The sequence below is a fragment of the Gelidibacter algens genome (genome assembly GCF_001678675.1).
Taxonomy (GTDB): domain Bacteria; phylum Bacteroidota; class Bacteroidia; order Flavobacteriales; family Flavobacteriaceae; genus Gelidibacter; species Gelidibacter algens.
The window spans coordinates 1-51,565 of sequence record NZ_LZRN01000029.1; the positions used below are offsets into that span (position 1 = coordinate 1).

The window sequence follows — 51,565 nt, forward strand, 5'->3', positions numbered from 1 at the left end:
ACAAATAATTTATAAATTTAAACAAAGGAAAAGTCCTTTCCTTCGGAAAGGATTTAGGATAGGCTTATGAAAATAATAGTCCCAATGGCCGGACGTGGTTCACGTTTACGCCCACATACATTAACAGTTCCAAAACCATTGATTCCGGTGGCAGGACAACCTATTGTTCACCGTTTGGTAAAAGATATTGCCAAAGTATTGAATCAACCTATTGAAGAAATCGCCTTTATCTTGGGCGATCCAGCATTCTTTGGAGACGATGTGGTAGAGAGTTTAAAAGAATTGGCCACAGGTTTAGGTGCCAAAGCCTCTATCTATCGTCAAGATCAACCTTTGGGAACGGGTCACGCGATTATGTGCGCGAAAGAGTCCCTTTCAGGCCCTGCAGTCATCGCCTATGCCGACACCCTAATAAGAGCCGATTTTAATCTCGATCCAAACGCTGATGCCGTTATTTGGGTAAAGCAAGTGGACCGACCGGAGGCGTATGGTGTTGTTAAATTGAATGACCAAAAAGAAATTGTGGAGCTCGTAGAAAAACCAAAAGATTTTGTGAGTGATTTAGCAGTTATTGGTATATACTACTTTAAGGATGTCAGCGTTCTTAAACAGGAGCTGCAGCATGTTTTGGATAACAACATCATTCATGGCGGCGAATATCAAATTAATGATGGGATTAAAGGCATGATGGCCAAAGGCAAAGTTTTTAAAACGGGTGAAGTTGAAGAATGGATGGATTGTGGCAATAAAGAAGTTACCGTGGAGACGAACACCAGAATGTTGGGTTTTTTGAAAGCCGATGGTGAAGAACAAATGGTAGCAAACTCTGTAAGTTTGGATAATTCAAAGATTATTGAACCTTGCTTTATTGGTGAAAATGTTATTTTAAAAAATGCAACCATTGGTCCAAATGTGTCTATTGGAAACAATTGCACCATTACAAATGCAACCATAAAAAACAGTTTGATACAAACGCACAGCACCATAAAAAATGCTGATTTGGATGAGGCTATGATTGGGAATCACGTGCAGTACGATGGTTATTTTAAGACGATTAGTATTGGTGATTATTCTGTTTTGGAATAATTCTTGCCAAGGCAGTGCCATATCAGGAACATCTGAGAGCCAAATTGTTAAGTCAAGCAAAAAACCTTTAGGTAAACATTATTAATCTCGTTATTTTTAAGATATTATTTCCACCAGTCAAAAATGAGTTTGTCATGTCAAACCTAAGTGAGACATCACAAAAGTAATGAAACATAATGTCTACATATTAATTCTCGTTTTAGGAATGTTTATCATTCCCCAAACCACCTATGCCCAAGCTGATTTCAATCAAAGACCTACAGATGATCTCGGCAATATTGAAGACCAATTCCAAGAATATTTTTTTGAAGCACTAAAGCAACAAGGCATTGAAAACTACCAACGTGCCATTGATGCGCTTTTGAAGTGTAAAAAATTGGATGACAAACCCGTGGTTTACTATCAATTGGGTAAAAACTTTAACAAGCTCAAAAATTTTGGCGCTGCCGAAGATGCCTTAAAAAGAGCGGTTTCCAAAGAACCTGATAACGAGTGGTATTTGGATGAACTTTATGATTTATACAACCAACAGGGAGATACCAAAAATGCAATAAAAACCGTAAAACAATTGGTCAAATACCATCCTGATTACCGTCAGGACTTGGCATCATTATATATTAAGAGTAAGGATTACAAGGACGCTCTAAAACTGTTGGACGAACTGGACAAAGAGTTTGGGATTAGTGCCGATAGAGATTATTTGAGGAATCAAATTTATAATATTACTGGACGTGATGAGGACCGGATCGAGAATTTACAAGAGCGTTTGGATAAAAATCCAGAAAACGAAACCAACTATCTGACGCTTATCTTCAGATATAGTGAGACAGGAGAAACTGAAAAAGCTTTTGAAACCGCTCAAAAATTATTGGAGTTACATCCAGAATCGAAGTTGGTGCATCTCGCGTTGTACAAATTTTATTTGGATAAAAATCAAACAGAGAATGCCATCGCTTCAATGAAAATCGTTTTGACTGCTCCTGAGATTAATGCCGATGCCAAGACCAAAGTGCTCAATGATTTTATAAATTTCGTTTCCAAACATCCAGAGCACGAAAAAGATCTTGTTGACGTTACCGCAATGATTGATGACACCAAAAGTTTTCAAACCTTGGTAGAGTTGGCACACTATTATTTAAAACTTGAAGATAAATCCAAGGCTTTATTCTATTTTGAAGAAGCCTTAAAATTAGAACCGAACAACTTTTCGGTAGTTAAGGATGCCTTGCTACTTCAAATCGATTTGGATCAGGAAGAAAAGGCAATTGCCAAAAGCCAAAAAGCTCTAGAATTATTCCCTGCACAACCTATTTTATACCTCATTAATGGTGTGGCACACAATAAATTGAATCAGGCAAAAAATGCCATTGCCAGTTTGGAAACGGGCTTGGATTATGTTGTTGAAGATCCTAAGATGGAAGCAGATTTTTACATCCAGCTCAGTGTGGCCTATAAGCTCAGTAATGATAATTCCAAATCACAAACGTTTGCAAAAAAGGCAGCCGCTTTAACAAATCAAAATGAATGAGACTTTACAAAATTAGTGTGTTATTACTTATAATGGTTTTGGGTGTAGGGTGTAGATCTACCAAAACCTTAACTTCCAATGCCGTAATTGACAAAAGCATTACCGCAAAACAGATCATCAAAGAAAATGGCAAACAAGATGTTCGGTTTAAAACGTTGCAGGCCAAGGTACGCATTGATTATACAGATGGCGACAAAAGTAACGGCACCACAGTGACCTTGAGAATGGAGAAGGATAAAGTGATTTGGTTAAGTGCCCCTTTAGCTATTGCACGCGTTATGATTACTCAAGACAGCGTGAAGTTTTATGACAAGCTCAGCAATCAGTATTTTGATGGCGGTTTTTCATTACTGACAAAACTTTTGGGGACTGAGATCGACTTCAAAAAAATCCAGAATATCTTTCTTGGGGAGCCCATCTTTAATTTAAAAGAGGATACCTATGTAACCCTTCCCAATGATGACTCTTACGTACTGCAACCAAAAGATCAACGGGCCCTATTTGAACTGTTTTTCTTGATCAATCCAGGATTTTTTAAATTGGATTCTCAGCAATTATCTCAACCAGCAGAGAAACGTATGCTGCAGATAGATTACAAGAAATATCAAGAGGTGAGCAAGCAAATTTTTCCTGAAAACATTCGTATCATTGCAGTGGAAAAAAATGATGAAATCATTATCGATCTTGATTTCAAAGCTATAAGCTTAAATGGCGAGGTTCGTTTTCCATTCAACATTCCGTCAGGATTTAAAGAAATTGAACTTGAATAATGCGTTACCAACCTAATATATTCCGATTGATCTTACTTTTTAGTTTGTGCACCCTCGTCATGAATGCACAAAGTAAAAAGCAACAGGAGTTGGAGGCGAAACGTCAATCTATTCTGAAAGAAATCCAACAGATCAACACTTTGCTTTTCACCAAAAAGAAGGAAGAAAAATCAATTATTTCTACCGTTGAAGATTTAAATTATAAGGTAAATGTCCGCAAGAACCTTATTAAGATCACCAATGATCAAGCCAATTTACTGACTCGGGAAATCAACACCAATCAAAAACAAATTAGCAGTCTGCGTGATCAGTTAAAATACCTGAAGGAAGATTATGCCGCTATGGTAGTTAAATCATACAAAAGTAAATCAGAACAGAGTCGGGTTATGTTTTTGCTGTCGTCAGAGAATTTTAAGCAGGCGTATAAGCGACTTCAGTACATTAGGCAATATACAGACTACCAAAAGGAACAAGGCGAGGAAATCAAGCGTAAAACAGAGAAGCTACAAGAGTTGAACATTACCTTGCTACAACAGAAGAAAGACAAGGACAAACTGGTTGAAGAAAACCGGTTGGCAAAGCAAAAGCTGGAAGACGATGTCAAAGAGCATCAAAAACTTATGGCTTCAGTAAGAAAAAACATGACAGCTTATGTCTCACAAATTAGAACCAAACAACAAGAAGCAGATAGAATTGACCGGGAAATTGAAAAATTGATCAGGGAAGCCATTGCAGCATCCAACAAGAAAGCGGGAAAATCTGAAACGACTTCAAAAGGTTTTGCGTTAACGCCTGAAGCTAAAGCGTTGGAAGCTAAATTTGAGTCCAATAAAGGAAAATTGCCTTGGCCCGTGCGCACGGGAGTTATAAAAGTACGTTACGGCAAACAGCGGTCACTTATTGACAACAGTATAGAAATTAACAGCAATGGCGTCAGGATTGCTACCGATAAAAATGCCAAGGTACGCGCGGTTTTTAATGGTGAAGTATTGGCCGTTCAAGGTACCAAGAACGGAAACCCGTGGATTTTAATTCAGCACGGTAATTACATTACGGTTTATAAAAACCTTTCAAGAGTGTATGTGGTTAAAGGCGATCGCGTGACTACCAATCAAGATATTGCTGAAGTCTTCACGGACCAATCCAGCGGTGAAACTATGTTGAGTTTTGCTATCTATAAAGATTCAAAATTTCAGGATCCTTCAGTTTGGATTGTGCGCTAGGCTTATAATTCATGCCCAACACAATAGTGCCATTTTGCCGTTGTTGGTGTTTTCCACCAACAACAATTGTGGCCTTTGTTGGTGTTTTCCACCAACAACAATAATCACCTTTTTTGACGTTTTTTACAGTCTAGTATTCTCCATCAAGAATGTTCCCTAAACCGTAAAAAAGTAGAGCTGTGTTCTACTTGTGGCCGTTGTTGGTGATTTCCACCAACAACAATGATCACCTTTTTTGACGTTTTTTACAGCCTAGTATTCTCCATCAAGAATGTTCCCTAAACCGTAAAAAAGTAGAGCTGTGTTCTACTGAAACAGCGCTTTAAGTTCCGTAGCCTCGTTAGGTTTCATTTTTCCAGCCAATACCAAACTCAGTTGTTTGCGTCTTAGGGCCGCTTCAAAACGTGCTTTTTCTAAATCAGTTTCAGGAACAATCTCAGCAATTTGTGTTGGACGCCCAGTTTCATCTACAGCCACAAAAGTATAAATGGCTTCATTGGCCTTTGCTCTAACACCCGATTCACGGTCTTCAATCCATACATCCATAAACACTTCCATTGAAGTTTTAAAAGCTCTGGAAACTTTAGCTTCAATGGTCACAACACTTCCTAAAGGAATGGTTCTGTTAAATGCCACATGATTTACAGATGCAGTCACCACAATACGACGGCTATGACGCCTTGCAGCAATACTTGCAGCGCGGTCCATACGGGCCAACAGCTCTCCACCAAATAAATTATTGAGTGGATTGGTCTCACTTGGGAGCACCAAATCGGTCATAATGGAACAGGATTCTCGTGGATGTTTAGGTTGCATTGGGTATGTTTTAAAATGAGGTGCAAAGATAACTCGAATTTGCGAATTATTTACAGCCAACGTGACTGTTGAAAGCAAGACGCATGACTAATCTTTGAGTTGAAAAGTGGAGAACACCCAACTTTTAAGAAGAATGTTGCAGCATGTTAGGAATTAGGAAGTAATAATCTTAAAGTTATTCAAGTTCCCTAACCAACAACCAAGCTTCCTTATTGTAGGTTTGACGAATATCACGTAAAGCAATCAGAGCCTCATTGCTATTCTCATAGCTGGAGTAGACCACTTCATGAAGTCCGTATTTATTGACGCCAATAGTTCTTGCTTTGAATCCGAGATCTTGTAGCTCTGCTATCTTCTTATCTGAGTTTTCTTCTACCCTATAGGCGCCCGCAATAATATGGTATTTGCCTTGTTGTTTTTCAACAGTTAATGTTGCAGAAGGCAACGGGTTTTCGATAATGAACGTCGCTTCCTGTACTTTGGCGTCCAATTGTTGGTTGGCAGCTTCTTGGGCCAATTGGTTGTGGGTTTCTACCTTATTAATATAAAAGGTTGACGCCGCAAATCCGCCAACGGTCAATGCGATAAGAGCTACCGCAGCATATTTGAGATAAGAGCGTTTTTCGCGTCTTTCAGGAGTTATTGAGATAGGAATCACATCTTCAAGCGTTTCTACCTGTTGTTTATAAACTTCACGATTCACATGGGAAACTTCAAATTCTGAAAGTCCAAAAGCATCCGTTAGGTAATTGCTGTTGTAGGACGGTTCAAAAACAATCTTCCCATCGGTGTTCAATGCCAAATCGCCAATCGTACTAAAGCTTAAGGTTTCACCTTCAGTCAAGAAAGATTTTATAGACTTGACCTGCTTGCTAATTTTCTGAACGGCAATTTCATAAGGTATCTTTTCCGCGTCAGCAATATAACTGGCCAATAAGCCATCATTATGCTGCAATTGCTCATTGAATGAGATAACTTTTTTAGGTGGAAAAAAAGTATGGTTGCTTTCATCAAGTGTTGCAGAGACACGTTTGGTCAAAAAAGCACCAAATTCAGGGATCGTTACGCAGTCGTAACGGTACAGTAAATCGCTTATGTAAGTTTCTATATGCATTGAAACAAAGTTAGGAATTTTTGATTTTCATGGAAATTTAACCTCTACTATTTATTAACATTGATTAAATTTAAATATTTTTCCCTCTAAATCAATCCTATAGATGTCTGATCAGGACTTAATTTATATTCTTGCGCTGCAAAATGTGCCTAAAATAGGCGACATTACTGCTAAAAAGTTGATCGCACATTGCGGATCGGCGGAAGCGGTGATTAAAGAAAAGAAACACCATTTATTAAAAATTGATGGGATTGGAAGTAGCATGTTGCAAGATGTTTATAACAAAACTCATTTGCTTGCTGCAGAAGCTGAGTTGAAATTCATCAAGGAAAATGCTGTAACATGTTTGTACTTTATGGATGCCAACTATCCCGAAAAATTGAAACATTGTATTGATGGTCCTATTGTTTTGTTTCAATCGGGGAAGGTCGATTTAAAGAAAAAGCGCCTCATTAGTATTGTGGGCACACGCATGATTACCTCTTCAGGCATTGCCTTTTGTGAGCAATTGATAGAACAGTTGGCAGTTTTTAATCCTGTCATCATTTCAGGATTTGCCTATGGCACCGATATTACAGCCCAAAAATTGGCTTTAAAGCACAATTTGCAAACGGTAGGTTGTTTGGCACATGGATTAAATCAGGTCTACCCAAAAGTGCATAAAAGATATGTGGCAGAAATAGAGAAAAACGGTGGATTTTTAACCGAGTTTTGGAGTACATCAAATCCGGAACGAGAGAATTTTTTAAAGCGCAACCGCGTGATTGCTGGGGTGAGTGAAGCCACGATTGTTATTGAATCGGCAGAGCGGGGAGGAAGTCTGGTGACTGCTGATATTGCCAATTCTTACAATAGAGATGTTTTTGCAGTGCCAGGGAGAACTACGGATTCTCAAAGTGCAGGTTGCAATAACCTGATCAAATATCAAAAGGCACACTTGTTGTCAAATCCTATGGATTTACCGTATATGTTGAATTGGGAATTAAACACTGATAAAAAACCTGCGATTCAAAAGCAATTATTTGTAGAACTGGAAGCTGATGAAAAAATTATCTACAGTTTTCTCAAAATAAACGAGCAGCAGCTTTTGGACAGTATTGCTTTAGAATGTAAGATGCCTATTTTTAAAGTGGCGGGCGTCCTTTTAAATATGGAACTTAAAGGAGTGATTAGACCGCTTCCAGGTAAATTGTTTGAGGTGATTTAATTGTACCAACCCTTCAGGTATTAGAGACATGAAAGATCTTGTTAATTAATAACCAAGCTTCGTACGCACACGTCCCAAAACGGCATTAGCCACTACTTTAGCCTTTTCAGCACCTACTGCAAGCGCATTGTCAATTTCTTCCAAATGATTCATGAAATAATGGTAGCGTTCACGAGGCATTTCAAACTTGCTAATGATTAATTCATACAAGGCCTGTTTGGCATGTCCGTATCCATAATTACCTTGTTCATAATTCTGTTTCATGTTCTGAACGTCTTCATCAGAAGCCAATAAACTATAAATAGCGAAACAGTTGCAAGAGCTCCAATCTTTCGGCTCTTCTAAAGGAGTGCTGTCCGTTTCAATGGACATGATTTGTTTGCGCAATTGTTTTTCCGGTAAGAATATATTAATAAAATTATTTTTGCTTTTGCTCATTTTGGCACCATCAGTTCCAGGAATCAGCATCGTGTTTTCTTGAATTTTACCTTCGGGCATCACAAAGGTTTCGCCCATTTTGGCATGGAAACGGGAAGCTACATCTCGGGTCATTTCAATGTGCTGTAATTGGTCTTTTCCTACCGGAATAATTTCAGCATCATACAATAAAATGTCTGCCGCCATCAACATGGGATAGGAGAATAGTCCTGCATTTACATCTTCCAATCGATCTGATTTATCTTTGAAACTATGAGCCAAAGTCAAACGTTGATAAGGAAAAAAGCAACTCAAATACCAAGAAAGTTCAGCAGTTTGAGGGATATCACTTTGACGGTAAAAGACCACTTTTTCAATATCCAAACCAAAGGCCAACCAGGTTGCCGCAACGCTATGGGTATTATATCTTAGAGTATCGGCATCTTTAATTTGTGTTAAGGAATGCATGTCTGCAATAAATAAAAATGAACTGTTTTTAGTATCATTCGCCATTTCAATTGCTGGAAGGATTGCCCCTAGAATATTTCCTAAATGCGGTGTTCCTGTGCTTTGTATGCCTGTAAGTATTCTTGCCATGGTAACTTCCCACGAAAATGGGAATATTGTTAATAGTTCAACGAGCCACAAAGGTAATTTTTTTCGAGTTATAGCTCGAAAAATTTAATTAGTTTTGGAATCGATGAAAATTTTAAAATATCCGCTTTGGATTCTTTACCGGATTTGGTTTTACATTTTGGTAACCCTACCAATCCTTCTGTTATTTCCTTTATTGGTGGTATCTATCCTAAAAGAGGAATGGTATCCTTATTTTTTTAAGCTGGCACGTTTATGGGCTAAAATCATTCTTGTTGGAATGGGATTTAGATGGCTTATAGAACGCGATCAAGCACCAGAATCTACACAGAGTTATATGTTTATTGCCAACCATACGTCTATGGCAGATATTATGTTAATGTTGGTAAGTGCACAAAACCCTTTCGTTTTTGTAGGAAAAGCGGAATTGGCTAAACTTCCACTTTTCGGATTTTTCTATAAGCGTACCTGTATTTTGGTGGACAGAAGCTCTGAAAAGAGCAGAAAAGCGGTGTTTTTAAGAGCCCAGAAACGTTTAAAACAAGGGTTAAGCATCTGTATTTTTCCTGAAGGCGGTGTGCCTGACGAGAAGATTATACTGGACGAGTTTAAGGATGGGGCCTTTAGATTGGCCATTAATCATCAAATTCCGATTGTGCCCATGACTTTTGCAGATAATAAAAAACGGTTTTCCTTATGTTTTTTTAGTGGTGGACCAGGAAGGATGCGCGTTAAGGTACATCCATTTTTGAGTACTGAAGGAATGACTTCAAAGGACGCAAAAACGCTGAATGAACAAGCGAGATCAACTATACTTGGGCAATTATTGGCTTACCACAACCATTAAAAAAGCTGCTCTTGGCACAGAGCAGCTTCTCTTCATCATTGCAAATTGCAATAACTATCTAACCAACTAAAAAAAACTAAAACTTAAAACTAAATCCTGTATATACCCCAATAAAATAAGGTCTAAAATCTCCAGAAGTATTGGTAAATGTGTTTATTTGATATTTGAACATGGGCTCAAGATTTAGTTTTAAGGTGCGCGACACGTTATAATTAAACCCTAAGCCAAAATTGGCGCTATAACTGGTGCTATTGATATTATTTGCTTCTCCCACAAGCAAACGTTCACTTTCAATCAACGAGTAAATCTCATTAGTATTAAGAAAGAGTGTGCTAAAACCACCAATAACATTCAATCCGAATTTGGTATTGATAATGCTGTATTCTAATTCTAAAGGCACTTCAATATAACCAAACCGCTGCTCCAAAGCCCCATCGGCATTTAAGACTAAAAATTGCGGTGCGGAATTCACATTAATGTTAGAAGTGCTCAAATAAGAATTTGAGGCACTTTGATTTTTAAAGTTGATATTACGCAATTCTGCCTTGCCTGTCTTTCCGCTGAAACTATTTATGTCATTAAAGGCAATAACACCATCAGTGCTATAACCTAAATCTACCTTATTGATTCCTGCCCTTATTTTTATCTTATCATTTAGGGCGTAACTCCCGCTAATGCCATAACTCATATTGACCTCACCACTTTTGGTGTTATTTACAAACTGCCCGTCAATTGACGAGCCTTTACCTAAGCTGTTAAAATAAACAGGTGCCACATTAGGGGTAATGTTCCACCTGTTGGGTTGCTCTTCTTTTTCTTCTTCATTTGTAGGATTAGCTTTGGCAATAGCATCCTCAATACTTTCTTCTTTAGTTGAAGCTGCGAGATCTTTATCTGGAGTGATCTTTTCGGTTTCCTTTGATATATTTTGATCTGAAACTCTAGTTACCTCGGTATTCGCTTTTTTGCCATCAAGAATGGTTTTAGCACTTTCATTGCTTGGGCTGATAACTTCATCATTAGAGTTAGGCTGCGATAGATTTGAAGTGTTTTTAACGATAACGTCTTCCTTAGAATTTAAAGTAGCTGTTTGATCTTTTTGAGAAGCATTTTGTCCGGCTTGTGAATTGGACGTTGTATTGGAATTTTCTCTTGAAGAAGCCTCATGCGCAATTTGGTCGCCTGTTTTGTTATTGATGGTGGCAAGGTGCTGCGTCTTGTTGTTTTTAGAATTAATGCTATCTGCTTGAGCAGGGTTCGTATTACCTATGGTATTAGAATTATCCTTTCCAAATTCGCTTGAATTGTTTTTATTTTTATCGGTGGTAGTTGTCTTGGTACCTTCAGATGAGCTCTTGTTAGTTTTAGTGCCAACCACAGTATGATTAGGCGTAGTCAAATTGTTGTCTTTGTTAAATACGGCATTGCCAACCGTAAGCAACAACGCTAACAGGGCCGCAACGCCTGCCGTTTTCCACCAAAAAGGAACCACGCGGCGTTTCCGCTCGTCTTTATGAAGCTCTTGGTGTATGTTTTCCCATACGGCATCGTCAGGAGTGGCTTCAAAACTCTTGAATTTCTCCTGAAAAAGGCGGTCTATATGTTTTTTTTCATTCATTTATAAACTTTGCGAATTGGATCGCGTTTTATAATGTTCAATTTTTTCTTTTAAAATCATTCGTGCCCTAGCAAGATTTGATTTGGTAGTTCCTGTGGAAATATTGAGCATTTCAGCAATTTCCTTATGCGAATAATCATCTAACACATAAAGATTGAACACCAATCGGTATCTGTCTGGCAATTCCTGAATAATACCCAATAAAAAATCAAGACTCACCTCGTCTTCATTAATTTCAATGGCATCATCTTCTATTTGATCTTCATTGACGATGTCAAAAACACCAACACTTCTATAACGCTGAAGCGCAGTATTGATGGTGATGCGTTTCATCCAACCTTCCAAAGAACCTTTATGGCTAAACTGATCCATCTTTTTAAAAATGGTCACAAAGGCATCCTGCAGATTGTCTTGTGCCTCTGCATAATTTTTAGAATACTTAAGACATAGCGAAAACAGTTTGCCCGAGAAGAGCTTGTATATTTGGCTTTGTGCTTGAGCATCGTTCTTTTTACAATTGATGATGAGTTGTTCTAAACTCACATGTTTTAGTATTAGTGGTTTTCGGCATTTTATTTTACTTCAACAATGTACATTAGTGGATATCCAATTCCCAATGTTGTACAAGCCACAGCTTCATCATTTTTAGGGGCTCTAACTTTGACTTTAATTTTCTTCCCTTCAATTTTATATGCGTCGGGTAAATTGATTTCGTAGAATATATTTTCAAAATCATATGTTGGAACTCCAGGCACAGCATTATTAAATTTAATCAAAAATAAATTTCCACAATCCAATCCTTTCTCTAAAACTGTTGCGTCTTGAAATTCGTCATTCGTGTCATCTTTACTGCATGAAACTATAATGAAATTCAAAAAAATAACTATGCAAATTAATTTTTTCATGAATTATATATTTGGTTCTTGTGTCTTATTTATTCCACAACAGGCACTTCTACAATATAATATAAATCTGTTCCGCTGTCATCCTTCCCTTGCCAAAACTTAAAAATGTAAGTGCCATTGCTTGTTACTTTAAAGTTGAAGGTCGCTTGAGCTTCTCCTTCTTCGGCAAGTCCGCAATTTTCGTTAGGAAAAAAAGTGTTCATCACAGCAACGGTCCGTTGGTTTAAGTTGCGGGTATAATAAAAATCATAAAAAACATAACATCCAGCAGGTCTAATATAGGTTACAGTTATCGGGTAAATTTCTCCAAGAATAAATTCTTCAGGAATGTCTACGCTTTCAATAGGCAAAATCTCATTGTAAAACTCGTTGGAATCGTCTGTATTACAAGAAGCCAAAGACAACATTACCGCACATATAAAAATTAACTTTTTCATAAGAATTTGATTTAATTAAAGATTCCTTTACATTCGTTAGATGCAGCTCATGCATAAAGGTTGCGTTGTAAATAAAAAAATCCCTCGTAAAAGGGATTTTTATAATTTATGTTTCAACTCTTGATTAATCGTGATTTACTCATCACCAGAAGTAGCAGCTTTGGCTATTTTTCTAACCTTGGCCTCAAGCTCATCCATCAACTCAGGATTGTCTTTAATTAGGGCTTTAACAGCATCTCTACCTTGGCCTAGTTTTGTCTCTTCATAGCTAAACCATGAGCCGCTTTTCTTTACAATTTCATTTTCTACGGCAATATCTAAAATCTCACCAACTTTAGAAATTCCTTCGCCGTACATGATGTCAAACTCTGCCATTTTAAAAGGCGGAGCCACTTTATTTTTCACCACCTTAACACGCGTTTTATTACCAGATACGCTACCATCAGTTTCTTTTATTTGAGTTGAACGTCTGATATCCAGCCTTACAGAAGCATAGAATTTTAAGGCATTACCACCAGTTGTAGTTTCAGGATTCCCAAACATCACACCAATTTTTTCACGTAGTTGGTTAATGAAAATCACGGTACAGTTTGTTTTACTGATCGAGCCCGTAAGTTTTCTTAGAGCTTGAGACATCAATCGGGCATGCAAGCCCATTTTGGAGTCGCCCATTTCGCCTTCAATCTCACTTTTAGGAGTCAATGCCGCAACAGAATCGATAACTACGATATCAATAGCGCCAGAGCGAATTAAATTATCGGCAATTTCCAAGGCTTGTTCACCATTGTCAGGTTGCGAAATAATCAAGTTTTCTAAGTCTACGCCTAATTTCTCAGCATAGGTTCTATCAAAGGCGTGCTCTGCATCAATAAATGCAGCAATACCACCAGTTTTTTGCGCTTCGGCTATGGCGTGTAACGTTAGCGTTGTTTTACCAGACGATTCTGGGCCATATATTTCAATCACCCTACCACGTGGATATCCACCAACACCTAAAGCGATATCCAAACCTAAGGATCCTGAAGAAATGGCCTCAACATCAACCACAGATTTGTCACTCATTTTCATCACAGTCCCTTTGCCATAGGCTTTATCCAACTTATCTAAAGTAAGTTGTAGGGCTTTTAATTTTGCTTCTTTTTCACTACTCATTTGTTGTTCTTTTTCTAAATTTTATCGAGCTAAATTACGATTTTTTTTTCATCTTAATAATCTTAATGACGCAACCTTTTTATAGTTTTTGCATCTATTTAATAAGATTGGGAAATCTTGCTATGAAGTGGGTCATTTTATAAGATGCCACGTTTTATCTGAGTTTTAATAACCTTTAAAATGCACCAGATGAAGTTTTTTAAGAAAATTATTTTTAACAACGCATTGGGCGTTTCAATTGCCATAAGTGTAAATGGTAATTGTAAAGCCGATGGAGGTTAGCTCGTTATGTATTTTATAAATGGAAATTTAAAAAATATTTGATAACGAGTTAGTCCTCGAAAAAGCACCTAAGATTGATCTTCGGTGCTTTTTTTATGGAGATACGACAGATGACAGATGACCGATGACCGTTACTGCCGACTGCTCGCCCGTCCGAAGCTTTTGCGAAGGCGGGATGACTGCCACATTTTTTCCCTATCTTTGCCCCACTTTAACCTTAAAACAATTAGTATAGCATGCAACTGTACAATAACTTAAGCGCTAAAGAAAGAGCAGCACTTATTGATCAAGCGGGAAAAGACCGTTTGACCATCTCTTTCTATGCCTACGCCAAAATTGGCAATCCGGAAATTTTTAGAAATCACATGTTTCTAGCTTGGAACGCTCTTGATGTTCTTGGTAGAATCTATGTGGCCCATGAAGGTATCAATGCCCAATTATCATTACCAGCCGATCAGTTTGAACCATTTAAAACCCATTTGGATAGTATTACCTTTTTGGAAAACGTCCGTCTCAATATTGCTATTGAGCAGGATAATTTTGCGTTTTTAAAACTCAAGGTCAAAGTGCGCGATAAAATTGTAGCTGACGGATTGAACGATGCTACATTTGATGTGACCAATAAAGGTATTCATTTGGATGCAGCGCGGTTTAATGAACTTATTGAAGATCAAAATACCGTTTTGGTAGATATGAGGAACCATTATGAAAGTGAAATTGGTCATTTTAAAAATGCCGTAACTCCTGATGTGGATACGTTCAGAGAATCTTTGGATATTATTGAGGCCGATTTGAAAGACCATAAAGAAGATAGAAACTTAGTCATGTATTGTACTGGAGGCATCCGTTGTGAAAAAGCAAGTGCGTATTACAAGCATAAAGGCTTTAAAAATGTGTTTCAGTTAGATGGTGGGATCATAAATTATGTGAGACAGATCAATGAAGAAGGTTTGGAAAATAAATTTATTGGAAAGAACTTTGTGTTTGACCAACGACGGTCAGAACGTATTTCTGAAGATGTCATTGCCCAATGCCATCAATGCGGCCAACCTGCTGATTTACATACCAATTGTGCCAATGACGCATGCCATTTATTATTTATCCAATGTGAAGGTTGCAAAGCAAAAATGGAAAACTGCTGCTCAACTACTTGTATGGAAGTGAGCCGATTGCCATATGATGAGCAAAAAGAACTCAGAAAAGGACAAGGCAACAGCAATGATATCTTTAAAAAAGGACGCGCTGATCATTTGTCTTATAAAAAGGACCTGCGAAATATTTTTGAAGTACTGCAGCAATAAAAAAAAGGCTTACGTAGTTTTTCGAAGCCTTTACTATTTGCAAGCTTATTCTTTTATCAATTTTATGATTTTGTGCTGGTTGGAATTCCCTTCTAAAGTCAAAAAGTACATACCTTTTGAAAGTGATTCAAGGTTTATTTCTTTGATGCCTTCATTAGAAGTACTGATAACTGAAACTGTTTTGCCCAAAACATCTGTAACCGTAGCTTTCTGAATCATACTTTTGGAAATAACGGTGACGCGATTTTTAAAAGGATTTGGATAGATGGATGTGGTGCTAAAATCTTCTTCATCAAGGCCTAATACTCCAGTAACATTGAAGCTATGGGTTACCGTTTGAAGTTGATAGGTGGCTTGCCACCTCCACTGACCGTTCATATTGTAAACACCTGAATAGTACCACATCCACCAAGAGCTGTCGTAATTGTCAACTAAAGTGTAATCCCAATTATACAAGATCGAATCATCTGGTCTGATGATTTTTAAATTTATGGAGGTTCCAGCAAGCTGATCTCTCAAATAAACCCCAAAATGAATCTGGTCAGCAGCATTAAAATCATCACTTTCATAGGTGATTTCTGGGTTAGGACATTCAGGAAAAACAGGAATATTGCCATGGGTTAACACAGCATTGATTTTTGGATCTGTGTGTGGTCTTTGATTTTGCCACCAAGAATCAGAATTGAGGCTGTTACAATTACCTGAAAAAGGATCAATCAAAACGTCAGGATCGATGGACGCATACACCTCAAAATGTAAATGTGGAGTTGCAGAATTTCCAGAACTTCCTACAATACCCAGAAATTCACCTTCAGCTACCATATCACCAACAATTTTTGTAGTCAACGAATTTTTTTTCATATGGCCATATAGAGCAACACTTCCATCAGCATGTTGCACATATACAGCATTCCAAACATTATCATTGTTTGTGCAGCTTCTATCAAATTGTGAACCCCCTTTGGCCATAATTTGACCAGCAGCGGCAGCAATGATCTCTACACCGTTTTGGTCAACCATTTTCCACGCAAACGGCCAAGTCACGAGATCTACACCGGCGTGGTTATAACCAGCACTTGTATCATAAGTTTTAGTGCCACAGTTAAAGTCTAATATTTTGTTTGGATATGTCATGTCCTGATCTACATAGAATCTGGCAGTATAAATATCATCATAATTGATACCAGCTGCTTTTCTGATAGGCCAAGAAAATAAAGGATGACTGATAATTTTTTTAGCACCATCAAAGGCCAACTTGTTCTGCGTTTTTAACTGTGCAATACCGGTTTAATTTCCGCTTTAACTGCATCTCTTTGATAATCAGTTAAACAAGGCGCTTGGTTTCCGTTCAGGGGGTACGCGCCTCCTACCACGTTGGCATTCATATCTTGTGCATATGTATGGTGGACGGTAAAGATCAAAAAGCCAATAAAAAATAAAGTAAAGTTCGATTTCATGATGCTGTTTATTTAATGGTTACTTACACAACATCGAAGCGTTTTGAAAATGTGAGCAGGAGCATTTTCGAACATGTTAGAAACGGGTAGTTAAAGTTAATTAATAATTTTAATACACTGTTATTAAGAGTCTTGTAATTTTTTAAACGATTATATCGAGTTACATGATCTTCAATTATACAACTGAAATAAATAATCTTATCTTTACGTTCTGAAAGTATATGGCATTGCCTTTTCCGTTATGGTGGTAATTTTTTTACAGACCAAGGCCATAATTATTAATCCTCATTCGTTACCAGACGAATTTTATATATAACATAGCATGAGTTGTACTAGTTGCTCAACCGGAAAGGATGGACAACCAAAAGGATGCAAAAACAATGGTACTTGTGGCACTGATAGCTGCAATAAACTGACGGTTTTTGATTGGTTGGCCAACATGTCTCTCCCACAAGGAGAGGAGCCTTTTATTGGTGTTGAAGTACGTTTTAAAAATGGACGTAAAGAATATTATAAAAATACAGAAAATTTAACCCTGAGTATTGGCGATGTTGTTGCTACCCAAGCGCAATCTGGCCACGATATTGGTATGGTGACCCTTACTGGAGAATTGGTAAGGATTCAAATGAAGCGTAAACACGTTAAAATTGACGATGAAGAAAACGTTTTAAAAATCTACCGTAAAGCGTCACAACGCGATATTGATGTATGGTCTGAAGCCCGTGACAAGGAAGATCCAATGAAGGTCAAAGCGCGTCAATTTGCGATTGACTTGAAATTGCACATGAAGATTTCTGACATTGAATATCAAGGAGATGCCAGTAAAGCGACGTTCTATTACACTGCAGAAGAGCGTGTTGACTTCAGGGAATTGATAAAATTATTTGCCAAAGAATTCCGTACCCGTATTGAAATGAAGCAAGTTGGTTTCCGTCAGGAAGCGGCGCGTCTTGGTGGTATTGGGTCTTGCGGACGTGAGTTGTGTTGTTCGACGTGGTTAACTGATTTTAGATCGGTCAGTACCTCTGCAGCACGCTACCAGCAATTGTCTTTAAATCCGTTAAAATTAGCGGGCCAATGTGGGAAGTTGAAATGTTGTCTTAACTATGAATTGGATTCGTACTTGGATGCTCTAAAAGATTTTCCAAAAACAGAGATCAAGCTTTACACTGAAAAAGGTACCGCAGTATGCCAAAAAACCGACATTTTTAAAGGCTTTATGTGGTACGCCTATGAAGGCGAATGGATGAATTGGCACAAACTGACCACAGATCAGGCCAATGAAATTATTGCCTTAAACAAGAAAAAACAGAAGGTAGCAAGTCTTGAAGAATATGCCTCAGAGCTCATTGAAGAGGTCAAAGCCGATTTTGAAAATGTAGTAGGTCAGGATAGTTTAACGCGCTTTGATAGTCCAAAACGCAAAACGAAACGTAAAACCAATAAGAGTAAAACCAAAAGACCAGAGCAGCCGAGAGAAACTACTGATCAAAATAAACCTCAAGAGCAATCCCAACAAAAACCGCCTCAAAAAACCGGGCAGAAGAAACGCAGAAAGCCAAACCCGAAAAAATCTAATCCTAACGATGTCAAATAAATTTTCTTGGATAATTTTAACAAGTGTGCTTTTGGTGTTCAGTTGTGATTCCAATCAAATTTTTGACGAGTATAAATCGGTGCCCAATCAATGGAACAAGGACACTTTGATATCCTTTACCATGACACCTCCAGATTCTACAAAACTCTACAATCTGTTTATCAACATCAGAAACACGAACGACTATAAATTCAGCAACTTATTCTTGATTGCAGAGATAAATTTTCCTAACGGTAAAACGGTAAAAGACACCCTGGAGTATCAAATGACCAAACCCAACGGAGCCCTTTTAGGAGAGGGGTTTACAGATATTAAGGAGAATAAGTTGTGGTATAAGGAGCGTGTTCAGTTTGATGAAGCTGGTGCATATACGGTCACCATTCAACACGTTATGCGTAATAATGGTGAGGTTAATGGCGTTGATAACTTAGAAGGTATTACAGATGTGGGGTTCAGAATAGAGCCTGCAACTAATTAATTAAATTATGGCAAAAAAGAAAGCTGAAACTCAAGATTTTTCTGCGTATATCCGATGGTTTTGGATGATCATTGTAGGCGGTGTGTTATTTGTGGTCTTATTATTTTTATTGGCTTCTTGGGGTGTTTTTGGAGAGATGCCCGATTATACACGTTTGGAAAATCCATCCACCAATTTGGCAACAGAGATTATTTCTTCAGATGGTGAATTATTGGCTAAAATTTACAATAATGATAACCGTACACCTGTAGATTATAAAGAGTTGCCGGATCATTTGGTAAAGGCTTTAATTGCTACCGAAGATGCGCGTTTTCATGAACATTCAGGTATTGATGCTATAGGTACTTTGAGGGCTTTCATTTTTTTAGGAAAAAGGGGAGGGGCAAGTACCATATCACAACAGTTGGCTAGACAGTTATTTGTTGGCGTTAGATCTAAAAATATTGTGGAAACGGCAACACAGAAAATAAAGGAGTGGGTTATTGCTATCCGCTTGGAACGTCAATATACCAAGGAAGAAATCATTGCGATGTACTTCAATATCTATGACTTTGGAAATAATGCCGACGGAATTAGAAGTGCCGCCAGAATTTATTTCGGGAAGGAACCTAAAAACTTAGACGTTAAAGAATCTGCGATGTTAGTGGGCATGTTTAAAAATTCCTCACTCTACAATCCAAGACCTACACGCAATCCGGAAGGCACTCGAAACAGAAGAAATGTCGTATTGAACCAAATGGAAAAGTACGACTATATTGCAGAAAACGTTAATGATTCTATCAAAAAATTAGACTTAGGTTTGCGTTATTCTCCAGAATCACATCGTGAAGGATTAGCTACTTATTTCAGGGCCTATCTCACCGAATTCATGAAAGATTGGATCAAAAACAATCCAAAACCGGATGGAACGGGGCTTTACAGTTTGTATGATGATGGTCTTAAAATCTATACCACCATCGATTCGCGCATGCAGCAATATGCTGAAGATGCAGTACATGAGCATATGGCGCGATTGCAGGCGGAATTTTTTAATCAAAATACACCCGATCGAAATAAGACGGCGCCGTTTTTAGATTTAAATCAAGATGAAATAACAGATTTGCTTAAGAGAAGTATGCGGCAATCTGAACGTTGGCGAATTATGAAAGCCAATGGTAAAAGTGAAAAGGAGATTGTAGCGTCTTTTGAAAAGCCAACGCAAATGAACGTTTTTTCTTGGAAAGGTGAAATTGACACCATCATGAAACCGGCAGATTCTATGCGGTATTACAAATCGTTTTTACATACGGGTATGATGTCCATGGATCCGCAAACAGGGCATGTCAAAGCTTGGGTTGGTGGCATCAATTACAGACATTTTCAATATGATCACGTTAAACAAGGAAAACGTCAAGTAGGTTCTACGTTTAAGCCCTTTGTTTATGCAACGGCTATTGATCAGTTGCATTTATCACCATGTGATACGTTTCCAAATACCAAAATAACCATTGAAGCAGGAAAGTTTGGGAATCCATTACCTTGGAGTCCTGATAATTCAGACGATAAATACGGTGGTTTTAAAACGTTGAAGAGTGCCTTGGCAAATTCTATTAACACGATTACCGCACGATTGATGGATAAAGTGGGTCCACAACCTGTGATTGATATGGCAAGAAATTTAGGGATTGAATCAGATATTCCTGCAGTACCTGCTATCGCCTTGGGCACCCCAGATTTAAGTGTTTATGAGATGGTAGCGGCCTATGCCACATTCGCCAATAAAGGGGTCTATAACAAACCAGTAATGGTGATGAGGATTGAAGATAAAAATGGGACTATTCTCTATCAATTTACTCCAGAGTCAAAAGATGTGTTGAGTGAAGAAGTGGCTTATGTTACCACTAATTTATTACAAGGGGTTACAGAAGGCGGATCAGGATCACGTTTAAGAGGTTCTTGGGCAACAGATAATCAATTATATAAAGAAATTATTACAGGCTATCCTTATGCTTTGACGAATCCCATTGCTGGTAAAACAGGAACTACACAAAACCAAAGTGATGGATGGTTTATGGGTATGGTACCTAATTTGGTCACTGGCGTTTGGGTTGGTGGCGAAGAGCGCGCTACTCATTTTAAGAGCATTGCTTATGGCCAAGGTGCCTCTATGGCATTGCCAATTTGGGGGCTCTATATGAAAAAATGTTATGCTGATAAAGAGCTCGACGTATCAACAGGAGACTTTGAACGTCCTGCTTATCTCTCCATAAATGTGGATTGTAACAAAAGAAGTGAAAGTGACAACTCAGATACCGAAGGTTTTGGAGATGACAGTTTAGACTTTTAGTTTAGAGAGCTTAACAAATGTGAAAAACCCATTTAAAATGAAATTTCATTTTAAATGGGTTTTTTTTGTCGATTCAATCGGTACTTGCCATATTTTAAAAAAGTCACACCCCCTACAAACTTAATTCATTTTTGAATGGCTATTTTATTTCGTAATTTTCAAACTCCTAAAAAAAAACACTCATGATTAATAAAAAAGTAGCCAACGTTACCGAAGCCATGCAAGGGGTAAAGGATGATATGACCCTGATGTTAGGTGGTTTCGGACTATGTGGTATTCCTGAAAACGCTATCAATAATTTGGTACAAATGAACGTCAAAGGACTGACCTGTATTTCCAATAATGCTGGGGTGGATGATTTTGGTTTGGGATTGTTATTGCACAAGCGCCAGATCAAGAAAATGATTTCTTCTTATGTAGGAGAAAATGACGAATTTGAACGCCAAATGCTCAGTGGAGAACTAGATGTGGAGTTGGTGCCTCAAGGCACGCTTGTGGAACGCTGTAGAGCTGCGCAATCAGGTTTTCCTGCCTTTTTTACTCCTGCAGGTTATGGCACAGAAGTCGCAGAAGGCAAGGAGGTCCGGGAATTCAATGGAAAAATGTATGTGCTAGAAAAAGCTTTTGAAGCCGATTTTGCTTTCGTAAAAGCTTGGAAAGGCGATGCTGCAGGCAATTTAATCTTTAAGGGCACGGCTAGAAATTTTAATCCTGCTATGTGTGGCGCTGCAAAAATCACGGTTGCTGAGGTTGAAGAATTGGTGCCTGTTGGAAGTTTAGATCCGAATCAAATCCATATTCCGGGCATATTTATCCAGCGTATTTTTCAGGGTAAAGATTATGAAAAACGCATTGAACAACTAACTGTAAGGAAAAAGTTATAAGTAGTGAAGTTTTAGCGTCGACAATTCTGACACATGCATGGCATGTGGTGCGTTTTCGAGACACAAGTGAAAGTTGATATAAATTCATAAGATTTCCGTCTTCTCGGGAATGAAAAAACTAAAAAATGTTAGACAAAACAGGAATCGCAAAACGTATTGCAAAGGAAGTTAAGGATGGATACTATGTCAATCTTGGAATCGGTATTCCAACCCTTGTTGCCAACTATGTAAGAGATGATATAGAAGTAGAATTCCAAAGTGAAAATGGTGTTCTGGGCATGGGACCTTTCCCTTTTGAGGGGGAAGAAGATGCTGATTTGATCAACGCCGGGAAACAAACCATCACGACCTTGCCAGGGGCTAGTTTTTTTGACTCTTCTATGAGCTTTGCCATGATCAGGGGAAAACATGTAGACCTGACTATTTTGGGCGCCATGGAGGTCTCAGAAGAAGGCGATATTGCCAATTGGAAAATTCCCGGTAAGATGGTTAAGGGTATGGGAGGCGCCATGGACTTGGTAGCAAGTGCTGAAAATATTATCGTGGCTATGATGCATACCAATAAGGCAGGAGAATCTAAATTGTTGAAAAAATGTAGTTTGCCACTTACTGGAGTCGGTTGCGTAAAGAAGATTGTGACCAATTTGGCGGTCTTGGAAATTACCAAGGACGGATTTAAATTGTTGGAGCGCGCTCCAGGAATCTCCGTTGAGGAGATTATTAAAGCTACTGAAGGGAAATTGATCGTAGAAGGTGATATCCCTGAGATGACTTTATAACAGTAGTTTTGTAATAAATTTTAAGCCACGAATTCACGAATGAACTAATAAATTAATTCGTGTATTGGTGGCTGTTTTTTTTATTGAATTTTAGCGTTTCCCATACGACCCAAAGAAGCAAATCGGATAATTAACGTAAGAATAATCTTCATAATGGATTGTAATTGTTAAAATTTTGCGCACTTCATCTAATAATTATGTATTTAGACTGATTTATAGAAATAATGTCACATATTTACAAAACAGAATAAAAATCGTCTATCTAAATAACCTTAAAATAAACATAACTTTTTTTGCCCCAAAAAATTACCATAAACCTAACTTGTGATTAGCCCCAAATCTACCATAAATTTTGACTTATGAACACCGCCCCAAATCTATCAAAACCTACTTTATCTGAAAGCAAATTATTTGAAACCTTTCAGAAAACATTACACTTACTGAAAGGTATGTTAATGCTCACAAAAAAAATATTCATGCTCTAATCCTCACCCCGGGTTTAAAGTGTAGTATTTTTTTTATGTGTGCTCTCAACTGAGCACCTAGTTTTCTATCAAGGATCAGCTTAACACCTATGAGTTTTAGTTTTGAGTTTGAATTATTTTAAAAAGAGATCTGCAGAATTCTGAGAATCTGTAGGCAATTAATTCGCCTATCAAATATGCTTAATCTCACTCTCATCCAAAATTGAGTCCCCACGTAATCTTAAGAAGATTTGCGCTACAGCAATCGTGTCTTTCTCACAATAGATAACAATCCGTTCGACATCGTTTTCTTCATAATAGACGCGACAAACCTCACTACCATCAATATCATCTTTGGGAGATGGAATACCTAACACATTGGTCAGTAATTTTAAGGATGTATAATTTTTATAATCGCCAAATTTCCAGAGTTCCAATGTATCTAAGTGCGGTACTTCCCATGGTTTCTTGCCGAAAAGATTCAGTTTATATGGCAGTTCAATATTGTGGATGATCATGCGTCTGGCGATATATGGAAAGTCAAATTCCTTTCCATTATGGGCACATAATATATGCTTGGCTTGGCTGAAATGCGAGGCTAATAAAGTTTTGAAATCTTTTAAAATAGTGATTTCATCACCATGAAATGACGTGACGCGAAACGTTCTAATATCCCCTTGAAATTTGAAATAGCCAACTGAAATACAAACGATTTTTCCAAACTCAGCCCAAATTCCAGCCCGCTCATAAAACTCTTCTGCAGAAACTTCGGCTCTTTGGTACTTCGATTTAAGATCCCAAAGGTCTTGTTTGGTTTTATCAAGTTCAGAAAAATGAGGTGTTTCTGGAACAGTTTCAATGTCCAGAAAAAGAATGTCTTCAAGGTTGAGTTTGTTGATCATGTGTACTTCCTGCGAAGGCAAGACTCTTATTAATTATTAGTCATCATCTATTTTGTATATACGTTCATTCCTGAAACAATTTGAGAAAATTCGCAATATTTGTATCTAATTATTCTTCATCATCGCATAAGCCTCATCAATATACGTATATATATCCTGCGTAAAGGCATCGCCATCATAATCCACTTTTCTTGATTCGTGGCCCAAGCGTACAATGATCACATTATCATCAGGTTGAACAATAACGTACTGACCCAAATGGCCACGCATCATAAAAAAGTCTTTCCCTTTATAATCTTGAATCAACCACCATCCGTAACCATACTCTGGACTTGCAGCGAACCTTGGCGTGACTGATTTGGCAACAAATGCCGAATCTAAAACTTGTTTGCCGTTCCATTTACCATGATCTTTGAACAATTTGCCGTAACGGGCAAAATCTTTTGCGTTACTAGCGATACAGCAATAGGCTTTGACCAAATCATTTTCTTCACTGTCCACTTGCCAAAGTGTTGAATTTTCAGAGCCTAAAGGTTTCCAAAAGGATTCAGAAAGATAGTCATACATTTTTTTACCGGTGGCTTTTTCAATCACCATCGCTAATAGTTGCGTGTCTCCACTGGCGTATTTGTAGGCTTGGCCGGGTTCATCCACGACCTTCAAACCGAGAATAACCTTTTCCAAATCGTCATCAAAATAGGCGCGTGTGGTGATGGATAAAGGTGAATAGTAGGCCTCATCCCAATTGGTGCCAGAACTCATGGAGGATAAATCGCCAACCGTCATTTTCGCTGCTTTACCTTCGCTAAATTCCGGAAAGAAATCACCCACCGGTTGGTCCAAACTTTTGATATGGCCTTGTTCAATGGCTTTTTGCATCAGTCCAGACACATAACTTTTGGCCATTGAGAATGAATTTGATTTAGAATCTTCTCCAAATCCATCGCAATAATTTTCAAACCAAATACTGTCATTTTTGATAATCACATAGGCGATAGTACCTAAATCTGTATTGATTTTTTGAAGAGCTTCCGTTTCTTTAGCAGAATTGTAATCGGCGTGGTTTGGCCAAGGTTGGCCTGCGCCATTGGCCACAACTTCATTATCAAATTGTTTGTAATCTTCAAGATAGGCTGTAGAATGGCCTTTAAGGTAAATGGTTCTCACAGCTTTTAGCAAGTAATCAGTATCTGTGATATACAAAATGGCGACTATCAGCACAAGTAGGACGAGTAGCCATTTTAGGACTGTTTTAAGGAATTTCATAAGTTGGTGTTTAGCGGAATAAATATAGGGAATAATCTTACCTTTCATGTAAAAGACCTGACAGGTTTTTAATCTGGAACTTTCGGGCAGGTGAGGTCTTGGTTACTTCATTCAAATAAGCGTTGCTGAATATAAGGACTTTCATGTTCCAAAAGCCATTGCTTGCGATATAAGCCGCCGGCATATCCCGTCAAACTGCCATCTGAGCCAATAACACGATGGCAGGGTATCACAATCCACAGCGGATTTCTACCATTCGCATTGGCGACTGCTCTGATGGCTTTAATATCGCCCAATTGTTGGGATAGCTCTAAATAGGAACACGTTTTTCCGTAGGGAATGGTTTGAAGTTCATTCCAAACTTTCTTTTGAAAATCAGTGCCTTCAGGATTTAATTTTATATCGAATTGCGTGCGCTTACCTTCAAAATAGTCATGGAGTTGATGGACGCAGTCTTCAAGTTCTAAGGGAATAATATCGGTGATTTTTTCTTCAGAATTTAAAATGGAAATGGAGGAGATGCCGTCTTCAGTACCAACAATTTTGGTAAAACCTAAGGGTGATTCAACAACACAAACCGCCATTAACTTTCATCGTTCGAAACGTCATTATCACCCCTTAGCATGCCCAAGCGTTTCGCTCTTGCCTCCCAACTTTTTCTGGCTTGCTTTTGAAGATCGGCAATATTATCGCTTTCATCCATAATTTCAAGTCCCAAAAGGGTTTCAATCACATCTTCCATAGTGACCAAGCCGGTAACTGTACCATATTCGTCCACCACCAAGGCCATGTGGTTTTTGCTTTCTACTAGTTTTTCAAATAGGATTGGTATGGGCAATTTACGCTCCACAATAATAATTTCTCTCTTAATATCTGCCAATGTTTTATCGTCATTATCAAGTGCCATTTCTTTATAGATATCATCTTTTAGGACTAATCCCGTAATATTGTCTGGACTGCTAGAATAGATTGGGATTCGGGACACGCGAAGCTCTTGATTTTCATCAAAAAAGGTTTTGACGGAGGTTTTCTCATCCTCAGAGACCATGATGGTCCGTGGCGTCATAATATCCTTGGCTACAATTTTCTTGAAGTTGATAAGGTTTTTAATCACTTTGCTTTCTGATTCTTGAAATACACCTTCTTCATGGGCGATATCCGTCATGGCCAGAAAGCTGTCTCTACTTACAGTGCTCACGTGTGAATTTTTGCCACCAATCAATTTTGTAGTGAGTTGCAATAGCCAAAGAATGCCTGTATATTTTAAAGGAAAAATTAGAATATTAAGTCCTTTGGAAGTAAAATTCGCCAAGTTCTTCCAGTACGTCGCACCAATCGTTTTCGGGATGATCTCAGAAAGGACTAAGATCATTAGTGTCATAAGAGCAGAGACGATCAAAATGGAATTGTCGCCATTTCCAAATACCTGTTCTGCCTGTACACCTACCAAAATGGCGCCAACGGTATGTGCAATGGTGTTTAGGGTCAATATGGCAATGAGAGGTTTGTCAACATCCTTTTTTAACATCTCTATGTTCTTTGCATAGTCTTTGCCTTCCTTCTTCTTAATATTGATAAAGGTTGGCGTGATGCTCAATAATACAGCTTCCAATATGGAGCAGAGAAATGAAAAGAATATGGAAACAAACGCATAAATAATTAATAACGTCATGGGTGTTTAAGTTTATATGCTAATTTAAGAATATTATTAGGTTTTGTGTTTGTGTTTTGCTGAAACAATTTTAACTTAGTTTTCTAAAATGATGCTGGTGTTGGGAACACCGTACTGTGAGATGCGTTCTATAAAAGTGATCAGATCTTTATTGCTTTTAAAGTATCCCAAAATAGATAGGCGATCCTCACCCGTAATACGGTCACAGCGTTGTACTTCTTCTTGATGGACAATTTGGCTGTAAGCCGTTCTTAAAGTGCTCGATTGGTGGATTGTTAACTGGATGTATGCCTTTGTAGCGACGCCGAGTTTTTCATGATCAAGTTTTAAGGAATAGCCCAAAATAATCCCTTTTTCTTCTAATTGCTTGACCCGTTTGCCTATTGCAGGTGCAGAAAGCTCCACGGCTTTACCGATGGTTGCAAAAGATTCGCGGGCGTTTTTACGCAGCATCTGGATGATTTTTGTATCTATACTATCCATTGAATCATAAATGTTTTAGCTGTTTGTAATTTTAATCGAAAATAAATATAAAATATTTTTTTGATTATAAACCAAAAAAGCGCTTTTCAGAGGTTTGCGTCAGTGCACAAAACTTTGAAAAAGCGCTAAAATTGTAAACTGGTAAATCTATATTATTTATTTAAAAGTCTCACAACATCTTTTGCAAAATAAGAGGCAATCACATCAGCACCTGCACGCTTTATAGCAGTAATTTGCTCCATCATAACCGCATCATGATCTAACCAACCTTTTTCAGCGGCAGCTTTGAGCATGGCGTATTCGCCAGAAACTTGATACACGGCCACCGGAACATCGACGGCGTTTTTGATTTCGCGGACAATATCCAAATAACATAATCCTGGTTTGATCATGACGATATCAGCACCTTCATCAATGTCCATTTCAGTCTCTTTGAGGGCTTCAAACCTATTGGCATAATCCATTTGATACGTTTTTTTGTCCTTCGGAATATTTTTCATGTTTACAGGTGCCGAATCTAACGCGTCACGGAAAGGCCCATAAAAGGCTGAGGCATATTTGGCGGAATAGCTCATAATGCCTGTGTCAGTAAAACCTTCATCTTCTAAAGCTTCGCGTATGGCTAGAATACGACCATCCATCATATCACTTGGCGCCACAAAATCAGCTCCTGCTATAGCGTGGGACACACTCATTTGTGCCAGTAGTTCGGCACTTTCATCATTTAAAATGATGCCATTTTCTATAATTCCATCATGTCCATAAGCGGAATACGGATCAAAGGCCACGTCAGTCATCACCAACATATCAGGACAGGCATTTTTAACTGTTTTAATGGCGCGTTGCATCAATCCGTTAGCGTTGATGGCTTCAGTGCCTTTATTGTCTTTAAGGTTGTCTGCAACTTTTACAAAAAGCAATACTGATTTTAAGCCCATACTCCAAAGTTCTTTGACTTCCTTTTCGAGCAAGTCTAAACTATAGCGGAAGTAATTTGGCATGGAAGCTATTTCTTCTTTTACGTTTTTGCCTTCTACGATGAACAACGGGACCAAAAAATCATTTGGTGAGATTATGGTTTCCCGGACTAATGACCGTATCGCCTCGTTGGTTCTTAATCTTCTATTTCTTCTTAATGGGTACATAATTTGAGTTTTCAGTTTGCAGTCTTCTGTCTGCAGTTTAATTCTTTGTTGAGGACTATTTAAAGTGTCTTTGTTTGTGTTATAATTCAATCCAATCTATAGGATTTTTTAATACGTCTAGTAACTTTTCTTCGTCGCTTCCTTTTTTAGGATGATGGTCATACACCCATTGGACGTGTGGTGGCAAACTCATCAAAATACTTTCGATGCGTCCGTTGGTTTTCAAACCGAACAAGGTGCCTTTGTCATGCACCAAGTTGAATTCTACATAACGGCCACGACGTATTTCCTGCCAAGTTCTATTGGCATCTGTATAAGGGAGGTTTTTTCGTTTTTCCACAATAGGGACATAGCATTCAAGAAAACTATTGCCCACTTCAGTGACATAATTATACCAATCTTCCATAGAGAATTCTTCAGTGGCTTTACAATAATCGAAGAATAAACCACCAATTCCACGTGCCTCGTTCCGGTGTGCGTTCCAAAAATAGGTATCGCATTTTTTTTTGTACAACTCATAAAACGCGGGGTGATGCTTGTCGCAGGCCATTTTACAGACCTCGTGAAAATGCGTGGCATCCTCGCTAAACAGATAGTAAGGCGTTAAATCCTGTCCACCACCAAACCAAGAATCGACGATATGACCTTGTTGATCATACATTTCAAAGTAGCGCCAATTGGCGTGAACAGTCGGCACCATCGGGTTTGTCGGGTGCAATACCAAACTTAATCCGCAGGCAAAGAAATTGGCATCCTTAACTCCAAAATACTGTTGCATACTTTCTGGCAACTCACCATGAACGGCAGAAACATTGACGCCTCCTTTTTCAAAAACAGTACCGTTTTCAATAACGCGCGTTCTTCCGCCGCCACCTTCAGGGCGTTCCCAGAGGTCTTCTTGAAATGTTGCTTTGCCATCTACAGACGCCAGTTTTGAGGTGATGGTATCTTGTAATTCTAGTATATAGTTGTAAAATTTATCTTTCATGTTTTGAAAATTCGTAAAGTTCCATATCTAAAGAGGCTCCGTTTAAAGGGGTGAATTCATTTTTCAAAGTTTTTTTCCATTTGAAGCCAGAGTTTAAAGCGGCATTAACGCTTGATACATTCGTCTTGTGGGATATTATTAGAAGTGTTTTCAACCCCATCACCTCAATTGCATAGGTGGAGATTGCCTTTATGGCGTGACTCATAAGTCCTTTGCCTTTAAAACCTTGCCCTATACAGTAGGCAAATTCACCTTGCTCGGTCTCCCAATCTACTTGCTTTAAAATGATCAATCCCATAATTTGAATTTGGTATGTATCTTTGATCACAAAAACATATTCTTCCTTTTTTTCAGCTGCCTCTATTTTCTTATTGATGTAATTACGAGTGCTTTCCAATGTTCTATTATCTGCTAACGTAAGAGGGAGAAAGCGATTAAAGCGCTCAGTATTGGATACCAATAGTTTGTTCAACTGTAAGGCATCATTGGGTTGCACTAATGAAATGCTGATATGTTCTGAACTATATATCATTTGATTTTAATCTGTTTTGCGCCTTAAGTAGCTTCACAGTTTCTGTGGAAGCTGCGGTTACTGATAATGGCAGCACGAGAATAATTCCAATAACAGGAATTAATAAAAATAGCATAAAAACGATACCGTTCCCAATGGCCAAGCCGCGATGCTGTTTTACAAATTTAATGCTTTCATCATATTTAAAATGACGTTCCAGGGTATAATCCATATTTCCAAAACCGGCGTAATATGCTTGCACTAAAAAAAGTAGAATAGTGGAAGCGATGCCAACAATTGGTATAAAGCTAATCAGGACAATGGGAATGGTCAACAGCAATTCCAATAATAAATTCCTGACATTAATGCGTATGCCCCTTAACAATTGTTCTGAAAATGAAGTATCCCGATGTTGGTGTCTTTGAGCACCCAACAAATGGGCTTCAATTTTTTCAGAAACAGGGCTCATAAAAGGCGCTGAAAGTGCCATCACAATATGTTTGTAAAGGATAAATCCCAATACTAGAATCAGTACACCGCTGAGGATTTCACTTATGACAAAGAACGTATCTTTTCCCCATTCCCAAACCCAAAGGTTTGAAATATACAACCCAAAATTATCAGCTAATGCATAAGCAGAAAGGATGATTGATGTGGCCACTAATATGCTGATGAGCATGGGCACACCAAAATATTTCCAAAGCCTGAGTTTGGAAATCAATTGAAGGGTACCTGCGTAGGCTTTGATGCCGTTGAAAATGTTGTAGATCATCCTATCCCTAGCCCTTTCCAAAGGAAAGGGAATTTTATTTGGCTATTATTTTAATTTGTTTCAAAAATCGTAAGTGCACTCTTTTAAAAGTTCTTTTGACTTTTACAAGGTACAAGAAAACTTGTAGATGGTTTGACCAACTACAGGGGTGAGACAAACATAACAGTTCCTTCCCCTCGGGAAGGTTAGGATGGGATTTTATACTCCTTTACCGCATCAATAAAAGCTTTGGCGTTATCCAAAGGAATATTCGGTAAAATACCATGGCCTAAATTAACAATGTATTTGTCTTTGCCAAATTCATTAATCATTTGGTTTACCATTTTTTTGATTTCTGACGGTGGCGAAAACAATCTGGAAGGATCAAAATTACCTTGTAACGTGATGTTTCCTCCAGTCAAATAACGCGCGTTTTTTGGAGAACAGGTCCAGTCAATACCCAAGGCAGAAGCATTGGATTTTGCCATATCGCCCAATGCGAACCAACATCCTTTTCCAAAAGCAATGACAGGCGCATCATCTTTTAAAGCTTCAATAATTTGGTTCACGTATTGCCAAGAAAATTCGTTGTAATCTGTTGGTGACAACATGCCTCCCCACGAATCAAAAATTTGAACGGCGTCACAACCTGCCGCCACTTTGGCTTTTAAATAGGTGATGGTGGTGTCTGTAATTTTTTGCAGTAATTGGTGTGCAGCTATAGGATTGGTAAAACAGAATTCCTTTGCTTTGTCAAAATTCTTGCTGCCTTGGCCCTGCACACAATAGCATAAAATGGTCCATGGTGATCCAGCAAAACCAATCAAAGGCACTTCATCATTTAAAAGTTCTTTAGTAGCTTTGATAGCTTGCATCACATAGTCTAATTCAACATCCACATCAGGAACAATCACATTATCTACATCTCTTTGCGTCCGTACCGGATGTGGTAAGTAAGGTCCGAAATTTGGTTTCATCTCTACTTCAATATTCATGGCCTGAGGAATCACCAAAATATCGCTAAACAAAATGGCAGCATCCATCCCGTAACGACGGATGGGTTGCACAGTAATTTCACTTGACAGTTCTGGTGTTCTACAACGGGTAAAGAAATCATACTTTGCCTTGATTTCTTGAAATTCGGGTAAATAACGTCCTGCCTGACGCATCATCCATACCGGTGGTCGGGCAACAGTTTCTCCTTTTAATGCTCTTAAGTATAAATCGTTTTTTATCATCTCTATTTTTGTGTAAAATGGTCCCAACATCTTGGAACATTTAAATTCAACTAATTTTTAATGTTACAGACCTCCTGTGAGTCTTACTTTTTATTATTCAAATCCGCAATTTTTTCATTCAAACCAAAGACTACCATGATATCGTCTTTTTCAATTCGCGTATTGGTGGTTGGTACGCCAATGACTTTTACTTTTGCTGGCGCCCCAATAAAATTGATTTTCTCTCTGATGCGCAATAAGGTAATGACATTGACATGATGGTTTAACCTGATATTCAATTCTCCTATGGTTTTACCAACAAAACTTTCTGGTGTTTTAATTTCTGTAATGGAATAGTGCTCATCAATTTTATAGTTATCGATGACATTTTTTAAATTGATCTTATAGGTCAATTTTTGAGCAGCTTCTTGTTCAGGATGGACTATAAAATCAATTCCCATGGCCTGTAAAACCGTATCGTGAATGGGAGATAGTGACCTGCTGATCACCTTTCCGGCGCATAGTTTTTTAACAATTGCGGTAGTAATAATGGCTGCGCCTTCATTTTCACCAATGGCTACTACCGTTAAATCTGCCTGTTTTGTTGGCAGGGCTTGGTAGGCGAGTTCATTGGTGGCGTCCATACAAACCACGTGAGCCAGTTGGTCCTTTACCAAATTGACTTTCTCCATTTGTCTATCAACACCAATGACTTCATTGCCTGTTTCAGTAAGATTCAGTGCCAATGCCAATCCAAAATTTCCGAGACCGATAATTATAATTTTCATGTGTTAATTGATTAAAATGTTTTCTTGTGGATATTTATAAAACTTCTGTTCTATTTGCCCAAGCATTCCAAATAATAAATTCAGGGTGCCTATACGTCCTAAAAACATCACCACTATAATAACATATTTGCTAGGTTGAGACAAGTTTGGAGTGACATTCATGCTCAATCCAACGGTACTATATGCAGAAAAAGATTCAAAAGCAAGAGGTAACAATTGTTTGTCCGGTTCAAAGAACAACAACAATAATGTACTGGTGCCTATAACCAATAAAGAAATACAAATTATGGCAAAAGCTCTGTTGACAGAACTGCTGGAGATTTCTCGAGTATCGATTTCAATACGCTTTTTTCCACGTGCTGTGGCAATAATATTGAGGGTGGCTATGGCAAAGGTACTGGTTTTAATTCCACCGCCTGTAGAGGCCGGTGAGGCACCAATCCACATTAAAAAAATAACTACTAATATAGACGGTGTTGCCACTTGTGAATAATCTACCGTATTAAATCCAGCCGTTCTTGGGGTTACTGAAGAGAACATGGCTGAAGTAATTTTTCCATAGAGCGTGGTGTGTTCCTTTAGGGAATGGTCAGCTTCTGCAAAGAAGAAGAAGACAAATCCTGCCGCTAAAAGTATGCAGGTGGTAAAAAATATTATTTTTGAATTTAGTTTAAAAACCCTCACCGGTAAGGTTTTAATGCCTTTGATAAACGTGTTGATAAAAGCCGTTTTGAAGTACACGTAAGAATTGTGCACAATATTATAGCCTAACCCACCTATAATGATGAGCAACATGACAGCCCATTGCAAGGAATAATCAAATCTGAAACTTGGATCATAAAAACTAGCTGATGAGGTGGAAAAGCCCGCATTACAAAAAGCTGAGATAGAATGGAAAATTGAGAAAAACACCTTGTCCTTGACAGAGTCAATATTATCAATTGAAAAATAGATTGCCACTGCGCCTATAAGTTCTAGAGTGATTGTGAAGAGGACAATACGAACAGCTATTTTCAAGACATCCTGTAAATTCTCTGAAGCCGTAAAATCTTTGACATAAAGTCCTTCTCTAAATGATGAATTTTCCTTAAAAAAGTAGGCGAAAAACGAGGTAAATGTTAAAATGCCCAAGCCTCCAATTTGAATCAAGATTAAAATTACAATCTGACCTAGTTGCGTAAAGTCATTGGCTGTGTCCAACACGGCCAACCCAGTCACACAAATAGCGCTTGTAGCAGTAAATAGTGCATCAATAAAGCTAATGCCGTTGGTGGTGACCTTAGGAAGCATTAAAAATAAAGCACCAATAAAAGAGAATATAAAAAAACTGCCCACAAAAAGAATGGCCGGATTAAAATAAATTTTGTAAACATGCTTTATAAGAATGGAAAGCCTTAACAACAAATAAATGAAGAGTCCTACTTCAAAAATCACCTTGGTCTCCTTTAGCAACGGTAGCATATCCTTACCATCGTTGAGCAATAAGTACCCACCTGCAGAAGTGATAATTACAATTAACAGGACCAAATTAAATTTGAGGGTTTTCCTGATATTAGCGTCAGAAAATTGATAAAATTTGAAAATATTAAATGCTATCAGGAGACTGGTGAGTACAAAGAATATAGCCAGCTTATAAGGTTTATAGCTGTCATTAACGTTAAATCCGAAATCGAAAATCAGGAAGAACAAAATAAGGATATCGATAAATCGATACGCAGTTTTGAGCGATTTTGTGTTGATCATGGATCCCTTTTTAAGTAGCTACAAAATTAGATATTTCTATCTCTTAAGATCACCTATTGATTGTAATGAGCATTTACCAAATCAATGACACTTTCAACCGTTGGCAATTTGGCAACACGCACATCCTCAAAATATTTTTTGGCTTCGGTGGCGGTAGTTTCTCCAATACAATAAGCCACTTTGTCGTTTGGGCTATTGTTTTTAAGATAGCTATCAACGGTTGAAGGACTGTAAAACATGATCCCTTCTACGCTTGAATCGATTTTCTCTGAATCCAAAATAGTCTTATAGGCTTCTACCTCGTTGACTTTGATGTGGTTTTTTTCGAGAGTTTGTGATAGTTCATCCAGTCTGATATCACTACAAAAATGCGTCACTTCAGTACCGTCAATAAACTCTACTAAATATTCAGCAAGTGATTTGGCATAGTTTTCAGAATGCTTGACTTTGCCAATTTTGGACTCAATCAATTTTTTTGTGCGACGCCCTACGCAATAAATGTTCTTAAACTGTAATTCTTCTTTTGGAACAATGGCAGTAATAGCGTCTACGGCATTTTGGCTGGTGATAATGACGTTATCAATAGCCGATTTTAAAATAGGCTTCGGAATTCTGTTTAAGCTTATTTTTAAAAAGTCGGTACTTTCAACATTGATATTCTTGAACCGTTGGCGTTGCATCTCGGACAAATTCTTGGTAGAGAACACATGAATCTTTTTATCGGCGTCTTTGAGGTCATTCATGACTCTATTTCCACCGCGTTCCAATACATAGTCGGCTGCATATTGCGCCATATTATGATGGTTGCCCAATTTTTCATTACGGGTAACTTCAATCTTTTTACTACCATCTAAACTCAACAAGACACCTTGAAAGTGTACTTCTTCATTTTTGATAAAGGCCAATGCACCAATAGGCGCAGAGCAACCACCTTCTAAAAGATTCAAAAATTTGCGCTCAATGGTGGTGCAAATTTCAGTTTCTTCATGATTGATCTCTTTGCAGATACTGAGCAGTTCCTCATCAGCTGAACGTGCAGTAATCATAATCGCACCTTGTGCAGGGGCAGGTACCATCCAATCCAAATTAATGGCGTCATCTGGTCTTACACCAATTCTACCAATACCGGCTGCAGCAAAAATGGCTGCGTTCCAATCATCGTGATCTTCCAGTTTTTGTAACCGCGTATTGACGTTGCCACGCAATCCTACAACGGTATGTGTTGGATAACGGTTAAGCCATTGGGCTTTTCGTCTCAAACTTCCTGTGGCAATAGTGGCTTCTTTTTGGGATAAAAACTCTTCATTGTCTTTAAAGACTAAGGTGTCTCTGACATTTCCGCGTTTTAAAACTGCGGCTTGAACAATGCCCTGTGGTAAAAGCGTGGGCACATCTTTAAGGGAATGTACGGCAATATCAATGTCGTCATTGAGCATTGCCATATCCAAGATTTTAGTGAATACACCTATAATGCCTAATTCGTAAATGGGTTTGTCAAGGAGTAGATCGCCTGTTGATTTAACAGGAACCAATACGGTTTTATGACCCAAATGTTCAATTTGTTGTTGTACAGCTTTGGCTTGCCATAGCGCTAATTCGCTATCACGCGTACCAATTCTTATAAGTTTAGACATGAGAAGGAGATTCTAACTGAAATACTTTTTTGATGAGTTCAATACTTTCATCAGTAGACATGTCATCATTTCTAAGGTGGCATGCAAAGTGGTTTGTTATTTTTTGGATAATATTATTGCTGATCAACTCTGCTTGTGCTTCGTTGAAATCTGAATGTTTTTTACGTTGTGTCTCTAATTCAGCATTTTTGAAATCGAGTAATTTGTGTTTCAAGGCGTTAATGGTAGGTGCAAACTTTCGCGTTACCAGCCAACTGTTGAAATCTAATTTTACCTCTTCAAGAATTTGTTCAGCAATTGGGATAAAAGTTTTTCTTCGCTCCAAAGTGTCATCGGTCATTAGCGATAGATCATCAAGATGAACTAAAGTCACATGATCCAACTCTGTTACGTTCTGATTAACGTTTCTTGGAATGGACAAATCTAAAATCAACAACGGTTTTTTTGATTGGATGCAATGCTTATCTACCGTTGGATTGAGTGCTCCAGTGGCAACAATCAAAATATCAGAGGCATTGATTTCCTCTTGAAGATTGGCGTAATCCTTAACTAACAGATTAAACTTACCGGCAATTTCTTCAGCCTTATTTTTAGTCCTGTTGATAAGGGTAATATGTTCGTTTTTGGTATGTTTGACAAGGTTTTCACAGGTGTCCCTACCTATTTTTCCAGTTCCGAAAAGAAGAATATTTTTGCCTGAAACATCCTTTACCGTGTTTAAGATATAATGTACAGAAGCAAAAGATACTGAGGTTGCACCAGAAGAAATCTCTGTTTCTGTCTTGATACGTTTACTGGCTTGAATGACCGCATTGATCAATCGTTCAGTAAAAGCATTGAGCAAGCCCAATTTTTTCGAACCTCTTGCGCTCTTTTTGAGTTGACTGATGATTTCAAAATCCCCTAAAATCTGGCTGTCAAGACCAGAGCCTACACGAAACATGTGGGAGATGGCTTCTGTATTCTTATAAATGTAAGCCACTTCCTGAAACTCTTCAACAGTACCTTTTGTGTTTTCACAAAGTAATTTGATGAGTTGGTAAGGATGCTCTGCAAAGCCGTAGATTTCGGTTCTGTTACAGGTTGAGGTTACAATTAAGCTCTCAATGCCTTCTGTTTTTGCCTGGTTAAGGAGGTTTTCTTTGGAGGTTTCGTCTAAACTGAAACGTCCTCTAACATCGGCATCTGCTTTTTTATAGCTTAAGCCAATGGCGTAAAAATAAGTGCCTCTCGTCATGTGATAATGCTGCATACCTGCTGTGGAAAATTTCATGACAAAAATAGAAATGAGAATCCAATAAAAACAACGCTCAAGGAACTATAAGTATCGCTTGTGGTTTTTTACGGTTTAATTTGATAAAAGTATGATAAATGTCATATTTTTGTAGTTATATCAGTGCTTTTTGAAGGTTTAGTTTAGAATCAATCTAAATAAAGACAAAATAAAATGGAAGTTTATGGAATTAAAAAATGTCGCTAAAGGTTCTTTCGGGGAAACTCAGGTTGAAGATGGATTTTTTGTGTTGACCTGTCAAAATGAAAGTAATGTCGTTGAAGTTGTCCAACGTGCAATAGATAGTAATTTCATTCAATTCCATTTTTGTTTGAAGGGCTCAAGCAAGTTTGTGTTTAATGAAGGGCGTTACGCCTTAGATATTTTGGAAGAGAACTCACTTTTGCTGTACAATCCTCAACGTGATTTGCCTATTCATTTGGAAATGCAGCCCAACTCATGGCTGGTTTCCATTTTGATCTCTATTAAAAAATTTCATGGCTTGTTTTCACAGGAAGCCGATTATATTACGTTTTTGAGTGATGATAACAAAGACAAGAAATATTATAAGGATGGTAAGATTTCGCCTTCCTCTGCCATTGTCCTGACCCAATTGGTGCATTATAATTTAAATGCCTCTATAAAAAATCTCTATTTTAAAGGAAAGGCATACGAGTTGTTGAGTTTATATTTTAACAGAAGTGAAGAAGCAAATGTTGAGCAATGTCCCTTTCTGGTAGATGAAACCAACGTGATCAAAATCAGGAAGGCTAAGGACATCGTTATTTCACGAATGGCAGAACCTCCATCATTACAAGAGCTGTCAGATGAAATTGGCTTGAATTTAAAAAAACTCAAAGAAGGCTTTAAGCAAATTTATGGCGATTCGGTTTATAGTTTTCTATTTGATTATAAAATGGAAGTCGCTCGGAAACTCTTGGAATCTGGCGAACACAACGTCAATGAAGTAGGCTTGAAAGTGGGTTACAGTACATCGAGTCACTTTATAGCGGCATTCAAAAAGAAGTATGGGACGACGCCTAAGAAGTATGTTTTGGCATCGAGTTGAGTGTTTAAAACTGATATTCTAATCTTAAAAGAACGAATCGTGGCAAGAGTTTGTATTCTCTAGTTGAGCTGCCGATATCGCTAATTGAGACATTTCTAAAAATTTTTGTATTAAAAAGATTTTTACCAGTTATGCCTACAGATAATTTGTTTTTCTTGAGCTGATAAGTGGAGTCAAAATCTAAAAAATAATAGGTGTTGTCGTCATTCTCTAAATTGCCAAAAGAATAACGTTCAAATTGCAATTGCGCATTAAATTTATCATTGAAAACAAAACTCAAATCTAAGAAGCTGATGTTGTCTGTAAAAGAAGTAGTGCTTGTGGTTTTAATTTCATTAGAAGTCCATTTGGTACCAAGGTGGTAATTAAACATACCTCTGAAACTAGATCTTAACTCTAGACCATAATTGTAATTATGAGATATTACTGTTCTTAAATCTAAATTGTTGACGCTGTTTTTAAACTCACTTTTAATAAAGCCCAAATCTACTTTTAAGTTAGAGGACATAAACTTGAAATAATAATCTAATTTAGAATTAAAAGTAATAAACTCACGATCTCTTATAATTGTTTTATTAGTAAGTGTAAAATTTTGGTCAATAATGGTATTAGTTGAAAAGAAGTCGTGGTTTTTACTGTAAAGCAAAAACGTATTTGCAAAAAAGACGATCGCTCCAATTGCCTAATTGATAATTTAGCAAAGCACTTGATGCGTCCAATTGATTAAGATCACCTGTGCCAGCCGAAAATGAGCGGAAACCAATTAAGACAAATTTGTTATAAACATCTAAAATTTTTGCGTTTGTTGTATTGTAACTGTAGCTCGTTATTATTTTATTTTTGTCATCTATTTTCCAGTCGAGACCAATACCTGGATTTACAAAAAAAGGATTTTGTTTAGTTTTATTGTCTAATTCTTCTAATCGATTAAATAGCTGATGAAGATCTACCTTCCCTGTAAGGGAAAAATCTCCAAGTTTATAGCGATATTTACTTTTTAAGTACAAATCGCTGACAATGTATCTGGCTTCGTTTTGAAAACCTTTTGGGTTGTTAAGGTTATACTTGTCTTCTAAAAGCGAAAATTTTGTCCTTAATTGATCTTTTCTATATTCATTACCTATCTGCAGCTCCAATAGATTTCCATTTGTTTTTCTATCCAGTAAATGAGCATTAAAACCAAAAAACTGCATTTGGTTGCTGCTCTTTTGCTTTACATTATTTATAGTTTCTGAATCTTCAAATAAATCTTGAAAATAAAATTGATTGACTCTATAGTTTTGAGGTGTTTTTTCGTGAATGAAACGACCAGTTAACAAAAAGACTTTAGTGTCCTTAAATTTATTGGTATAATTAATTTTTTGATCGAACAATGTGTTTTGATGCTGCAGATTTTCGATAGTAGAATTACCATTGAACAACAAACTAGAACCATCATTATAATCCCCACTGTTAAACTTTGTAGTGGCTTCTATCATTTTAATTTTAGATATGTTGTAAGTGAGATCTAATTTACCAAAGGCAACTCTGTTCTTATTGCGTACTTTATAAATTTCTGTATTTGTAAAGCTGGTGTTATTGACATTGACAATATCTATACTGTTTCTAAAAAAATCATTTTCGTCCCAATTAAAAAAACCTAATGTTTTAATTTTTAGTTTTTCAGTTGGATTAAAAATGGCATTCAGAGAAACTAGTTCAGCATTGTTAAAATTGGTTCTGCTCCGCTTAAAGTTTAAATTTTCAAAAGAGAGATCTATCAAATCAGTAACTTTTTGATTGTCGCCTATAGTTCCAGGTTCATTAAAACGAAACGATTCAATGAGCTGTTGTATGTCTCCTGTGGCATCATAGCCAATACTATTAAGATTGGTCAAAAAGTAGTACTTGTCCTTTTTGCCAAAATTCATAAGGTTGCCTTTTATTTGATAGAAGTTATCATTACCAATACCCATTTCGGCATTACCAAACCAAATACGTTTGAATTTTTCATCGAGCTTTAAATTTAGGGCAACCTTATTACTTTCTTCTATATCCTTTAATAATCTGTTGTTGGAGTAACGTTGAAGTATTTCCACCTCTTCAATAGGGTAAGCAGGCATGTTTTTTGAGAGTATTTTATAGCCCTTTTCAAAAAGGTCATCTCCGTCTATCATAAGTTTTTCGATTTCTTGATTGCCAACTTTTATAGTGCCTTCACTATTAATGCTAAGTCCAGGGATTTTTTTCAATAACTCTTCTACGGTTTGCTCAGTCCCGTTTGTAAAGAATTTAGTTTTAAAATTGATGGTGTCATTTTTTTTTGAAATAGGACTTTCTGACACAATAATAACTTCATCTAAATTTGTAAGGCTTTCTTCTAAAAGCACATCGAATATAAATTACTTTTTGGTTTTTTTTTATTTCAAAAGAAAAAGTCTGGGTTTTGAAACCTAAAGAAGAAAAGGAAAGTTTAAAAAGTCCAGTGTTATCAGTAAATAGTTCATACGTACCATTTTCACTAGAAAGAGAATAATTTAGAACATAAGAATTTGTACTATCCTTTAGCAATATATTAGCCCCTAAAATTGGTGAGTTGTCATTTTGGATTATTGTACCTCTGATCTGAGTTTGAGAAGAGCACATTAAACCAATACATAAAAAGAGAATTACATAAACTAATCTTTCTTTTTTTCTACTCTTCTTCCCATTCATATTTTAGTTCAAATCCTTGTCTCTTGTATGGCTCAACACTACGAATATCGGCTTCCCTTCCTAATTTTGCCATGGCATATTTTAGCATTAATTCATTCTCTCTCTGTTTTAGTTCAACATAATCTTTAATTGATAATGATTTTCCGTTCCCTTTGTTTGAATCAATGATTTTATCTACATCAATATTGTCATTTATTTTTACTTGAATAGCGGAAGATTTTATTTGCCCAGTTTCATCTTGAAATTCAAGAATTCCCCCGGGTAAACCGAATAATTTCCAAGGGCCACACCATGAAGGTATGTCTTTGGTAAACCAAGCAATATAAGTTCTCCCTCTAAAATTACCTTTTGCTTTTTGACAATCAAAGCTATTGATGGTTTTGCTTTCTTTTACAAGTTCCCATTTTATTTTTGGAATACTTTCTTCAATAAGATAGGGTGTTGTTGCTACTGTACCTTGTGATTTAAGAGTTCTGGTATTAAGTGAAGCAACATAGAACTCTTTTACATTTAAATCTATAATTATTTTGTTTGAATCCTTATTAGAATCTTTTTTTTTATTCATCTTTTGTGCTATTAGTCTCTAAATAAATGGACTTTTTATTGTCGAAGTATAGAGTCCATTGCCTTTCAACAGGAACACCTAAATTAAGTGTTTCATTGTAGACAATAACTCCTGATGTTTGTCCTAGGGCGAAAGTTGTGAATAGAACAACAACTGGAAGAAATAGATGAGAAATTTTCATGGATGATATTTGATTAAACCAAGATCATTTCTGAAATGATCTTGGTGTAAAATTATTACTCAGCAATTGTAAGAACAGCAGTACCACTACAACCTGATTCACCAGTATAAACACTTCCGTGTAAAGTTCTAGTTCCGTCGCTGTGACGAGTTTCAACTATGATGAAGCAAGGGCCATCCTCATCATTGGATGGGATCTCATTGTTTATAGTACTGGTAAACCCTGTGCCAAACACAAAAAAGAAAGCTAACATTAAAAATAGATTTTTCATAATTTTCTTGATTTTAAAGCCCGATAAATAGGCCTGATTAATAAATTATGGCAAAGTATTGGCAAAGAATTTTTGGCAAGGCGATCAGATGGCAAAGTAAAATAAAAATAAACCAGTACTGGTTTTGGAATTAATTCCTATCAAAATACTTATTTTGAGCCTTTGCCAAGCACCCTTGTAAATATCTTGATATCACAAACTTAGAAAAAAAAAATAAACACGTCAAATTTTTTAGAACAATTTTGTTAAGGAAATGTTAACTGTGGTAAAACCGTAATTTAATATGTTCTGATTAGTATAATTGATACGTACCCCCAAATCAACCTTGTGTTTAATTTTAATGTTTTATAAAATAAATTTATGACCAAGTCTTAAAAATATTTAATGTCCTTATCTTTGTAAATAGAAAAATTACTAATGAAAAAAGGAGTCTTACTTGTTAATCTCGGTTCTCCAGACAGTCCAGAACCAGCAGATGTAAAAACCTATTTGGGAGAATTTTTAATGGACGAACGTGTTATTGATGTGCCGCTTTGGGCCAGAACACTTTTAGTTAAGGGTATTATTTTAAACACACGCCCAAAAGCATCAGCTGCGGCCTACAAAAAAATCTGGTGGGATGAAGGGTCGCCCTTAATTGTTATTTCTGAACGCTTACAAAAAGGAATTCAAGAAAAAACTGAACTTCCGATTGCTTTGGCGATGCGCTATGGCAGTATGACCATCAAAAAAGGACTTCAGGAACTGGTAGACAAAGGAGTGGAAGAGGTCTTTTTGGTCCCACTTTATCCGCAATTTGCCATGGCAACCACTGAAACTATTGTGGTTTTAGCAGAAGAAATCAGAAAAGAATTTTTCCCACACCTAAAAATTACTGATTTAAAAGCGTTTTATAATCGTGAAGATTACATTACGGTGCTTTCCAATTCCATAGAAAGGCATCTAAAAAATCGTCCTTACGAGCATTTGTTGTTTTCGTATCACGGGGTTCCAGAACGTCATATCCGCAAACGCGACATCACTAAATCCCATTGTAAAATGGATGGTAGCTGTTGTATCACACCGTCGCCAGCGCACGAATTTTGCTACCGTCACCAGTGTTTGGAAGTGACCCGCTTGGTTGCTGAAAAGCTAAATTTAAAACCAGGAACATATTCCAGTTCTTTCCAATCACGATTAGGATTTGATCCATGGTTGACGCCTGCCACAGATTTGACCATTGAGCGTTTAGGCAAACAGGGTGTAAAAAATATGGCCATTGCCACGCCTGCCTTTGTGAGTGACTGTCTCGAAACATTAGAAGAAATTGCCATGGAAGGCGAAGAAATTTTCCATGAAATGGGCGGAAAGGAATTCACAACAATTCCGTGTTTAAATGATGACGAAGAATGGGTAAGCTTAGTTAGCGATTGGATTCATGACTGGGCAAATTCAGAAACCGTAACCGCGTAATGGCAAAGATTTCCTCACAAGATTTGGGTACACAACCCATTAGCAAGCTTTTGATAAAGCAGGCGCTTCCGGCATCCATCGGAATATTGGTGATGTCACTCAATATTTTGGTGGATACTATTTTTGTGGGGAATTGGATAGGTTCAACCGCTATTGCAGCCATCAATGTGGTGTTGCCCGTGTCGTTTTTTATTGCGGCATTGGGGATGTCCATTGGTATTGGCGGCTCGTCCATTATCTCAAGAGCTCTAGGTGCTGATAATTATGAAAAAGCCCTAAAAACCTTCGGCAATCAAATTACCCTGACCTTGGTATTGACCTTGACCATGGTGACTGTCGGCTTGCTTTTTGCAAATACCATTATTGATTCATTCGGCGGTAAAGGTGCTATTTTTGAACCTGCCAAAATCTATTATCAAATTGTGCTTTATGGCGTGCCTGTTCTGGCGCTTTGTATGATGGCAAATACCGTCATTAGAGCAGAAGGCAAGCCGAAATTCGCCATGTATGCCATGATGATTCCATCGGTCAGTAATTTGCTCATGGATTATATTTTCATCAATCTTCTAGATTATGGAATGGAGGGAGCTGCTTGGGCTACCACGCTTTCTTATGTGTTCTGTTTGGTATTTATCCTCTGGTTTTACAAATCTGATAAATCAGAGTTAAAAATTAACTTTTCGCATTTAGGCCTGAACTTTCCAATCGTAAAAGAAATCACTTCTTTGGGTTTTGTTACTTTGGCACGTCAAGCTGTAGTGAGCATCACCTACCTTTTTATGAACAATATTCTTTATGATTTGGGTGGTGAAACCTCAGTTACCTCTTATGCCATTGCAGGTAGGATGTTGATGTTTGCCATGTTTCCTGTACTTGGCGTTACACAAGGGTTTTTGCCTATTGCAGGGTTTAACTATGGCGCCAACAACTTCCAACGGGTTAAGGAAACCCTTAATACAGCTATCAAATATGCGGCTATTTTGGCCTCATTAGTATTTATTTTGTTGATGATATTTCCGGAAAATATTGCCAGAATGTTCACCTCAAATGCAGAAGTTCTGCGTCAGGCACCAAATGATATGCGTTGGGTATTTGCTGCAACCCCAATTATTGCATGGCAATTGATTGGTGCTGCCTATTTTCAGGCTATTGGAAAAGCTAAGCCAGCCTTATTGTTGACCTTATCTAGGCAAGGTTTTTTCTTTATTCCGCTCATTTTTATTCTGCCTCGGTTTTATGGCGAATTGGGTGTTTGGATTTCTTTTCCAATATCAGATGTCTTGGCAACCATTGTGACTGCTTATTTTTTAAATCGCGAAATCAAGAAGAATTTAATTCCTAAAGACGTTCAGTCATAGAATAATCCTTATTTTTAAATCCATAACCAATTCACTTTTTTATGCGATTTTCAATACTTTCAGTATTCTGCTTTTTTTTCATCGGTAGTCTCATTCAAAGCCATGCGCAAACATTTAATGAAGATCAATATTCTGCTTTAGAGTATAGATTGATCGGACCTTTTAGAGGCGGACGCAGTGCTGCAGTAACAGGCGTTCCCAACAATCCTAACCTTTATTATTTTGGCGCTACAGGTGGCGGAATTTGGAAAACTTCAGATGGTGGACGCTCTTGGGAAAACATTTCAGATGGTTTTTTTGGTGGTAGTATTGGCGCCATTTCAGTGTCTAAGAGTGATCCCAACGTTATTTATGTGGGCGGTGGAGAGAAGACAGTAAGAGGAAATGTGTCTTCTGGTTATGGCGTTTGGAAAAGTGTAGATGCAGGAAAAACATGGACAGAGTCTGGACTTAAAAACTCGCGCCATGTGCCCCGAATTGCTATAGATCCTAAAAATCATGACATTGTATATGCCGGCGTTTTAGGAAATATTTACAAGCCAACCCAAGAACGAGGTGTTTTCAAGAGTATAGATGGTGGAAAAACATGGAAAAAAACCTTGTTTGCCAATGAAAATGCAGGCGTGGTTGATTTATTAATAGATCCAACCAACTCTCGAATTTTATATGCCTCTACATGGAATGTGCATCGCACGCCTTACAGTTTGAGTTCTGGAGGCGAAGGGTCTGCACTTTGGAAAAGTACGGATAGTGGCGAAACTTGGACAGAAATCTCTACCAAAAAAGGATTTCCTGAAGGGATTTTGGGAATTATCGGTGTGACCGTTTCACCAATCAATAACCAACGTGTTTGGGCTATTGTGGAAAATAAAGAACAAGGTGGGCTTTACCGAAGTGATGATGGTGGTGATACATGGAGCCAGGTTAACAGTGAACGCAGTTTACGCCAACGTGCTTGGTATTATACACGCCTTTATGCGGATACCAAAGATGTTAATACCGTATACGTATTGAATGTCAATTATCATAAGAGTACAGATGGTGGCAAAACTTTTGACACCAGTAATGCTCCCCATGGCGATCATCATGATTTATGGATCGCCCCAGAAAACCCAGACCGGATGATTATTGGCGATGATGGTGGGGCACAAGTAACCTATGATGGTGGCGAAACTTGGAGTACTTATCACAATCAGCCTACAGCACAGTTTTATCGTGTGACGACCGACAATCATTTTCCATACCGAATTTACGCAGCTCAGCAAGACAATTCGACCATTCGTATTTCACATCGCTCTGATGGATATGCCATTTCAGAGGCCAATTGGGAAGAAACAGCAGGGGGAGAATCGGCACATATTGCAGTCGACCCAGAAAATGATGATATCGTTTACGGAGGCAGTTATGATGGATTTTTAACCCGAGTGAACCATAAAACAGGAACCGTTAGAGCTATTAACGTGTGGCCAGACAATCCAATGGGAGCGGGAGCAGAGGCTATGAAATACCGTTTTCAGTGGAATTTCCCTATTGTCTTTTCAAAACATAATCCGAATCGTCTATACACGTTTTCGCAAAATGTACATGTTACTGAAAATGAAGGGCAATCTTGGGAGGTGATCAGTCCTGACTTGACAAGGAATGATCCTGAAAAGCTAAAATCATCTGGAGGCCCAATCACACAAGACAACACTTCAGTGGAATATTACTGTACCATTTTTGCAGCGCAAGAATCACCTTTAAAAGAAGGACTGCTTTGGGTAGGAAGTGATGATGGCTTAATCCACGTGACCCAAAATGGCGGACAAACTTGGGAAAACGTGACGCCAAAAGGCATGCCTGAATGGATGATGATCAACAGTGTGGAGCCAAGTGCTTTTGATGCAGGCACCTGTTATGTGGCAGGAACAAAATATAAAACTGGCGATTTTGCGCCTTATCTTTATAAAACAACTGATTACGGAAAAACATGGACAAAAATCACCAATGGTATTCCAGCAGAACATTTCACACGTGTGGTTCGTGAAGATCCAAAACATAAGGGTTTGCTTTATGCGGGTACTGAAACGGGCATGTATATTTCCTTTGATGATGGCAAAAACTGGAAGTCATTTCAGTTGAATTTGCCAATCGTTCCCATCACTGATTTAGCCATCAAAGACAACAATTTGATTGTTGCCACGCAAGGCCGTAGTTTATGGATTATTGATGATTTAACCGTACTTCACCAGCTTTACGAATCTAATTCAAGTACGGAATCAGACTCAAGATTGTTTAAACCCAAAGACACCTACAGAATGGATGGTGGTAGTAGAAAGGGCAGTACAACAACGGGTACAAATCATCCAAATGGGGTAATCACCTATTTTCATTTGAACGATTATGACCAAAAGAAGGATACCATTTCATTGACTTATTTTGATAGAAAAGGAGATACCATAAAAACATTTTCCACCGCAAACATTAAGAAAGACAAACTTGAGGTCAGTAAAGGCATGAACCAATTTGTTTGGGACATGACCTATGATGGTGCCGAAAAATTGGACGGCATGATTTTATGGTGGGCCAGCTTAGACGGTCCACAAGCGGTTCCGGGAACCTATAAAGTTGGCTTAAATATCAAGAATGCTCTCTCATCTAAAGGCGTTGAGAAATCCCAATCTTTCACTATTGTAGCCGATCCAAGAGCGGAAAGTACACCAGCAGAAATGGAACAGCAGTTTGAGTTTATCACTGATGTGAACAAAACGATGGATGATGCACACCAATCCATCAAAAAAATCAAAAATATCAGGGAGCAATTGTCTGCTTTTGAAGCCCAATATAAAGACAATGAAAGCGTAAAGGATTTGCTCGAAAAAGCGAAATTATTAAAAGAAGAGTTTACTAAAATTGAGGAAGCGCTCTACCAAACCAAAAATAGAAGCGGACAGGATCCGTTGAATTTCCCTATCAAGTTGACCAATAAATTAGGCCATTTAAATTCCTTAGTGGGTATGGGCGATTTTGGGCCAACCGAACAGGATGTCGCCGTAAAGAATGAATTGACCTCAAAAATTAAAATAGAATTGGATGCTTTCAATAAATTAATGGATGATGAAATTACAGCGTTCAACACAGCATTCAACTCTAAAAATTTGAACTATTTATTTGTTGAAGATTAAAAATCTCTTTAAGAAAGCTTCTAAAAGAAACCTCTCAACGGTTTTCAAGATGACAGAACTAGACAACTATTCTCAATTTCTGTCATCTGGAGCATGTTGAGAGTTGCTTACAATTATACATATGGACTATTATAACTACATCAAATCTTTACATCTCATTTTTGTCATTACTTGGTTTGCGGGACTGTTCTACATTCCGCGCTTATTTGTGTATCAAATAGAAGCCTTCCATAAGCCATCTCCAGAAAAGGAAATTTTAGGCAAGCAACTTAAATTAATGGCCAAACGTTTGTGGAATATCATCACGTGGCCTTCTGCTATTTTGGCAACGGTATTTGCTATTTGGCTACTGATCTTACAACCGTATTGGTTACAACAAGGGTGGATGCATGTGAAGTTGCTTTTTGTGGTATTGCTCATCATCTATCATTTAAAAACTCACCAATTTTACAAACAGCTACAGCGCGATGAGGTAAAAAAAACGTCTAATTTCATGAGACTGTGGAATGAAGGTGCCACGTTTATATTGTTTTCTGTTGTGTTTTTAGTCATCCTAAAAAATGCGATCAATTGGATCTTTGGCGTTGTTGGGATTTTAGTTTTAGGAGTGCTATTAATGGTGGGCTTCAAAATCTACAAAAATATCCGCAAGAGAAATCCCAATGCTTAAAATTCGCCGGCTGTAATTAAGCAATCAATTCATTAGTCTGGAATAATCATTTGTAAGCTGACTATTATCGATCTATTGGAATTAACGATCAAGTCGTTTTTGGAGTGATTATTGCTATCTTTATCGCACTACAAATGTTTAGATGAAAATTAGACGACTCTCCTTACGCGTACGCATCTTTTTTGCAATGATCCTATTGGTGCTTATCGCTTCCATACTAATCGCATCAGTTACCATTTATCAATACAATGAAGAGGCACGAGACTATCACAGAGATCGTCTGGAGCGAAAGGAAAACAATATCAAGCGCAATCTTGATTTTGTAATTCGTGGAACAACCTGGGAAGTAAAGACTGAAAAGGTTCGATTGATTTTTAAGGAAGAAATTTATAAAATTGCAGATATCCACCAGAGTGAAATCAATATTTTTGATTTAGAGGGTGGTTTGTTGATGTCTTCAAAATGGAGTATTGAAGAGGATGCGTTTTCACAATGTTTAAGCCCCCAAATTTTAAATGTACTTTCCAATACGGCAAAACACCGCTATGTTGAAAAAACGACATTAAATGATCAAACCTATCAATCGTCTTATACGTACATCACCGACGAAAAATTCAAACCTATTGCCATATTAAATCTACCTTATCTTGAAAATGACGATTTTCTGAACAAAGAACTGAATGAGTTTTTAGAGCGCTTAGGTTATGCCTATTTTGCAATGTTGATTTTAGCGATTTTGTTGGCTTACTTCCTGTCAAAATATATTACCAAATCGCTTAAAACCATTAGTGATAAAATAAATGCAACGCGTTTAGAAAAACAAAACAAACGTATTGAAATCGAATCGTCCAGTGAGGAGATTGCCACTTTGGTGAATTCTTATAACAGCATGATTGACGAGCTGCAGGAAAGTGCGGTCAAGTTGGCTACTTCAGAACGTGAACAGGCGTGGCGTGAAATGGCAAAACAAGTCGCGCACGAAATCAAAAATCCGTTGACCCCCATGCGATTGAGCGTTCAAAGTTTTCAGCGTAAATTTGATCCTGAAGATCCTGAAATTCACCAAAAAGTTGACGAATATAGTAAAACACTTATCCAGCAAATCGATACGATGAGTTCTATTGCATCTGCTTTTTCAAATTTTGCAAAAATGCCTGCGCAACAAAATGAAATGCTCAATGTTGTTCAAATTGTAAAGTTGGCCTTGGATATCTTTAGTGAAGATTACATCGTTTTTGTGGCCGATGAAAAGGAAGTCATTTCCCAATTGGACCGGACACAATTGATACGTGTGGTGACCAATTTGGTAAAGAATGCTATTCAAGCTATTGAAGATGATAAAGATCCTAAGGTCGTGGTCAGTGTGATTTCTGAGAATAATTTGGTTAAAATTGCAGTGTCTGACAATGGTAGAGGGATTTCAGAAGAAAACATCCCGAGAATATTTGAGCCCAAATTTACTACCAAATCCAGCGGAATGGGTCTTGGGTTGGCAATGGTTAAAAATATCGTGGAAACTTACAACGGAACCATTACCTTTACTTCCCAAAGAGGAAAAGGAACCACGTTTACAGCCACTTTTCCAAAAGAATAAATCACAAACCTTTATCCGCTGTCACTTCTTGTGCTTGCAAGAGGCTCGACATGATGCTTTTAAATATAATAAAAATGTCTTACGAAAACATTCTATCCAAAACACATGACGGTATCACCACAATTACGATCAACCGTCCAAATAAGTTAAACGCCTTAAATAAAGCGACAATTAATGAACTTAACCAAGCCTTTAAGGTGGCTGATAAGGACAAAAAAACCAAAGTGATCATTATTACGGGAAGCGGTGAAAAGGCTTTTGTAGCCGGTGCAGATATTAGCGAGTTTGCTGATTTTGATGTAGCCGAAGGTGGAAAATTGGCGGCTAAAGGTCAAGAGCTATTATTCGACTATGTGGAGAATCTTTCTACGCCAGTTATTGCCGCAGTTAACGGCTTTGCACTTGGTGGCGGGTTGGAATTGGCAATGGCCTGTCATTTCAGAATAGCTAGTGACAATGCTAAAATGGGCTTACCAGAAACGTCATTGGGAGTTATTCCGGGGTACGGTGGCACACAACGTTTGCCGCAATTGGTCGGTAAAGGTCGCGCCATGGAAATGGTCATGACCGCCGGAATGATTGATGCTGACACTGCTAAAGCTTACGGATTGGTCAATCATGTCACCACACAAGAGGAGCTGATGCCTTTGTGCGAAAAGATTGCGGGTAAGATCATGCGCAATTCTCCAGTGGCTATTAAAGGCGCAATAAAAGCCATTAACGCAAACTACAAAGATGGCGTGGATGGGTTTAAGGTGGAGATCAAACAATTCGGGAAGTGTTTTGGCACCGATGATTTTACCGAAGGCACGACCGCTTTTTTAGAAAAGCGTAAGGCGGAGTTTCCGGGGAGATAGAAAATAGTAAACATCGATAATTAAAATAGCGACTA

At 37.8% G+C, this 51,565-nt stretch carries 48 protein-coding genes; 19 read left to right on the forward strand and 29 right to left on the reverse strand.

The genetic code is table 11. The features are described from left to right. The first annotated feature begins 66 nt into the window (after positions 1 to 66). The 4 genes from A9996_RS13055 (at position 67) to A9996_RS13070 (ending at position 4,607) form a co-directional block, all read left to right on the forward strand. Positions 67 to 1,086 carry a sugar phosphate nucleotidyltransferase gene (locus tag A9996_RS13055; protein WP_066435748.1) on the forward strand — a complete coding sequence of 340 codons (1,020 nt, stop codon included), beginning with the start codon at positions 67 to 69 and terminating at the stop codon, positions 1,084 to 1,086. 166 nt (positions 1,087 to 1,252) lie between these two features. Then, a complete protein-coding gene (locus tag A9996_RS13060) occupies positions 1,253 to 2,614 on the forward strand; it encodes a tetratricopeptide repeat protein (protein WP_066435750.1) in 1,362 nt (453 codons plus the stop codon). Beyond that, a complete protein-coding gene (lolB1, locus tag A9996_RS13065; protein WP_066435753.1) occupies positions 2,611 to 3,384 on the forward strand; it encodes a lipoprotein insertase outer membrane protein LolB1 in 774 nt (257 codons plus the stop codon). The genes A9996_RS13060 and lolB1 overlap by 4 nt, the downstream gene beginning before the upstream one ends. Before the next feature lie 26 nt (positions 3,385 to 3,410). Further along, on the forward strand, positions 3,411 to 4,607 hold the full coding sequence (locus tag A9996_RS13070; protein WP_248912349.1) for a murein hydrolase activator EnvC family protein: 1,197 nt from the start codon (positions 3,411 to 3,413) through the stop codon (positions 4,605 to 4,607). 306 nt (positions 4,608 to 4,913) lie between these two features. Here the strand turns inward: A9996_RS13070 and A9996_RS13075 are convergent, their stop codons facing one another. Both A9996_RS13075 and A9996_RS13080 read right to left on the reverse strand, forming a co-directional pair. Continuing rightward, a complete protein-coding gene (locus A9996_RS13075; RefSeq protein WP_066435756.1) occupies positions 4,914 to 5,423 on the reverse strand; it encodes an acyl-CoA thioesterase in 510 nt (169 codons plus the stop codon). Positions 5,424 to 5,598: 175 nt separating this feature from the next. Beyond that, positions 5,599 to 6,537 carry an HU domain-containing protein gene (locus tag A9996_RS13080; protein WP_066435759.1) on the reverse strand — a complete coding sequence of 313 codons (939 nt, stop codon included), beginning with the start codon at positions 6,535 to 6,537 and terminating at the stop codon, positions 5,599 to 5,601. A gap of 103 nt (positions 6,538 to 6,640) precedes the next feature. On the opposite strand from A9996_RS13080, the gene dprA reads away from it, so the two are divergent. After that, positions 6,641 to 7,744, forward strand: a complete 1,104-nt coding sequence (gene dprA, locus A9996_RS13085; protein ID WP_066435761.1) for a DNA-processing protein DprA — start codon at positions 6,641 to 6,643, stop codon at positions 7,742 to 7,744. Between the two features lie 45 nt (positions 7,745 to 7,789). Here dprA and trpS read toward each other — a convergent pair whose 3' ends face one another. Beyond that, the gene (trpS, locus tag A9996_RS13090; protein ID WP_066435763.1) at positions 7,790 to 8,758 is read right to left on the reverse strand and encodes a tryptophan--tRNA ligase; all 969 of its coding nucleotides are present in this window, start codon (positions 8,756 to 8,758) and stop codon (positions 7,790 to 7,792) included. Between the two features lie 103 nt (positions 8,759 to 8,861). On the opposite strand from trpS, the gene A9996_RS13095 reads away from it, so the two are divergent. After that, on the forward strand, positions 8,862 to 9,602 hold the full coding sequence (locus A9996_RS13095; RefSeq protein ID WP_066435764.1) for a lysophospholipid acyltransferase family protein: 741 nt from the start codon (positions 8,862 to 8,864) through the stop codon (positions 9,600 to 9,602). Between the two features lie 76 nt (positions 9,603 to 9,678). Here A9996_RS13095 and A9996_RS13100 read toward each other — a convergent pair whose 3' ends face one another. From A9996_RS13100 to recA, 5 genes are all read right to left on the reverse strand, one after another. Continuing rightward, a complete protein-coding gene (locus A9996_RS13100) occupies positions 9,679 to 11,220 on the reverse strand; it encodes a hypothetical protein (RefSeq protein WP_066435766.1) in 1,542 nt (513 codons plus the stop codon). After that, positions 11,221 to 11,763 (reverse strand): RNA polymerase sigma factor, encoded by a 543-nt coding sequence (locus A9996_RS13105; RefSeq protein ID WP_066435767.1) that lies wholly within the window; start codon positions 11,761 to 11,763, stop codon positions 11,221 to 11,223. 29 nt (positions 11,764 to 11,792) lie between these two features. After that, on the reverse strand, positions 11,793 to 12,125 hold the full coding sequence (locus tag A9996_RS13110) for a hypothetical protein (RefSeq protein WP_146608934.1): 333 nt from the start codon (positions 12,123 to 12,125) through the stop codon (positions 11,793 to 11,795). Positions 12,126 to 12,154: 29 nt separating this feature from the next. Beyond that, positions 12,155 to 12,562 (reverse strand): hypothetical protein, encoded by a 408-nt coding sequence (locus tag A9996_RS13115; protein WP_066435772.1) that lies wholly within the window; start codon positions 12,560 to 12,562, stop codon positions 12,155 to 12,157. 135 nt (positions 12,563 to 12,697) lie between these two features. Continuing rightward, positions 12,698 to 13,714, reverse strand: coding sequence for a recombinase RecA (gene recA, locus A9996_RS13120; protein WP_066435775.1), 1,017 nt, complete (start codon positions 13,712 to 13,714; stop codon positions 12,698 to 12,700). A 518-nt stretch (positions 13,715 to 14,232) separates the two neighbouring features. Between recA and trhO the strand changes: the two genes are divergently transcribed. Next, positions 14,233 to 15,297 carry an oxygen-dependent tRNA uridine(34) hydroxylase TrhO gene (trhO, locus tag A9996_RS13125; protein WP_066435777.1) on the forward strand — a complete coding sequence of 355 codons (1,065 nt, stop codon included), beginning with the start codon at positions 14,233 to 14,235 and terminating at the stop codon, positions 15,295 to 15,297. Between the two features lie 45 nt (positions 15,298 to 15,342). Here the strand turns inward: trhO and A9996_RS13130 are convergent, their stop codons facing one another. Next, the gene (locus tag A9996_RS13130) at positions 15,343 to 16,551 is read right to left on the reverse strand and encodes a peptidoglycan DD-metalloendopeptidase family protein (RefSeq protein WP_066435780.1); all 1,209 of its coding nucleotides are present in this window, start codon (positions 16,549 to 16,551) and stop codon (positions 15,343 to 15,345) included. A 14-nt stretch (positions 16,552 to 16,565) separates the two neighbouring features. Next, a complete protein-coding gene (locus A9996_RS13135; RefSeq protein WP_066435783.1) occupies positions 16,566 to 16,754 on the reverse strand; it encodes a hypothetical protein in 189 nt (62 codons plus the stop codon). Between the two features lie 322 nt (positions 16,755 to 17,076). Here A9996_RS13135 and A9996_RS13140 point away from each other — a divergent pair, with 322 nt between their 5' ends. The 5 genes from A9996_RS13140 (at position 17,077) to A9996_RS13160 (ending at position 22,818) form a co-directional block, all read left to right on the forward strand. Continuing rightward, positions 17,077 to 18,351, forward strand: coding sequence for a PSP1 domain-containing protein (locus A9996_RS13140; RefSeq protein WP_066435786.1), 1,275 nt, complete (start codon positions 17,077 to 17,079; stop codon positions 18,349 to 18,351). Beyond that, positions 18,341 to 18,829, forward strand: a complete 489-nt coding sequence (locus A9996_RS13145; protein ID WP_066435790.1) for a gliding motility lipoprotein GldH — start codon at positions 18,341 to 18,343, stop codon at positions 18,827 to 18,829. Before A9996_RS13140 ends, A9996_RS13145 begins: the two co-directional genes overlap by 11 nt. Positions 18,830 to 18,836: 7 nt before the next feature. Beyond that, positions 18,837 to 21,155: a penicillin-binding protein 1A gene (locus A9996_RS13150; protein WP_066435793.1), complete on the forward strand. Its 2,319-nt coding sequence runs from the start codon at positions 18,837 to 18,839 to the stop codon at positions 21,153 to 21,155. Between the two features lie 182 nt (positions 21,156 to 21,337). Beyond that, the gene (locus A9996_RS13155) at positions 21,338 to 22,039 is read left to right on the forward strand and encodes a CoA transferase subunit A (RefSeq protein WP_066435796.1); all 702 of its coding nucleotides are present in this window, start codon (positions 21,338 to 21,340) and stop codon (positions 22,037 to 22,039) included. A 125-nt stretch (positions 22,040 to 22,164) separates the two neighbouring features. Continuing rightward, positions 22,165 to 22,818: a CoA transferase subunit B gene (locus tag A9996_RS13160; protein ID WP_066435799.1), complete on the forward strand. Its 654-nt coding sequence runs from the start codon at positions 22,165 to 22,167 to the stop codon at positions 22,816 to 22,818. Between the two features lie 655 nt (positions 22,819 to 23,473). Here A9996_RS13160 and A9996_RS13165 read toward each other — a convergent pair. The 14 genes from A9996_RS13165 to hemA form a co-directional block, all read right to left on the reverse strand. Next, positions 23,474 to 24,184 carry a 3'-5' exonuclease gene (locus A9996_RS13165; RefSeq protein WP_066435803.1) on the reverse strand — a complete coding sequence of 237 codons (711 nt, stop codon included), beginning with the start codon at positions 24,182 to 24,184 and terminating at the stop codon, positions 23,474 to 23,476. Between the two features lie 105 nt (positions 24,185 to 24,289). Then, positions 24,290 to 25,450 (reverse strand): serine hydrolase domain-containing protein, encoded by a 1,161-nt coding sequence (locus tag A9996_RS13170; RefSeq protein ID WP_066435884.1) that lies wholly within the window; start codon positions 25,448 to 25,450, stop codon positions 24,290 to 24,292. A 107-nt stretch (positions 25,451 to 25,557) separates the two neighbouring features. Continuing rightward, positions 25,558 to 26,034, reverse strand: coding sequence for a methylated-DNA--[protein]-cysteine S-methyltransferase (locus A9996_RS13175; RefSeq protein ID WP_066435805.1), 477 nt, complete (start codon positions 26,032 to 26,034; stop codon positions 25,558 to 25,560). Beyond that, positions 26,034 to 27,122 (reverse strand): CNNM domain-containing protein, encoded by a 1,089-nt coding sequence (locus A9996_RS13180; protein ID WP_066435808.1) that lies wholly within the window; start codon positions 27,120 to 27,122, stop codon positions 26,034 to 26,036. Before A9996_RS13180 ends, A9996_RS13175 begins: the two co-directional genes overlap by 1 nt. 75 nt (positions 27,123 to 27,197) lie before the next feature. Further along, on the reverse strand, positions 27,198 to 27,605 hold the full coding sequence (locus tag A9996_RS13185; RefSeq protein WP_083993958.1) for an Lrp/AsnC family transcriptional regulator: 408 nt from the start codon (positions 27,603 to 27,605) through the stop codon (positions 27,198 to 27,200). A gap of 152 nt (positions 27,606 to 27,757) precedes the next feature. After that, a complete protein-coding gene (gene hemB / locus A9996_RS13190) occupies positions 27,758 to 28,750 on the reverse strand; it encodes a porphobilinogen synthase (protein WP_066435887.1) in 993 nt (330 codons plus the stop codon). A 79-nt stretch (positions 28,751 to 28,829) separates the two neighbouring features. After that, positions 28,830 to 29,738 carry an oxygen-dependent coproporphyrinogen oxidase gene (hemF, locus tag A9996_RS13195; protein WP_066435816.1) on the reverse strand — a complete coding sequence of 303 codons (909 nt, stop codon included), beginning with the start codon at positions 29,736 to 29,738 and terminating at the stop codon, positions 28,830 to 28,832. Continuing rightward, entirely contained in the window at positions 29,728 to 30,270 is a 543-nt protein-coding gene (locus A9996_RS13200) for a GNAT family N-acetyltransferase (RefSeq protein ID WP_066435823.1), read from the reverse strand. The genes hemF and A9996_RS13200 overlap by 11 nt, the downstream gene beginning before the upstream one ends. Beyond that, on the reverse strand, positions 30,260 to 31,021 hold the full coding sequence (locus A9996_RS13205; protein WP_066435825.1) for an EI24 domain-containing protein: 762 nt from the start codon (positions 31,019 to 31,021) through the stop codon (positions 30,260 to 30,262). Before A9996_RS13205 ends, A9996_RS13200 begins: the two co-directional genes overlap by 11 nt. 185 nt (positions 31,022 to 31,206) lie before the next feature. Beyond that, entirely contained in the window at positions 31,207 to 32,238 is a 1,032-nt protein-coding gene (hemE, locus tag A9996_RS13210) for a uroporphyrinogen decarboxylase (protein ID WP_066435891.1), read from the reverse strand. Between the two features lie 83 nt (positions 32,239 to 32,321). Continuing rightward, positions 32,322 to 33,005, reverse strand: a complete 684-nt coding sequence (locus A9996_RS13215) for a potassium channel family protein (protein WP_066435826.1) — start codon at positions 33,003 to 33,005, stop codon at positions 32,322 to 32,324. Positions 33,006 to 33,008: 3 nt separating this feature from the next. Continuing rightward, a complete protein-coding gene (locus A9996_RS13220; RefSeq protein ID WP_066435835.1) occupies positions 33,009 to 34,748 on the reverse strand; it encodes a TrkH family potassium uptake protein in 1,740 nt (579 codons plus the stop codon). A gap of 53 nt (positions 34,749 to 34,801) precedes the next feature. Then, positions 34,802 to 36,382: a hydroxymethylbilane synthase gene (hemC, locus tag A9996_RS13225; RefSeq protein WP_066435837.1), complete on the reverse strand. Its 1,581-nt coding sequence runs from the start codon at positions 36,380 to 36,382 to the stop codon at positions 34,802 to 34,804. Next, the gene (gene hemA, locus A9996_RS13230) at positions 36,375 to 37,634 is read right to left on the reverse strand and encodes a glutamyl-tRNA reductase (RefSeq protein WP_066435895.1); all 1,260 of its coding nucleotides are present in this window, start codon (positions 37,632 to 37,634) and stop codon (positions 36,375 to 36,377) included. Before hemA ends, hemC begins: the two co-directional genes overlap by 8 nt. Positions 37,635 to 37,839: 205 nt before the next feature. Here hemA and A9996_RS13235 point away from each other — a divergent pair, with 205 nt between their 5' ends. Then, on the forward strand, positions 37,840 to 38,724 hold the full coding sequence (locus A9996_RS13235) for a helix-turn-helix transcriptional regulator (protein ID WP_066435840.1): 885 nt from the start codon (positions 37,840 to 37,842) through the stop codon (positions 38,722 to 38,724). Between the two features lie 4 nt (positions 38,725 to 38,728). Here the strand turns inward: A9996_RS13235 and A9996_RS20615 are convergent, their stop codons facing one another. The 5 genes from A9996_RS20615 to A9996_RS13255 all read right to left on the reverse strand — a co-directional run bounded on the left by A9996_RS20615 (position 38,729) and on the right by A9996_RS13255 (position 42,417). Next, a complete protein-coding gene (locus tag A9996_RS20615; RefSeq protein ID WP_248912350.1) occupies positions 38,729 to 39,232 on the reverse strand; it encodes an outer membrane beta-barrel protein in 504 nt (167 codons plus the stop codon). 124 nt (positions 39,233 to 39,356) lie between these two features. Beyond that, entirely contained in the window at positions 39,357 to 41,093 is a 1,737-nt protein-coding gene (locus A9996_RS20620) for a TonB-dependent receptor (RefSeq protein ID WP_248912351.1), read from the reverse strand. Next, positions 41,059 to 41,418: a carboxypeptidase-like regulatory domain-containing protein gene (locus A9996_RS20625; protein ID WP_346210631.1), complete on the reverse strand. Its 360-nt coding sequence runs from the start codon at positions 41,416 to 41,418 to the stop codon at positions 41,059 to 41,061. The genes A9996_RS20620 and A9996_RS20625 overlap by 35 nt, the downstream gene beginning before the upstream one ends. After that, entirely contained in the window at positions 41,399 to 41,983 is a 585-nt protein-coding gene (locus A9996_RS13245) for a GLPGLI family protein (RefSeq protein ID WP_066435843.1), read from the reverse strand. The genes A9996_RS20625 and A9996_RS13245 overlap by 20 nt, the downstream gene beginning before the upstream one ends. Before the next feature lie 236 nt (positions 41,984 to 42,219). After that, the gene (locus tag A9996_RS13255; protein ID WP_066435852.1) at positions 42,220 to 42,417 is read right to left on the reverse strand and encodes a hypothetical protein; all 198 of its coding nucleotides are present in this window, start codon (positions 42,415 to 42,417) and stop codon (positions 42,220 to 42,222) included. Between the two features lie 435 nt (positions 42,418 to 42,852). Between A9996_RS13255 and hemH the strand changes: the two genes are divergently transcribed. The 6 genes from hemH (at position 42,853) to A9996_RS13285 (ending at position 51,530) form a co-directional block, all read left to right on the forward strand. Next, positions 42,853 to 43,887 (forward strand): ferrochelatase, encoded by a 1,035-nt coding sequence (hemH, locus tag A9996_RS13260; protein WP_066435855.1) that lies wholly within the window; start codon positions 42,853 to 42,855, stop codon positions 43,885 to 43,887. Beyond that, positions 43,887 to 45,245 (forward strand): MATE family efflux transporter, encoded by a 1,359-nt coding sequence (locus tag A9996_RS13265; RefSeq protein WP_066435858.1) that lies wholly within the window; start codon positions 43,887 to 43,889, stop codon positions 45,243 to 45,245. Before hemH ends, A9996_RS13265 begins: the two co-directional genes overlap by 1 nt. A 41-nt stretch (positions 45,246 to 45,286) precedes the next feature. Next, entirely contained in the window at positions 45,287 to 48,409 is a 3,123-nt protein-coding gene (locus A9996_RS13270; RefSeq protein ID WP_066435861.1) for a VPS10 domain-containing protein, read from the forward strand. 121 nt (positions 48,410 to 48,530) lie between these two features. Beyond that, entirely contained in the window at positions 48,531 to 49,079 is a 549-nt protein-coding gene (locus A9996_RS13275) for a CopD family protein (protein ID WP_066435863.1), read from the forward strand. 142 nt (positions 49,080 to 49,221) lie between these two features. Next, positions 49,222 to 50,673, forward strand: a complete 1,452-nt coding sequence (locus tag A9996_RS13280; protein ID WP_066435866.1) for a sensor histidine kinase — start codon at positions 49,222 to 49,224, stop codon at positions 50,671 to 50,673. Between the two features lie 74 nt (positions 50,674 to 50,747). Continuing rightward, entirely contained in the window at positions 50,748 to 51,530 is a 783-nt protein-coding gene (locus tag A9996_RS13285; protein WP_066435868.1) for an enoyl-CoA hydratase/isomerase family protein, read from the forward strand. Positions 51,531 to 51,565 lie beyond the last annotated feature (35 nt).

Coding starts and splice junctions, on each gene's coding strand:
- A9996_RS13055 (WP_066435748.1), top strand. CDS start 67: ATGAAAATAATAGTCCCAATGGCCGGACGTGGTTCACGTTTACGCCCA.
- A9996_RS13060 (WP_066435750.1), top strand. CDS start 1,253: ATGAAACATAATGTCTACATATTAATTCTCGTTTTAGGAATGTTTATC.
- lolB1 (WP_066435753.1), top strand. CDS start 2,611: ATGAGACTTTACAAAATTAGTGTGTTATTACTTATAATGGTTTTGGGT.
- A9996_RS13075 (WP_066435756.1), bottom strand. CDS start 5,423: ATGCAACCTAAACATCCACGAGAATCCTGTTCCATTATGACCGATTTG.
- A9996_RS13080 (WP_066435759.1), bottom strand. CDS start 6,537: ATGCATATAGAAACTTACATAAGCGATTTACTGTACCGTTACGACTGC.
- dprA (WP_066435761.1), top strand. CDS start 6,641: ATGTCTGATCAGGACTTAATTTATATTCTTGCGCTGCAAAATGTGCCT.
- trpS (WP_066435763.1), bottom strand. CDS start 8,758: ATGGCAAGAATACTTACAGGCATACAAAGCACAGGAACACCGCATTTA.
- A9996_RS13095 (WP_066435764.1), top strand. CDS start 8,862: ATGAAAATTTTAAAATATCCGCTTTGGATTCTTTACCGGATTTGGTTT.
- A9996_RS13100 (WP_066435766.1), bottom strand. CDS start 11,220: ATGAATGAAAAAAAACATATAGACCGCCTTTTTCAGGAGAAATTCAAG.
- A9996_RS13110 (WP_146608934.1), bottom strand. CDS start 12,125: ATGAAAAAATTAATTTGCATAGTTATTTTTTTGAATTTCATTATAGTT.
- A9996_RS13115 (WP_066435772.1), bottom strand. CDS start 12,562: ATGAAAAAGTTAATTTTTATATGTGCGGTAATGTTGTCTTTGGCTTCT.
- recA (WP_066435775.1), bottom strand. CDS start 13,714: ATGAGTAGTGAAAAAGAAGCAAAATTAAAAGCCCTACAACTTACTTTA.
- trhO (WP_066435777.1), top strand. CDS start 14,233: ATGCAACTGTACAATAACTTAAGCGCTAAAGAAAGAGCAGCACTTATT.
- A9996_RS13135 (WP_066435783.1), bottom strand. CDS start 16,754: ATGAAATCGAACTTTACTTTATTTTTTATTGGCTTTTTGATCTTTACC.
- A9996_RS13140 (WP_066435786.1), top strand. CDS start 17,077: ATGAGTTGTACTAGTTGCTCAACCGGAAAGGATGGACAACCAAAAGGA.
- A9996_RS13145 (WP_066435790.1), top strand. CDS start 18,341: ATGTCAAATAAATTTTCTTGGATAATTTTAACAAGTGTGCTTTTGGTG.
- A9996_RS13150 (WP_066435793.1), top strand. CDS start 18,837: ATGGCAAAAAAGAAAGCTGAAACTCAAGATTTTTCTGCGTATATCCGA.
- A9996_RS13155 (WP_066435796.1), top strand. CDS start 21,338: ATGATTAATAAAAAAGTAGCCAACGTTACCGAAGCCATGCAAGGGGTA.
- A9996_RS13160 (WP_066435799.1), top strand. CDS start 22,165: ATGTTAGACAAAACAGGAATCGCAAAACGTATTGCAAAGGAAGTTAAG.
- A9996_RS13165 (WP_066435803.1), bottom strand. CDS start 24,184: ATGATCAACAAACTCAACCTTGAAGACATTCTTTTTCTGGACATTGAA.
- A9996_RS13170 (WP_066435884.1), bottom strand. CDS start 25,450: ATGAAATTCCTTAAAACAGTCCTAAAATGGCTACTCGTCCTACTTGTG.
- A9996_RS13175 (WP_066435805.1), bottom strand. CDS start 26,034: ATGGCGGTTTGTGTTGTTGAATCACCCTTAGGTTTTACCAAAATTGTT.
- A9996_RS13180 (WP_066435808.1), bottom strand. CDS start 27,122: ATGACGTTATTAATTATTTATGCGTTTGTTTCCATATTCTTTTCATTT.
- A9996_RS13185 (WP_083993958.1), bottom strand. CDS start 27,605: ATGGATAGTATAGATACAAAAATCATCCAGATGCTGCGTAAAAACGCC.
- hemB (WP_066435887.1), bottom strand. CDS start 28,750: ATGTACCCATTAAGAAGAAATAGAAGATTAAGAACCAACGAGGCGATA.
- hemF (WP_066435816.1), bottom strand. CDS start 29,738: ATGAAAGATAAATTTTACAACTATATACTAGAATTACAAGATACCATC.
- A9996_RS13200 (WP_066435823.1), bottom strand. CDS start 30,270: ATGATATATAGTTCAGAACATATCAGCATTTCATTAGTGCAACCCAAT.
- A9996_RS13205 (WP_066435825.1), bottom strand. CDS start 31,021: ATGATCTACAACATTTTCAACGGCATCAAAGCCTACGCAGGTACCCTT.
- hemE (WP_066435891.1), bottom strand. CDS start 32,238: ATGATAAAAAACGATTTATACTTAAGAGCATTAAAAGGAGAAACTGTT.
- A9996_RS13215 (WP_066435826.1), bottom strand. CDS start 33,005: ATGAAAATTATAATTATCGGTCTCGGAAATTTTGGATTGGCATTGGCA.
- A9996_RS13220 (WP_066435835.1), bottom strand. CDS start 34,748: ATGATCAACACAAAATCGCTCAAAACTGCGTATCGATTTATCGATATC.
- hemC (WP_066435837.1), bottom strand. CDS start 36,382: ATGTCTAAACTTATAAGAATTGGTACGCGTGATAGCGAATTAGCGCTA.
- hemA (WP_066435895.1), bottom strand. CDS start 37,634: ATGCAGCATTATCACATGACGAGAGGCACTTATTTTTACGCCATTGGC.
- A9996_RS13235 (WP_066435840.1), top strand. CDS start 37,840: ATGGAATTAAAAAATGTCGCTAAAGGTTCTTTCGGGGAAACTCAGGTT.
- A9996_RS20615 (WP_248912350.1), bottom strand. CDS start 39,232: ATGTCCTCTAACTTAAAAGTAGATTTGGGCTTTATTAAAAGTGAGTTT.
- A9996_RS20625 (WP_346210631.1), bottom strand. CDS start 41,418: ATGAATGGGAAGAAGAGTAGAAAAAAAGAAAGATTAGTTTATGTAATT.
- A9996_RS13245 (WP_066435843.1), bottom strand. CDS start 41,983: ATGAATAAAAAAAAAGATTCTAATAAGGATTCAAACAAAATAATTATA.
- A9996_RS13255 (WP_066435852.1), bottom strand. CDS start 42,417: ATGTTAGCTTTCTTTTTTGTGTTTGGCACAGGGTTTACCAGTACTATA.
- hemH (WP_066435855.1), top strand. CDS start 42,853: ATGAAAAAAGGAGTCTTACTTGTTAATCTCGGTTCTCCAGACAGTCCA.
- A9996_RS13265 (WP_066435858.1), top strand. CDS start 43,887: ATGGCAAAGATTTCCTCACAAGATTTGGGTACACAACCCATTAGCAAG.
- A9996_RS13270 (WP_066435861.1), top strand. CDS start 45,287: ATGCGATTTTCAATACTTTCAGTATTCTGCTTTTTTTTCATCGGTAGT.
- A9996_RS13275 (WP_066435863.1), top strand. CDS start 48,531: ATGGACTATTATAACTACATCAAATCTTTACATCTCATTTTTGTCATT.
- A9996_RS13280 (WP_066435866.1), top strand. CDS start 49,222: ATGAAAATTAGACGACTCTCCTTACGCGTACGCATCTTTTTTGCAATG.
- A9996_RS13285 (WP_066435868.1), top strand. CDS start 50,748: ATGTCTTACGAAAACATTCTATCCAAAACACATGACGGTATCACCACA.